General features: G+C 48.6%; 39 protein-coding genes and 5 pseudogenes. 35 read left to right on the top strand and 9 right to left on the bottom strand.

Features of this window, described 5'->3' with window-relative positions:
• Positions 1 to 329: 329 nt before the first annotated feature.
• From sfsA to DWX76_RS11245, 8 genes and pseudogenes are all read left to right on the top strand, one after another.
• Positions 330 to 1,004: a DNA/RNA nuclease SfsA gene (sfsA, locus tag DWX76_RS11280; protein WP_118570697.1), complete on the top strand. Its 675-nt coding sequence runs from the start codon at positions 330 to 332 to the stop codon at positions 1,002 to 1,004.
• A gap of 29 nt (positions 1,005 to 1,033) precedes the next feature.
• Positions 1,034 to 1,624 (top strand): nitroreductase family protein, encoded by a 591-nt coding sequence (locus DWX76_RS11275; protein WP_118570696.1) that lies wholly within the window; start codon positions 1,034 to 1,036, stop codon positions 1,622 to 1,624.
• Between the two features lie 55 nt (positions 1,625 to 1,679).
• Positions 1,680 to 2,110: pseudogene (locus DWX76_RS11270) on the top strand (N-acetyltransferase).
• Positions 2,111 to 2,248: 138 nt separating this feature from the next.
• The gene (locus tag DWX76_RS11265; protein WP_243022557.1) at positions 2,249 to 3,163 is read left to right on the top strand and encodes a hypothetical protein; all 915 of its coding nucleotides are present in this window, start codon (positions 2,249 to 2,251) and stop codon (positions 3,161 to 3,163) included.
• A gap of 67 nt (positions 3,164 to 3,230) precedes the next feature.
• Positions 3,231 to 3,731 (top strand): flavodoxin family protein BilS, encoded by a 501-nt coding sequence (gene bilS, locus DWX76_RS11260; RefSeq protein ID WP_107000621.1) that lies wholly within the window; start codon positions 3,231 to 3,233, stop codon positions 3,729 to 3,731.
• A gap of 24 nt (positions 3,732 to 3,755) precedes the next feature.
• Entirely contained in the window at positions 3,756 to 4,526 is a 771-nt protein-coding gene (locus DWX76_RS11255) for a TraX family protein (RefSeq protein ID WP_233430205.1), read from the top strand.
• 70 nt (positions 4,527 to 4,596) lie between these two features.
• A pseudogene (locus tag DWX76_RS11250) lies at positions 4,597 to 4,986 on the top strand (translation elongation factor G); the annotation flags it as partial.
• Between the two features lie 104 nt (positions 4,987 to 5,090).
• Positions 5,091 to 5,375, top strand: coding sequence for a hypothetical protein (locus DWX76_RS11245; RefSeq protein WP_333491310.1), 285 nt, complete (start codon positions 5,091 to 5,093; stop codon positions 5,373 to 5,375).
• 31 nt (positions 5,376 to 5,406) lie between these two features.
• Here the strand turns inward: DWX76_RS11245 and DWX76_RS11240 are convergent, their stop codons facing one another.
• The 5 genes from DWX76_RS11240 to DWX76_RS11220 form a co-directional block, all read right to left on the bottom strand.
• The gene (locus DWX76_RS11240) at positions 5,407 to 6,747 is read right to left on the bottom strand and encodes an amidohydrolase (RefSeq protein WP_118570695.1); all 1,341 of its coding nucleotides are present in this window, start codon (positions 6,745 to 6,747) and stop codon (positions 5,407 to 5,409) included.
• 47 nt (positions 6,748 to 6,794) lie between these two features.
• Positions 6,795 to 7,700 carry a MetQ/NlpA family ABC transporter substrate-binding protein gene (locus DWX76_RS11235; protein WP_118570694.1) on the bottom strand — a complete coding sequence of 302 codons (906 nt, stop codon included), beginning with the start codon at positions 7,698 to 7,700 and terminating at the stop codon, positions 6,795 to 6,797.
• Between the two features lie 74 nt (positions 7,701 to 7,774).
• Positions 7,775 to 8,443, bottom strand: a complete 669-nt coding sequence (locus DWX76_RS11230) for a methionine ABC transporter permease (RefSeq protein WP_022360002.1) — start codon at positions 8,441 to 8,443, stop codon at positions 7,775 to 7,777.
• Entirely contained in the window at positions 8,440 to 9,465 is a 1,026-nt protein-coding gene (locus DWX76_RS11225; RefSeq protein ID WP_022360003.1) for a methionine ABC transporter ATP-binding protein, read from the bottom strand. The genes DWX76_RS11230 and DWX76_RS11225 overlap by 4 nt, the downstream gene beginning before the upstream one ends.
• A 555-nt stretch (positions 9,466 to 10,020) precedes the next feature.
• Positions 10,021 to 11,343: a sodium-dependent transporter gene (locus DWX76_RS11220; protein ID WP_107000612.1), complete on the bottom strand. Its 1,323-nt coding sequence runs from the start codon at positions 11,341 to 11,343 to the stop codon at positions 10,021 to 10,023.
• Positions 11,344 to 11,657: 314 nt separating this feature from the next.
• On the opposite strand from DWX76_RS11220, the gene DWX76_RS11215 reads away from it, so the two are divergent.
• The gene (locus DWX76_RS11215) at positions 11,658 to 11,942 is read left to right on the top strand and encodes a helix-turn-helix domain-containing protein (protein WP_022360005.1); all 285 of its coding nucleotides are present in this window, start codon (positions 11,658 to 11,660) and stop codon (positions 11,940 to 11,942) included.
• A gap of 394 nt (positions 11,943 to 12,336) precedes the next feature.
• Here the strand turns inward: DWX76_RS11215 and DWX76_RS11205 are convergent, their stop codons facing one another.
• Positions 12,337 to 12,948, bottom strand: a complete 612-nt coding sequence (locus DWX76_RS11205) for a LysR family transcriptional regulator (RefSeq protein WP_118570692.1) — start codon at positions 12,946 to 12,948, stop codon at positions 12,337 to 12,339.
• Positions 12,949 to 13,006: 58 nt separating this feature from the next.
• On the bottom strand, positions 13,007 to 13,891 hold the full coding sequence (locus DWX76_RS11200) for a LysR family transcriptional regulator (RefSeq protein WP_181986224.1): 885 nt from the start codon (positions 13,889 to 13,891) through the stop codon (positions 13,007 to 13,009).
• Positions 13,892 to 14,542: 651 nt separating this feature from the next.
• Between DWX76_RS11200 and DWX76_RS14555 the strand changes: the two genes are divergently transcribed.
• The 3 genes and pseudogenes from DWX76_RS14555 (at position 14,543) to DWX76_RS11190 (ending at position 16,989) form a co-directional block, all read left to right on the top strand.
• Positions 14,543 to 15,067, top strand: coding sequence for an alanine:cation symporter family protein (locus DWX76_RS14555; RefSeq protein ID WP_243022556.1), 525 nt, complete (start codon positions 14,543 to 14,545; stop codon positions 15,065 to 15,067).
• Between the two features lie 8 nt (positions 15,068 to 15,075).
• Positions 15,076 to 15,939: an alanine:cation symporter family protein gene (locus DWX76_RS14550; protein WP_243022555.1), complete on the top strand. Its 864-nt coding sequence runs from the start codon at positions 15,076 to 15,078 to the stop codon at positions 15,937 to 15,939.
• A 310-nt stretch (positions 15,940 to 16,249) separates the two neighbouring features.
• A pseudogene (locus DWX76_RS11190) lies at positions 16,250 to 16,989 on the top strand (YoaK family protein).
• A gap of 127 nt (positions 16,990 to 17,116) precedes the next feature.
• Here the strand turns inward: DWX76_RS11190 and DWX76_RS11185 are convergent.
• On the bottom strand, positions 17,117 to 17,929 hold the full coding sequence (locus DWX76_RS11185) for an ABC transporter permease (protein WP_107000597.1): 813 nt from the start codon (positions 17,927 to 17,929) through the stop codon (positions 17,117 to 17,119).
• The gene (locus tag DWX76_RS11180; protein WP_107000596.1) at positions 17,919 to 18,701 is read right to left on the bottom strand and encodes an ABC transporter ATP-binding protein; all 783 of its coding nucleotides are present in this window, start codon (positions 18,699 to 18,701) and stop codon (positions 17,919 to 17,921) included. The genes DWX76_RS11185 and DWX76_RS11180 overlap by 11 nt, the downstream gene beginning before the upstream one ends.
• A gap of 349 nt (positions 18,702 to 19,050) precedes the next feature.
• On the opposite strand from DWX76_RS11180, the gene DWX76_RS11175 reads away from it, so the two are divergent.
• The 23 genes and pseudogenes from DWX76_RS11175 to DWX76_RS11075 form a co-directional block, all read left to right on the top strand.
• Entirely contained in the window at positions 19,051 to 19,884 is an 834-nt protein-coding gene (locus DWX76_RS11175) for a carbon-nitrogen hydrolase family protein (RefSeq protein WP_118570691.1), read from the top strand.
• 111 nt (positions 19,885 to 19,995) lie between these two features.
• On the top strand, positions 19,996 to 21,111 hold the full coding sequence (locus DWX76_RS11170) for a helix-turn-helix domain-containing protein (protein ID WP_118570690.1): 1,116 nt from the start codon (positions 19,996 to 19,998) through the stop codon (positions 21,109 to 21,111).
• Between the two features lie 194 nt (positions 21,112 to 21,305).
• The gene (locus tag DWX76_RS11165) at positions 21,306 to 22,895 is read left to right on the top strand and encodes a sensor histidine kinase (protein ID WP_118570689.1); all 1,590 of its coding nucleotides are present in this window, start codon (positions 21,306 to 21,308) and stop codon (positions 22,893 to 22,895) included.
• A 179-nt stretch (positions 22,896 to 23,074) separates the two neighbouring features.
• Positions 23,075 to 24,132, top strand: a pseudogene (locus DWX76_RS11160) (ABC transporter substrate-binding protein).
• Between the two features lie 189 nt (positions 24,133 to 24,321).
• Entirely contained in the window at positions 24,322 to 25,836 is a 1,515-nt protein-coding gene (locus DWX76_RS11155; RefSeq protein WP_118570688.1) for a sugar ABC transporter ATP-binding protein, read from the top strand.
• Between the two features lie 2 nt (positions 25,837 to 25,838).
• Positions 25,839 to 26,897: an ABC transporter permease gene (locus DWX76_RS11150; protein ID WP_118472223.1), complete on the top strand. Its 1,059-nt coding sequence runs from the start codon at positions 25,839 to 25,841 to the stop codon at positions 26,895 to 26,897.
• A 3-nt stretch (positions 26,898 to 26,900) separates the two neighbouring features.
• Complete coding sequence (locus DWX76_RS11145; protein ID WP_107000590.1) at positions 26,901 to 27,914, top strand: ABC transporter permease subunit; 1,014 nt, start codon at positions 26,901 to 26,903, stop codon at positions 27,912 to 27,914.
• Between the two features lie 456 nt (positions 27,915 to 28,370).
• Positions 28,371 to 28,682: a hypothetical protein gene (locus DWX76_RS14545; protein ID WP_243022554.1), complete on the top strand. Its 312-nt coding sequence runs from the start codon at positions 28,371 to 28,373 to the stop codon at positions 28,680 to 28,682.
• Complete coding sequence (locus tag DWX76_RS11140) at positions 28,655 to 29,572, top strand: substrate-binding domain-containing protein (RefSeq protein WP_243022553.1); 918 nt, start codon at positions 28,655 to 28,657, stop codon at positions 29,570 to 29,572. Before DWX76_RS14545 ends, DWX76_RS11140 begins: the two co-directional genes overlap by 28 nt.
• Before the next feature lie 137 nt (positions 29,573 to 29,709).
• Positions 29,710 to 30,681: an ABC transporter permease gene (locus tag DWX76_RS11135; protein WP_107000588.1), complete on the top strand. Its 972-nt coding sequence runs from the start codon at positions 29,710 to 29,712 to the stop codon at positions 30,679 to 30,681.
• 50 nt (positions 30,682 to 30,731) lie between these two features.
• Positions 30,732 to 30,965, top strand: coding sequence for an ATP-binding cassette domain-containing protein (locus tag DWX76_RS14540; protein WP_243022552.1), 234 nt, complete (start codon positions 30,732 to 30,734; stop codon positions 30,963 to 30,965).
• Between the two features lie 5 nt (positions 30,966 to 30,970).
• The gene (locus DWX76_RS11130; protein WP_243022551.1) at positions 30,971 to 32,197 is read left to right on the top strand and encodes a sugar ABC transporter ATP-binding protein; all 1,227 of its coding nucleotides are present in this window, start codon (positions 30,971 to 30,973) and stop codon (positions 32,195 to 32,197) included.
• A 10-nt stretch (positions 32,198 to 32,207) separates the two neighbouring features.
• On the top strand, positions 32,208 to 33,179 hold the full coding sequence (locus tag DWX76_RS11125; RefSeq protein WP_107000586.1) for an ABC transporter permease: 972 nt from the start codon (positions 32,208 to 32,210) through the stop codon (positions 33,177 to 33,179).
• Between the two features lie 32 nt (positions 33,180 to 33,211).
• On the top strand, positions 33,212 to 34,324 hold the full coding sequence (locus DWX76_RS11120) for a GntR family transcriptional regulator (protein ID WP_107000585.1): 1,113 nt from the start codon (positions 33,212 to 33,214) through the stop codon (positions 34,322 to 34,324).
• Between the two features lie 23 nt (positions 34,325 to 34,347).
• Complete coding sequence (gene araA, locus DWX76_RS11115; RefSeq protein ID WP_022358939.1) at positions 34,348 to 35,787, top strand: L-arabinose isomerase; 1,440 nt, start codon at positions 34,348 to 34,350, stop codon at positions 35,785 to 35,787.
• 161 nt (positions 35,788 to 35,948) lie between these two features.
• Positions 35,949 to 37,556, top strand: a complete 1,608-nt coding sequence (locus DWX76_RS11110; protein ID WP_118570687.1) for a xylulokinase — start codon at positions 35,949 to 35,951, stop codon at positions 37,554 to 37,556.
• Positions 37,557 to 37,559: 3 nt separating this feature from the next.
• Entirely contained in the window at positions 37,560 to 38,285 is a 726-nt protein-coding gene (locus tag DWX76_RS11105; RefSeq protein WP_118570686.1) for an L-ribulose-5-phosphate 4-epimerase, read from the top strand.
• A gap of 119 nt (positions 38,286 to 38,404) precedes the next feature.
• A complete protein-coding gene (gene fsa / locus DWX76_RS11100; RefSeq protein WP_107000581.1) occupies positions 38,405 to 39,061 on the top strand; it encodes a fructose-6-phosphate aldolase in 657 nt (218 codons plus the stop codon).
• A 135-nt stretch (positions 39,062 to 39,196) separates the two neighbouring features.
• Positions 39,197 to 39,664, top strand: a complete 468-nt coding sequence (gene rimP, locus DWX76_RS11095; protein WP_118468290.1) for a ribosome maturation factor RimP — start codon at positions 39,197 to 39,199, stop codon at positions 39,662 to 39,664.
• A gap of 23 nt (positions 39,665 to 39,687) precedes the next feature.
• Complete coding sequence (nusA, locus tag DWX76_RS11090) at positions 39,688 to 40,878, top strand: transcription termination factor NusA (RefSeq protein WP_118524502.1); 1,191 nt, start codon at positions 39,688 to 39,690, stop codon at positions 40,876 to 40,878.
• Positions 40,879 to 41,031: 153 nt separating this feature from the next.
• A pseudogene (locus DWX76_RS11085) lies at positions 41,032 to 41,258 on the top strand (YlxR family protein).
• Positions 41,245 to 41,553, top strand: coding sequence for a L7Ae/L30e/S12e/Gadd45 family ribosomal protein (locus DWX76_RS11080; RefSeq protein ID WP_107000578.1), 309 nt, complete (start codon positions 41,245 to 41,247; stop codon positions 41,551 to 41,553). The pseudogene DWX76_RS11085 and the gene DWX76_RS11080 overlap by 14 nt, the downstream one beginning before the upstream one ends.
• A gap of 73 nt (positions 41,554 to 41,626) precedes the next feature.
• A partial coding sequence (locus tag DWX76_RS11075; protein WP_182427367.1) for a translation initiation factor IF-2 N-terminal domain-containing protein occupies positions 41,627 to 42,177 on the top strand: 551 nt, incomplete at its 3' end.

The raw sequence follows: 42,177 nt of genomic DNA, 5'->3' as shown, positions 1-42,177 counted from the left end.
ATAATGCGGATGCAGTAGGAGCATTTAATATCCTGCGTAAATATCTTTCCGTATCCGGAAAACAGAAAGAACTGTCCGTAACCGGACTAAAGAATCCAGAAATAATAAAAGTAGCTGTATAGCCGAAAGGTAAGCAGTAGTGGTGTCATGGACGCACCCTGAAAAAAGGCGGTATCACGCCAGATTTCAGATGCTCTGGTAACTTAGTTACCGAGTAGTTCACTGTTATTCGAATTGATTGTGATTATTATACTGCAAAGCACAGGACGCTGTCAGTGAATCCAATCGTGTAAAATGAATGTTTCAGTACATATAATAGGAAACGCCACATGAAATATGATAAGATAGTGAAAGCAATTTTCATAGAACGTCCCAATCGTTTTATTGCGCGGGTAAAGATTGATGGCTCGGAAGAGGTAGAATCGGTTCATGTAAAGAATACGGGACGTTGTCGTGAATTACTGCTGCGGGGGGCGGAAGTGATTTTGGAAGATTGCATAGAAAAGAATCCAAATCGAAAGACTCGCTATGATTTGATTGCAGTTAAGAAGAATAAAAAATGGGTTAACATTGATTCTCAGGCACCGAATAAAGTGGTAAAAGAATGGCTGATGACACAGGGGTATGATTGTATTAAACCAGAGTATACCTTTGGAAATAGCCGGATGGATTTCTATATGGAAAAAGGAAAGCAAAAATATCTAATGGAAGTCAAAGGCTGCACCCTTGAGATAGACGGAGTTGGATATTTTCCAGATGCCCCGACGGAAAGAGGAGTTAAGCATTTAAGGGAACTTGCAGCTGCGTGCGGACAAGGATATAAATGTTTGATAGCATTTGTGATTCAAATGGAAGGCATCAGTGAAGTCAGGCCGAATACGGAAACGCATCCCGAATTTGGCGCTGCACTTCACGAGGCAAAGGCAGCAGGTGTTGAGGTGCTTTTCCTGAAATGTCATGTTGGGATGGATGGGTTGGAAATCATAGGAGAAGATGAGTCTTGAGGGCAAGGTTCTAAAGGAGAGAGAAATCTATGATACGTGAAATTGAGAATAGAAGAAGTATAAGAAAATATAAGTCAGATGAGATCGAAAGGAAGTTAATTGACGAGATCATATACAGTGCTTCCCTTGCACCATCTGCTAAAAACAGGCAGCCTTGGAAATTTATTGTATATCAGGGGAAAGAAAAAGATAAACTGGTTGATGTCATGCGTCATGGTATAAATTCAGAAAAAATGACCCATGAACTTATGCCGGAATGGGCATTTGCCATACCGGATGCTGAGAATACCGTTAGAATCATGCAGGAGGCCCCATGCCTTATAGCAGTGCTTAATACCAACCAGCATACTCCATTTGCAAGCATTGAAAATGAAAAGCGAATTGTTGAAATATGTGATTCACTGTCCATAGGTGCGGCGATTGAAAATATGATTCTGACAGCAACGGGATATGGATTGGGTACCTTATGGATTGCCAATACTTGTTTTGCCTATAATGAGCTGATGGATTTTATCGGAACAGACAGCCAGTTGACAGGAATTGTTGCGATTGGCTTTGCCAATGAAGCTCCGGCTAAAAGACCAAGGAAACCTTTCGAAGAAATTATTGAGTACAGATAGGTAAATCGTAATGAGTTAATTGTGTTATAATCAGGTTGGATGGAGAATAATCGTTATGATTAGAAAGTTGCAGAAGGCAGATATAACAGAGTTGCTGACATATGGTTGAAGACCAATCTGAAGGCACATTTTTTTATTTCCGAACAATACTGGATAAGTAATTATGAATTTGTGAAGGAATTGCTGCCACAGGCGGAGGTCTATGTGTATGAAGATGATAAAATGATTCAAGGCTTTATAGGAATAAATGATGAATACATAGAAGGTATTTTTGTTTCTGACGAAATGCAGTCACGTGGCATAGGTAAAATATTGTTGGATTACATCAAGGATAAAAAAGACAGATTACAGTTAAAGGTATACCAGAAGAATGTCAGGGCAATGTCTTTTTATCAACGAGAAGGATTTACTATTCAGAGTGAAGAGATGGACGAATTCACAAGAGAAAAAGAATATGTGATGAATTGGGAATCGTCTGGAATTTGAATACCCATGGCAGGAGGGGATGAACCGCCTGTTTGTTTACAAGATGGAAGATGATTCCCATCGGATGTAGTATTTTGCAGCAAGAATACCGAAGAGATTCTTCACCAGAATAAAAATATCTGAAGGGAGGCTTTCGATATGAAAAATAGAAAATACAGTCTTGTTTTTATAATGCTTTTGTGTATGATAATGGCAGTTTCAGCATTTCCGATGACAGCCAATGCCGATATGGGACCGAAGGCCTCTGTTCGGATTCAGTTTGAGCATATGGGGGATGAGCTCTGTTATGGAACTTTGCTGTCGAAGGAGAAATCTACTGGTCCGGCAAGTGCCTGGGATGGAAGAACGGAGAGTGCCCAGAAAGAGTACATGGATCCCGGTATCTGGGAGATCTTTGTGAATTACAAGGATCCGGATGGATACTATTTTCTGCAGCGGAGCTGGAAGGTAAGTGAAAGCAAAGAGCTTGCATGGACCTATTATCCGCCGGGTGATTTTAAGATTCTTCTGTATTATCCGGAAACGGAAACCTTTGTATCCAGTGGAATTTATGCTCGTTATGCATTTGATACGTATTATACAGTGGATATGGATGGTGTGGATATCGGTTCGGTGGAATACAATGATGATTTGAGTACCAATGAGCGGATTGAGGCTTACCGTTCGTATAATTACCGGCAGGAGATGCTGGCTCTTGGAGCAAGGATCGTCCTTACTATTTTAATCGAAATGATGGTGGCGCTGCTGTTTGGTTTCAGACAGAAAAAACAGCTGTTGATTCTGGCTGTTGTCAACATTATTACGCAGATTATCTTAAATGTGCTGCTCAATGTGATTAATTATAATTCCGGTCCTCTTGCATTTACATTTTTCTATGTACTTTTTGAGCTGATTGTATTTGCTCTGGAGGCAGTGTTGTATTGCACAATTCTTAAGAGGCTATCAGAAAAGAAAAAGGAGGATGCATATTATATCCTGTATTCCTTTGTGGCCAATCTGATCTCATTTGGTGCTGGATTATTCCTGGCGGCGAAACTGCCGGGCATGTTTTGATATAAAGATAGGGTAAGGTAACTCCTTAACGTGGTGAAATAGAAATACATACGGCAGGAGACAAGATATGGAAAAAAGATATTCAATTATATTCAGCAGTTTAACTGGAAATACAAGAAAGCTGGCCGATCAGATTCACGAGGTGCTGCCAGCGGAAACATGTGATTATTTTGGAGAAGCGAAGGGGGAGGAACCATCTTCGGAGGTTCTTTATGTTGGCTTCTGGACCGATAAGGGAAATGCAGACGGAGATTCCCTTAAACTCCTTGCGTCCTTGAGAAATAAAAAGATTTTCCTGTTTGGAACTGCTGGTTTTGGTGTCGATGAGGCCTATTACCGGAGGATCCTTACAAATGTGAAACAGTCGATAGATTCCAGTAACACGGTAATTGGTGAATATATGTGCCAGGGTAAAATGCCGATGGCAGTGAGAGATCACTATGTAAAGCTGAAGGAACAGCCGGAGTATCCGGCGAATCTGGATGTTCTGATTGAAAATTTTGAACGGGCGCTTTCACATCCGGATAAGGATGACTTAGATAAGCTTAGAAATATCGTTTTATCATAAAAATAGACCCAAAGGAGTAAATTTGTGTTGACAAACAGAATCAATGAATCCACCTTGAAACGTTTTGATATCAGTGCGGCGGCACTGCATATCATCGCCATGACGCTTATGCTGATGGATCACCTTTGGGCGACGCTTCTTCCTGCTAGGGAGTGGCTTACCTGTGCCGGAAGAGTGGCATTTCCTATCTTCGCTTTTATGGCGGTGGAGGGCTACTTCCACACCAGAAGCTTTAAAAAGTACATCCTTCGGATGCTGCTGTTTGCAGTGCTTTCAGAAATTCCCTTTGATTTGATGTACGGCGGTACCTGGTTTTATCCAGTTCACCAGAATGTCCTCTGGACATTCCTGTTGGGCCTTTTAGGTGTCTGGCTTATGGAACAGGTACGGAAAAAAGGAAAAACCTGGATGTATCTGCTGGTGTGCGTTTTGGTTGTGCTGGCAGGTCTGGTACTGGGAACTCTTTGCATGGTGGATTACTACGGGGTCGGTGTTCTGACGGTATTTGTGTTCTATTTCCTCCATGGGCGGAAATGGTGGTGCTTCTTGGGACAGCTGGCTGCCCTATACTGGCTGAATGTGGAACTGCTGGGCGGTCTGATGTATCCGGTTCAGCTCTTTGGCATGGAATTTGAACTGTGCCAGCAGGGGCTTGCGCTTCTGGCATTGATCCCCATCTGGCTGTACCGCGGCAGACAGGGCTACCACAGTAAACCATTCCAGTATCTCTGTTATGCATTTTATCCAGTTCATATGCTGCTGCTTGTGGTGGTACTGAATTTCATCAACCGATGATAAAATTTTACAATTCCCGCCATTCATGGTATCATAACAGGTAGTAAAATTGCCTGTGAATACCTTGAATGGCGGTGATTTCCGTCAGTCGGTTTACCGGGCTATCCGTCATGGCCTGATGCAGGCACATTCGATGCTTTTGGAGCCATTTTATGCATTTCATCTGACGATACCGGACAAGATGGTAGGACGTGCAATGACGGATCTGGAACGCCGGTTTGCGGTTTTTGAAGGACCGGTTCTGGAGGATGGACAGGCGATACTTACCGGTCGTGCACCGGTTTCATCCCTAGATGGATATGGACCCTGCCATAATGAGGAAGAGGTCATCGAAGCAGCCGGTTATGATCCGGATGCGGATTTGGCAAACCCAAGCGGCTCGGTCTTCTGTTCCCACGGAGCCGGATTTGTGGTAAATTGGGACGAAGTAAAGGATTATATGCACCTGGAAAGCTGTCTTGGCTCTTCCAATGGACGCCGCCGGATGACCGGATTACGATTATATCGGCCATCGGCAACCATGATGAGTCCACCGGAAGTCCGGAGGATGTAATATCCGCAGCTTTGATTATCGCTGATAAGACGGATGTGCGAAGAAGCCGTGTTCGTGAAAAAGAGAGAGCCGCTTTTGATATCCACGACCGTGTGAATTATGCGGTAACAGAGTCCAAACTTAAGATTGAAAAGGATCGTTTAGTTATTGCCCTGAATCTTCAGGTAGATGAAAAGATATGTTCCATGTATGATTATTTTGAGATTTTCCTGGGAAGAATGATGCTTTGCCGGAAGTCGGCGGAGATACTGGGAACGACCTTTAAGTTGACTGTAAATGGACGGAAGGTGCTGTAAAAAGTACCTCCCGTCCTTCTTTTCTGTTATCTTACTGATACGTCTCCGTCTTGATAAAGGAATCCATATATTTGATATACTCCTCTTTGGTAAAGATGGGCTGATAATTCGCTACAATCTCTTTTGCTTTCACAGCCCCGTACCGAAGCAGGCGGTAAGCGGAGAGGGCGAAGATTTTTGCAGTGACCACATAGGCAAGCTCATCGTCTACGATATCGAAATCAACGGAGTGGAGACCGCTTACCTTACCGCCGGTGTTGAAGGTAAGGACCGGCTGCAGATGCTGTACATCCCCCACATCGGTGGAACCGCCGCTGTAGGCGTGGGTATCTTCCTGGACGATCTGGTAATCGTTTTCACTGGTTTGTGCGGCAATCTCAGCGGCTGCCAGGACTGATTCATCGGCTTTTTCACTCAGAGCCGGAAGATATCCGGGCATAGTGGTGATTTCGCAGGCAGCACCGACGGCGATGGCACCGGCTTTGAAGGCACGGTCCGTTTTGGCAGCAGCATCTGCGATGGCATCCTTGTTGGCGGCACGTACCAGAGTTTCGATTACCACCTCATCTGGTACTACATTGACGAGATTACCGCCTTTTGTGATAATGGGATGAATCCGGACATGGTCATCATCCCGGAAGGTTTCACGCTGGTAAGCCAGGGCGGAAAGTCCGAGGGAGGCTGCATTTAATGCATTGACTCCCAGATGCGGGGCACCGGCTGCGTGGGCAGCCAGTCCCTTATAACGAATGACCTTGGAGACGAAACCGTTGTTGGAGTGAGAACCAATACTGATATCCTTGTCTCCGGTGTGGTGGACGATATCCAGGTCGATATCATCAAAAGCACCGATGCGGATGAGTTCACATTTTCCGCCGCCGTATTTGATTTTTCCCTGGGCGGTCAGGGAGTTTTTAAATTCAATCTCACCATATTCCTCTGCCGGTACGGCGAAGAATACAACCTGTCCGTCCAGTTCTTTTTTTACATCTGCATGAGTCAGAGCCAGGGCTGCACCGATGACACCGGCCAGCTGGGCATGATGTCCGCAGCAGTGAGCTCCCTGAGTCTCCGGATTGGCATATTTATGTTCCGGGATGCGGAGCGCATCCAGTTCCCCGATGAGAGCCAGACTTACATTCGTTTTTTCTTCTTCATTTAAGTAGGCTTTGACACCGGTGACAGCCAGTCCTTCCTTTGTCTCAAGACCCAGATTTTTCATGAAAGAAGCAAATTTTTCTGCAGTTCTGTATTCTTTATAACCCAGCTCTGCATGGGTGTAGATATCTTTGGCGAATGCGATGATCTCGTTGCGGTGTGCGTCTATGATATCGACAATTTTCTGTTCGGTTTTATCTAAAATGAGAGCCATGTGAAATCCTCCTGTTTCCTGCTGGTGCCTTCCGATGCTGTTTCCTATTAGTTAAACAGTTCCTCCGGAACAAACCATAAACCATTGTTATTCTTGTCTAAATATTCTTTGAATTCATCGGAGTGGTAAGCAGCAACGATATCTTTTGCCCACTGAGCATCTTTATTTTCCTCTTTTACAACGACCTGCAGAATCAGATGCGGCAGAATGTCTTCCTGAAGAAGGGCAGTGGATGGATCGATTCCTGCATTGTATACAATACTTCCGGTGATAACCGCATAATCAAAGTCATCTAAAACAGCTGGAATATTGGTGGAGTTCATTTCGGTAAATTCGATGTTGTAAGGGTTTTCCGTGATGTCTGCCTGGGTGACAGTGGAGAGATCCACATCCGGGTTTAAGGTGATCCATCCGGCTTTCTGTAAGAGTACATAAGCGCGGGCTGTGTTGGCGGCATCGTCTGGAACGGCTACTTTGGCACCGTCTTGAATGGCGTCCAGAGAGGTTTCGGTGGCAGAAAAGATGGCAGCCGGAACGGTAGGAATCGGGGAAATCGGGACCAGGTTACCCTTCTGGGCTTCGTCGAAATTTTCGGCATAAGCGGTATGCTGCTCTACATTGAAATCAATTTCGCCGTCATTTAAAGCAAGGTCATTCTGGAGAAGGTCAGAGAAATCAACCTCGGTGAGTGTATAGCCCTCTTTTTCCAGAATTGGTTTGATGGCATCCTCAAATAAGACAGTGTACGGACCGGCAGCTTTTCCGTATTTGAGCTCCTTCTTATTAGAATTGGAAGCATCGGCGGAAGCAGCAGATTCGGCGCCGGAAGAAGCAGCTGCAGTATCAGCAGCGGAGCTTCCAGCATCACTCTTTGAGCAGCCTCCCAGAACAGCAGCTGCGAGGATCAGACCGGCGGTCAGTGTGGTTCTTACATAGGCTTTTACGTTTTTCATAATGGGGTTCTCCTTTTTTCGTTTTGTTATTTTGTATATAAAATAATTTAATAGCTTTTATGATATAATTTGGTTTACTGATGTGTCCGTCTCTTTTGTGACAGCCGGTTTCCCAGACTCTGGATGATCCAGACAAATGCAATCAGGATGAAAACGGTCGCAAACATCAGCGGGAAGTTAAAGGTCTGATAGCCGTAGGTCAGGGCGATGTTTCCGATGCCGCCGCCTCCGATGTAGCCGGCCATCGCAGTTGCTCCGATGAGGGCGATGGTGCCGGTTGTCAGAGCCAGGATAACCGAAGCAAATGCTTCTGGAAGCACAAAATGAACGATAATCTGGAACGTGGTCGCTCCCATCGACTGGGCTGCCTCGATGATGCCGCCGCCGACTTCCAGAAGCGATGTCTCAAGAAGTCTTGCTAAAAATGGGGCGGTATAGATAACTAATGGCACGATAGCCGCCCTGGTACCGATCCGGGTGCCGACGATGATTTTCGTAAAGGGCATTACACATACCAGAAGGATGATAAACGGTGTGCTTCGGATGATGTTGATGAAACCGTTTAAAATCGTGTAAAGCAATGGATTTTCCTTGAGCCCGCCTTTGCGGGTCAGCCATAAGACAATGGCGATGAAAAATCCGACGATGGAACCGATAATCAGGGAAAAACCGACCATATACAGGGTTTCCCAACCGGCCTTGATGAGTTTGTCCGGCGAAATGCCTAAATACTGCTGAATCATGGTAATACAACCTCCTTATATTCTTCGTTTGATTCGAGAATGTAGCGCTCGGCTTTTTTGATTTCCTCGTCGCTTCCGATGAAGAGAACGAGCATGATGCCGACAACAATGCCCTGAATAACGTTGATGGTGGAGTAGAGAATGTTGGTTTCCACCTCAAACCGCCGGTTGATATCCCAGAGAAGCGGCTCGGTGCTGTCTGTATTTTCCAGCTTGATGCGGAGCAGGCGGCTGTTCCGCGTTTCTCGGCGGATGCTCTCGACGAGCGGTTCCGGAATAACGTCGTGGATGAGATTGCCGACAAACCGTTTGGCGATATCGGACTGCGGGTCTGAGAAAACCTGAATGACAGAGCCCGTTTCTACGACTTTACCGAAATCCATGACGGCGACTTTATTACAGATTTTCTGGATGACATTCATCTCATGTGTGATAATCACAATTGTAATATGAAGAGTTTCATTAATCTTCTTTAGCAAATCGAGAATGGAATCGGTCGTTTTCGGGTCGAGGGCGCTGGTCGCCTCATCGCAGAGAAGAATCGACGGATTATTTGCAAGTGCCCTTGCGATACCGACGCGCTGTTTCTGTCCGCCGGAGAGCTGTCCCGGATAGTAGGACTTCTTATCGGAAAGTTCGACGAACTCCAGCAGCTCATTCACACGCGTTTCGATGTCTTTTTTGGGGGTGCCGTTTAGTTTCAGGGCAATCGCGACGTTGTCGTAAATTGTCTTGGATTCCAGGAGGTTGAACTGCTGGAAAATCATTCCGATTCCTTTTCGGAGGCTGCGAAGCTCTTTTGCACTCAGGCTTCCAATGTCCTTATCTTCAACGAAAATCTTTCCGGAAGTCGGTCTTTCCAGGGCGTTTACCATTCGGATCAGGGTGGATTTTCCGGCACCGCTGTAACCGATGACGCCGTAGATATCGCCCTTTTCGATTTCGAAGGACACATCCTTCAGTGCTTCAAATGCACCGTCTTTCGTCTGGAATGTTTTACTTAAATGTTCAAATCGAATCATTTCTGGTCTCCTTTAACTTTGTTTATCTGGGGAAGCACATTTTTAAGGGATAATTCCTGAAAAATGACTTCTGTATGTGTCGCGTTTTTTTATACGAATGATATATCTGGATGCAATATAAATATTCAATTTTGCATACTGAAATATAAATGGGTACAAAAAAGGAGGTCTGGTTGTCCAGACCTCCTAAATTGGATTGTATCTATCACTTTCCAGTGAAAGCAAGATGAGAAAAACCTCATGAAGATATCATCCAGTTATCTGTCTGCACAACAAAAGTAAGAGTGTCACAGCAACAGCAGCACATACACTCCATACAACAACACATAGCAGACATAACTGAATAAGATGTTCTCATGATGGTTTCCTCCTTTCCTTAAAATTCATAAACGATTATAAAAATATATTTCCTACTTGTTTTGTGGGTTTTAAATGATAGCTCTTATTATAGCGCGGAAATGAGATTTGTCAATCATTTTTTATTTCATAGGAAATTGTGTCCTATGAAATAAAAAACGCTCCGCGAGAATGTGCCAAGGCACATTCTTTTTCATATCATCCAATACCGCCCAATGCGATGCCTAATATTAATACCAGCGCACATACCGGAATATAAATATAGCGGCACACCGGTACAAACCATTTTGTAAAATTCTTTTCGCGACCTTTGTTGACCTGCGTTTCTGCATAGTCTTTTCCGAATACCCAGAAGAACATGATTCCGGCGAGTCCGGCACCGAGAGGGCAGATGTAGATGGAGAGAACGTCCATCCAGTCGGAGACGATGCCCTGGATTAACAGGGAGACGGCAGCTCCGATGATACCGATAACTGCGCAGGCAGGGACGCGGCCGAGGTGGAGTTTTTCCTGGACGGTGGCGATCGGTGCTTCGTAGAGATTGAGCAGGGAGGTCATCCCGGCGAAGAGAACGGCTACGAAGAAAATAATCGCGATCAACGTACCGCCCGGCATTGAGCGGATGAGGTTCGGGAGGTAGATGAAGAGAAGTCCCGGACCACCCTGATCAAGTTTTGCGCCGGTGGTTGCCATTGCCGGGATGATGACGAGGGCGGCGAGAATCGCGGCGATCGTATCAAACAGGGCAACCCGCGCGGCGGATGCCGGGATGTTTTCCTCATCGGAGAGGTAGGAACCGTAGATTAAGGTTCCATTTCCGGCGACGGACAGGGAGAAAAATGCCTGCCCCAGTGCGAAAATCCATGTTTTTGGGTCTGCGAGGATCTCAGGATCGATGCGGAAAATGTAGCGGTAACCCTGCATCGCACCCGGCTGGAATGCTACGTAGATGCCTAAAAAGACAAACAGGATGAAGAATACCGGCATCATCAGCTTGTTGGCGTTCTCGATTCCGCTTCCGACGCCGAACATCAGAATCAGAATGCAGAAGAAGAGGGCGGCAAGCTGCCAGCCATTGTTTCCAAATGCGGACGCCATAGAGCCGAAAGCAGAGGCAAAACCGTCTGTGTCGGCCGGGGCAAGCGTGGCACCGGTAAAGGCTCCGATGGCATATTTTAGGATCCAGCCCATGACGACGGTATAGCCGATCGCCATCGCGAGGGAACCGGCTGCCGGGATGAAACCGAGCGCGTCACCCAGTTTGCGCCTGCCGCGTGTCTCGCAGGCAGCGCCGAACGCGTCGATTGGACCGGAGCGGGTGCCGCGTCCCAGGCACATTTCCCCGATGACACCCGTGGAGCCGATCAGGGCGACGAAGATAAAGTACGGGATCAGGAACGAGCCACCGCCGTACAGGGAGACGCGGGTGGGAAACATCCAGAGATTTCCCATACCGACCGCCGAGCCGATACAGGCGAGGATGAAGCCCCACTTACTGTTGAAAGATTCTCTTTTTTCCATGAAATTGTAACTCCTCAAACATTATATAAGATTTGCCGCAAATATCTAGAAGTCCGCCGATTGGAAGCGGTCAGGCAGATGTTTGCATAAGTCCATCTATTATACCAGAAGAGAGGCATTGCTTTCAAGTGGCAGAGCGCGCGAATCGTATGTTTTAGGGGAAAAGGCGATCTAAAGTAACTGCCGGTGAACCGTTACAGGGAAATACCTTGATTTATAGGGTGGAAAGATGGTATTCTATAGAGGACGGCAGCGGCGGGCTTTGGGAGGGTGGCGCCGCGGCAGAGCAGATTCGAAAAGGAGAAGGTAGCACAATGAAAAACGCAAACAGGATTCCGGAGACGTTTCAGACGGATGCGGAATACAGACAGTGGATGGAGCGCTGGCAGCAGGAGGCGCGGGAGGCGACGATCGAGGGATTTAAGCAGAATCGTAAGTTAAACGGCATGACACAAACGGAGCTTGGCAGAAAGGCGGGGATTTCCCAGCCGAATATCACCCGCTTCGAGAGCGGCAGCTACAATCCGTCGCTGGATTTTATGGTAAAGATCGCAGCGGCGATGGGGAAACGGGTACAGATTACATTGGTAGATGAATAAGAGGCGTGCGCCGAGGCGCACAGGGACCATTTGGGGAATAAACAGGGGAGACAGCGGTGTGTGTGAGGCTGTCTCCCCTGTTTTTAATGAGTGCATTTCAGCGACGATTCAATAAACCGTGAAATCATATTCCACTCATAGCTCTGTTCCAGCCACGCAAATTTGATCGGGTACCGCGCTTCTTTCCCGAGCGTAAAGACATGGAGTGTATCCAGCTGTTCCTTGCTGAGAATAGAAAATGCGAGGTTTTTTGGGCTGATGCAGGCACCTTTTCCCATCGCGCAGAGGGCAAGCAGGGTAGCGATGTTGTCAGAGCAGGCATGAACCGAGGGGACGAAGTTGTCTGTCGCGAGGATATTCCGCCCGATGCGTCCGACTAGATCATGTTCACGGTTTAGGAGAAACGGACATGGAGCCAGAAGGGAGTAGCGGTGATGGCGGCTGACTTCCTGGATAATGGCTTCGGTCTGTTTGCCGTAAATGTTCTGCAGCAGGGCAGTGGAGACGATGAGAACCATCTCTTCCTCATAGAAATCCCGCAGAATGATGCCGGGAATGCGAACTGAAAATTGGCGATCGCCAGATCAATTGTGCCGTCCAGCAGGTATTTTTGCAGCACATCGTTGGAAGATTCGATGAGTTCCACATCCACGCCGGGATATTCCTTTTGAAAGGCGGCGATCAGCTCCGGCATGATGGCGTGTCCGCGCGTGAATGCGATGCCGATCCGCAGTTTTCCTGTCTGGTTATTTAAAATATCGCCAAATTCGTGAAGCATACAGTCATATTTTGTATTAAATTCCGTTGCATAGCGCAGAAATACCTCCCCCGCATAGGTAAGCTCCAGCGGGATGTGACGGATTAGGAGCGGACATCCAAGCTCCCGCTCGATTCCGGCGATATGGGCGCTTAATGTCTGCTGGGTAATATGCAGCGCATCGGCGGCCCTAGTGAAGCTGCGGTTTTTCGCAACCGCGGCAAAATATTCCATTGATTGAAAATTCATATTCGAATGACTCCTCTTTTCCCAAAACTTTCATCTTAAGTTTCTAAAAAGCATCTGACTATAAAAGTGGTCCTTCCAACTCAAACACTGTCCGCTGCAGCTGCGCGATTAGCAGGCTGGCAGCTGGGGACGCTTTTTTTGCTGACGGAATCCGGACGCCGAGCACGCGCTCCATCGGCGGATTGAGTGGCAGCCGGACAACATTTTTAGAAATATCGCGGACGACCAGCTCTGGCAGGATGCAGACCCCCAGGTTGTGGCTGACCATCGCGAGCATGGAGTAGGTGTTCTGCGAGGTAAACGACGGCTTTGGCGGTGTAATGCCGAGCTGCTGGAACTGACGCAGCAGGTCATTTTCACCTTTTTCTTCTATATAAGAAACCTTGGGGAGATCTTTTAAGTCAAAGCGCTCATATTCTGCATAAGGGGAATCGTTCGCGCAGACAGCCAGGTAGGGCTCTTTTTTCAGGGGAAGCCAGTCCATCTTTCCGTCCGGGTGGGGACCGACGATGCCGAAATCGATGGAGCCATTTTCCAGCCATCCTTCAATCTCCTGTGAACACCCCTCCAGCACTTCCACGGTCATATCCGGGTAATCGGTAAGAAACTTTTTGAGGGCGGGCGGCAGCCATTGGACGGAAGCGCTTAAGTAAGCGCCGATCCGGATGTGCCCGGTCTGGACACCCCGGATGGAGGCAGCTGTCTGATCAAAATATTCCGCCGCTGCCAGCGTCCGCCGGATCGGGGAAAGCAGTGCCTCGCCGTTCCGCGTCAGGGCAAGTCCTCTCTGGGAACGCGAAAACAGGGAAAACCCGAGTTCTGTTTCAATATTTCGCAGCATATGGCTTGCCGCCGACTGTGTGTAACCGTTTTTCTGGGCGGCACGCGTCAGGTTATTTTCTTCTGCAATGGCTAAAAAAAGCCGCATATCTTTGAGATCCAAAAAATACTCCCTCCATTTTCGTAATAAGCGTTCGGTCTGATTCATAAAATGTACAGAGCTGACAGATACCAAAGGAGGATGAGAAGATTTGTAAGAATTATGTAGAATACGAATCTGATTCATACGGAATATCCGGGCGGATTACATGGGTGCGTGTGCGGCGGACATTCATTCCGATGGCTCTGCCAAGTGTCCCTAGTATATCATATTCGTGAAAGAAATGGGAGAAAAAGATAGAAATATGCCCACGATCTCAAATACAACATAAAAAATTCATCTAAATGAAACACACAAAAAGTTAAAAAATAAACAAATGGTAAACAAAATTCATGAAACTCCGAAAGAAAATGGACAAAATTCTGAACGGGAGTCTAACGGAAAATGGCGCAGTTGTAGACAAAATATCATGATATCTTGTGCATTTATACTAATTGACGCTCGAAAAAGTGCAATTTATTTCATGAAAAAAACAGAGGGATTCATGATTCTATGCTATATCATGAAAACTCTGCATAATAAATTCAAATAATTTTGTTGAACAAATTTCACTTTAGTGATATAATTTTTTCAAAAGCAAGAAGTTTTTTGAGCGAATTGAAAAACTTGCTTAGCCAGCGCGCGGCACTACATCAAATAAAGGGGGAACTTTATATGGAAGCAATTAACAACATCGTCAGTATGTTGAACGGACCCATTTGGGGCGTTGGAATGTTAGTTCTGATTGTTGGTAGTGGTTTATACTTTACAATCCGTCTCGGCTTTTTCCAGTTTGTTCATTTTAAAGATATGTGGAGCCGAATCATTGACAAGTCGGAGTCTGAATCCGGTATTTCTTCATTCGCATCCTTCTGTACAACCATGGCGATGCGTGTTGGTACCGGTAACGTAGCCGGTGTAGCCGTAGCTCTTTACATGGGCGGACCTGGCGCACTCTTCTGGATGATCATCGCTGGTATGACAAACTCTGCTGTTTGCTTTACTGAGTGTACATTATCCGTACTTTATAAGAACCGTATCGATGGTCAGTATCGAAGCGGCGGCGCTTACTGTGCTGAGAGAGGTCTTGGCTGGAAAGCTTATGGTACCTTCTATGCAGCATTCTTCGGACTGGGCGTTGTATTATTCATGCCGGCAGCAGCTACCTTTACATCTGCGATGGATTTAAGAACGCTTTAGGTATTCCGATGTGGATTTCGGCTCTGGTTATCGCACTGGCTATGGCAGTTGTAGTTATGGGTGGTGTTAAACGAATCAGTTCTGTAGCATCTATGCTGGTTCCGCCGATGGTAGGCATTTACCTGATTGCAACCGTTGTTATCTTAATCGCAAACGCAGGTCAGATTCCGAGCGTTATCGCTCAGGTTGTATCCTGTGCATTTGGTTCCAAAGAAGCTCTTCTGGGCGGCGGCGTTGGTATCGCTATCCAGCAGGGTGTTAAACGAGGCACATTCTCATCTGCATCTGGTATGGGTGAGTCCATGCCGACCGCAGCAGCAGCAGAGACCAGCCACCCGATTAAACAGGGTATGGCAAATGCAGCTGGTGTTTGGCTGGATACCGTTATCGTATGTACCGCTTCTGGTCTGATGATGCTCTTAAGCGGATGCTACAATACACAGTTTGGTTACATCGGTGGTACCGGTGCAATGCACGATCAGATGGCTCAGTTAGCAGCAGATGGAACATATGGCGTTATTTTCGTTCAGAATGCTTGCAGCACCGTTATGGGAAGTATTGCTCCTCTGTTCATTGCTATCATGCTGGCTCTGTTCTCCTTTACATGCTTAATCAGCTACTATTATGAGGGCGAGACTTCGGTTCTTTACCTGTTCCAGGGCGATGATAAAGCAGCTACCCGTAAAGTAGTTATCAGAATTATGCAGATTGTTATGCCTATCCTTATCTTCATCTGGGGCAATATCGATTCCGGTCTGGCTTGGAATCTTTCCGACCTTGCACTTGGTGGATCTACATGGATCAACATGTTAGTTGTACTGCTTCTGTCTCCGAGGTATTTGCACTGTACAAAGACTACGAAGAGCAGATGAAAGCAAAGAAAGACCCGTACTACAACCCGGATAAGCTTTGCTGGAAGGGCGTAGACGTTGAGATGTGGAAAGACATCAACAAAAAACGTATCGCAGAAGATAAATAATCGAATGTGAATCGTTACATATTATTAGATATAGAGCTTAACTCCTAGAGTCTAATATAAAAGGCAGTCCCTGTCGTGTGGCAGGGGCTGTTTTTTTGCTATTATATAGATAATGTCTATGATAGAAATGGTAATTTTTTGTAAATTGTCATTGACGATCCAGCCGCCGCGCGATACAATCAACCGCGAAAGGCGGTAATGGTATGGTACAGAAAGTGATTCGGGATCGCCTGGATGCGATCCTTCATTGGAATATATCCCTGGTCGGGGGATTTCTCGGAGCCTATGCGATTTTGCTTCATGCCGGAAACTTTGGCTCTGCTCAGACAGGCAACCTGATGGAGATGGGAGCGGAACTGGTATCGATGGAATGGTTTAACGTCCTTCTGCGTCTGGCTGCGCTGGTGCTGTTTGGACTGGGCGTGGCATCCGCATATCTGCTCACGAACTTTACGAAAATAAACATGCGGAAACTTGCCCTCTGGGTGGATGCGGCTGCACTGGCACTGGCATCGAGCTGCCGCTTGAACCAGCGCTGGTCGGAATTTATCCGATTTTCTTTGCATCCGCATTTCAGTGGGGCGTCTATTCCGGTGCCGACGGATTTAACAGTGCGACGATCTTTATGACGAACAACTTCAAACAGTCGGTGCTTGGCTGGCTGCAGTACGGTCTGACAAAGGATAAGGAATTTAAGAGAAAAGCAATTCTTTATACCTATACGGTCATCAGCTTTTTCCTGGGCGTGGTACTCGGAGCGTGGGCGGTCGGTCAGTTCGGCATCTACAGCGCCTATGTAGGCTTTCTGCCATTGGCGGCTGCGAGAACCTTTATCGCGGTCGGTACGGCTCCGCTTGAAAGCGAGACTCCAGAGGAGACGGCAGTCGAGGCGGCAGAGGAGATGGAAGAAGCAGAGAAGCTGGAGAAGGAGCAGAAGCTGTAAAGTCTGTTCCCTGCAAGTTTTCTACAGGATGAGGGAAAGAAAAGCGGCAGGAAACAGGCTTCGGCGGGAACAGGATGCGGAAAAATGCAGGCGTTTAAGAACAGCAAACGTGAAGCAGTGGACAGATTTAATGCTGGTGATATTGCTGCTGTAGAAATTTTCCCAGTATTCCTACTCCCTGATATAGCGCCGCAGACATAATACATAAAAGAATAATACTCATCACAACCATATCCATCTGGAATACCTGTGAGCCGTAGATGATCAGATATCCGAGTCCCTGTTTGGCAGCGAGAAATTCACCGATGATGACGCCAACCAGGCAGAGACCGATGTTGACCTTCATGTTGGCGAGAATCAGCGGGATTGAGCCTGGCAGCAGGACTTTGGTTAAAATATGAATCCGGTTTCCTCCGAGGGACCGGATTAATTTGATCTGGTCGGGATCCATCGAGGAAAATCCGTTGTGGAGTGTCAGGATCGAGCCGAAGACAGCGACCGAGATGGAGGCAACGATGATCGTGCGGATGTTGCTCCCAAGCCAGACGATGAGAATCGGGGCGAGGGCGGATTTCGGCAGACTGTTGAGCATGACGAGATACGGCTCCAGAATCTCTGAAAGATTCCGGCTCGACCAGAGGAGAACCGCGCCGATCAGCCCGCAGAGGATGACCAGTGTAAAGCTGATCAGCGTTTCATAGAGCGTCACGCCGGTGTGGATGAGGATGCTTTTGTCCTGCATCATCCGCAGGAAACAGCGCACGGTGCGTGACGGGGAACTAAAAATAAACGCGTCGATGAGCCCCAGCCGGGCGCTCATTTCCCAGCATATTAAAAAGAAAACGAATAAGAAAATCCGGCAGAAGAGAACCAGACGGCGCCGATGGAGCTGGCGGCGGAGGTAGGCTTTCTGAGCGGTGGATTCTTTCTTACATTTCATACTTTTTGCCCTCCCCTTGCAGTGTCTTCCATAGTTCATTGAAATAAAGAGAAAAAGCCGGATCATTCCGGCGTTCCAGCGGTCGGTTAGCGGACAGCGGGAAAGTAACCGGCAGGATGCGGCAGATGGTTCCGGGGCGTTTAGTCAGAACCAGGATGCGGTCGGCGGCACTCACGGCTTCGGAGAGGTCGTGGGTGATCAGAATCGCTGTTTTGCGGCTCTCCCGGATGATGGTGCTGATATCGTCGCAGACGGTTAAGCGTGTCTGATAATCGAGCGCCGAAAATGGTTCGTCGAGAAGCAGAAGCTCCGGTTCCAGCGCCAGTGTCCGGATCAGGGCGGCGCGCTGGCGCATTCCACCGGATAGTTCGGAGGGGCGGGAATGCTCAAATTGTTCCAGTCCGTAGATTTTTAAGAGCCGGTGGAGGCGGTCTTCCGCGGCATGATCCATTTTTTTCTGGATTTCCAGCCCGAGGGCAGCATTCTGGATGATCGTCCTCCACTCGAAAAGCTGGTCGCTTTGCAGCATATAACCGATGCGGCACTGGCTTTTCGAGAGCGGAACCCCATTTATAAGAATGGAACCTTCTTCCGGCGGCAGGAGCCCGCTGATTAAGGAGAGCAGCGTGGATTTTCCACAGCCGGACGGTCCGACAATGGCGATAAATTCGCCGGTTTCTACCTGAAATGATATATCAGAAAGGGCTTTCGTCTCCCCGGATATCGTGTGGTAGGAGTAGGAAAGCCCGGAAACTTCCAGAATGGGCGGCATAAGCAAATACCTGGGTAACTGTGTATCAGTGGGACAGTTACGCTCCTTGAAACATCCTTACTTTAATAATATGCGGAAGTGAAAAGCCGGGTTACTGTATACGGGTAGGCACTTTTGGAACCGAAAGTGCCGTAAGAAAACGTGATGGCAGCAGGAATTTGCCGTATTGAAATGCGAAGCCACGGCAAATTCCGTTACTGGACACGCATACGTGCCCAGTAACAGCCGGATTACAGGTTGTGTGAGAAGCGCCTTGCCTTGGTTGACCCGTGTGGAAAATAGATGGTATAATAAAAATACAGGTAACTGTGGAGAGGAAGCGCTTATAGGCAGGATACAGGGGGTATTTATGATACGCAGATATACAGTGGCATTGATGCAGATGGATACGCAGAATGATAAAGGGAAAAATCTGGAGACGGCATGCGCCTGGATTGACGAGGCGGCGGCAAGGGGAGCGAAGCTTATTTGTTTCCCGGAGGTGATGAATCTGATCGGGAAAAATATCGGTGAAGGTGGCGGACGCGAGGAGATTCCAGGGTACACGACCGAGCGCCTCTGCGCGAAAGCGAAGGAACACGGCATCTATATTCACGGGGGCAGTATCACGCAGGCACTTCCGGGGGAAAAGCGATCGGCAAATACGAGTGTGCTGATTTCGCCGGAGGGGAAGATTCTGGCGACGTACAGCAAACTGCATATGTTTGACATCACGCTGGCGGACGGCACGCCGTACCGGGAGTCGGACCGGGTTAAACCGGGCGATTCGATTGTGACGGTGGAGACGGATCTGGGTGTTTTGGGAATGTCGATCTGCTATGATGTGCGTTTTCCGGAGATTTACCGGCTCATGGCGCTTCGCGGGGCGCAGGTTATCTTTGTTCCAGCCAGCTTTACGATGCCGACGGGAAAGGATCACTGGGAGGTCCTTCTGCGGGCACGGGCGATCGAGAACGGCTGTTACATTGTGGCAGCGGGACAGATTGGACAGAAACCGGCGTATGCAGCATACGGCAACAGCCTGGTGGCAGATCCGTGGGGAACGGTAATTGCACGGTCAAAGGATGCACCGGGGATCACCTATGCGGAGATTGATTTAGATTATCTGGATAAGATACGGAAACAGATTCCGTCGTTGGAAAACCGGCGGAGTGATTTGTATGAGGTGAGTGAGAAGAAGTAAGGCGTGAATATTTTCAGCCGGCAAAATGGCGGTGGACGGAAATGAAAAACGGGTGTATTCGGGCAAATGGATAAAAAGGATAGAGAAAAATGGAGTCCAGGGGGGAAAACCATGGTAAAGGTGTTTCTGGTAGAGGATGAGGCGATTATTCGGCGCGGTATCCGGGATAATATTGACTGGGCAAGCCACGGATTTGAATTTGCGGGGGAGGCGGGCGACGGCGAGTACGCGTATCCGCTGATATTGAAGGCACAGCCGGATATTCTGGTGACGGATATCAAGATGCCGTTTATGGACGGGCTGGAGCTGAGTCGCCTGGTGAAAAAGGCGCTTCCGCGCACGCGGATCATCGTGCTCAGCGGCTATAATGAATTTGAATATGCAAAAGAGGCGATCAAGATAGGAATCAGCGATTATCTGCTGAAACCGGTATCCTCGGCGGGACTCATCGATGCGTTGAAAAAGGCGGCGGACGAGATCCGGGAAGAGCGGGAAAAATCAAAGCTTCTGGAGAGGTATTTTGTCAGCTACGAAAAATATACGGAATTTCTGGACAAAACGGATTATAGCGGCGTTGACCGGAAGCTTATCAACGATTTTTTAAAGCTCGGCTCAGTCGAAGAGTGCAGTCCGTTTGTCGAGGAGTATTTTGCAGCGATCGGTGAACATAATTACAAATCGCTCTTGCTGCGTCAGTATATGACGATGGATATTTTTTACTGTGTGCAGGAGTTTTTGAAGAAATTGAAAGCGGAGTCGCCGGAGGTTCCGGAAAGTGCGGTTGACATAAAACGGGTTCCGAAGGTGATCGAGAGCGTGGAGATGACGAAAGCCTATCTGATCGATGAGTTTACGGTTGCCCTGCAGGCGCGTGACCGGGCATCGAACGACCGTTATGGCAGCGTGATTCGGGATGCAAAGGAATATATCCGGGCAAATTTCAGCCAGAGCGACCTGTCGCTGAACCGGATTGCCGCGCACATTGGCGTCAGTCCGAGCTATTTCAGTTCGATTTTCAAGCAGGAGACGGGGCAGTCCTTTGTGGAGTATCTGACGCAGGTGCGGATGGAACGGGCATGTGAACTTTTGAAATGCACCTCCTACCGGACGTCTGAGATCGGGGAGCAGGTGGGATACAACGATTCACACTATTTCAGCGCGGCGTTCAAAAAAGCGATGGGGCAGTCGCCAAAAGAGTATAAGGCGAGCCAGACGCGGCAGGAGTAAGGAAGGTATGTACTCTCGGAGTCTTTCTGCACTTGCTTTTGTGGCTGATTTTCCGCCAGCCGCACCCGAATTTCATCAACGTACGCACCGCGTACGCCTCAGAAATTTGGGCACAACTGACAAAAAATCATCTCACAAAATCATGCACAGAAAGATTCCGAAAGTACATAGGTGTTCAAAAAGGGAGGAAAGATATGGGAGTGGAGCAGGGGCAGATTGGAAAAACAGAAGGGATGGCAGAGGTAAACAAAAATCAGGATCCGGGCGCTGATTCATTATCTGTTGCCCGTCCATATCGCCCTCTTTCTCTCCGCGCCCGTCTGATCCTTCTCCTTTTCGTGATTGCCATTCCATTGACAGGCATGGCGCTCGGATTCCAGAAGATGATCGCTTCCTATTCTGCTTCCTATGACGCGATTCTGGCGAATCTAAAGACGGCGAATGAGTACAACATAAAGTTCAAATCGGATATGGAGTATTCGATGTACCGTGTTATGATCGGGCTGATTGACGCGGAACAGTTCGAAAATGGAGATATTGTTGAGGGCGAGACGAAGTATGCGACGGTGGTCAAGAATCCCCACAGCCTGATTGCGTCGGCGAGACAGGCGTTCGGAACGGCGATCGAGCGGGAACCGGGGTCGGACTGTGATATCAAGATAAGGGGTATCCTCTCCTGTCTGGATTCCCTGGAGCGGGCAGTGGATAAAATGATTGGAAATGCCGCCGCCGGTGGATATTACGATGAAAATGTCAATATCTGGGAGAATGACATCCAGGGTCTGTGCTCGATGATTCAGGATTACATCACGCAGTATACCTATTATGAGATGATCAACATGGAGCAGCTTCAGAAAGAGCTGAAGGTGCAGATGGCGGATCAGATGCAGAGCTATCTGGCGCTTCTTCTGGTGGTGCTGGTGGTCGGTATGTTTCTGGCAGTCACGATCACGAAATCCATCACGGAACCGCTGCAGCAGTTACAGAGGACGGCAGAACAGCTCGGTCGCGGGAACCTGAATGCGAGGGCGAGAACGGGCGGACTGGAAGAGATCAACGTGCTGGCACGGGCGTTTAACCAGATGAGCGACCGCATCCGGCGGCTGCTTGATAAGACGAGGCAGGAGCAGAAGAACCTGCGGGAGCTGGAGCTGCGCCTCCACCAGGAGCAGATCAGTCCCCATTTCCTCTATAATACACTTGATTCGATCGTATGGATGGCAGAGGGCGGCAACAACCGCCAGGTCGTGGAGATGACGACGGATTTAAGCGACTTTTTTCGCACGGTTTTATCGGGCGGGCGCGATTTCATCACGATCGAGGAGGAAGAATCACACATCCGGAGCTATTTAAAGATTCAGAAGATCCGGTACGAGGACATTCTCGACTATTCGATCGAGATCGAGCCGTCCATCCGGCACCGGATTGTGCTGAAAATGCTGCTGCAGCCGCTGGTGGAAAATGCCCTCTACCACGGTATCAAAAATAAGCGCGGCGGCGGATGCATTGTGCTCCGCGGCTATGAGGATCGGAATGGGCTTGTCTTTGAGGTGGAGGACGATGGGATTGGCATGGATGAGGCGGAGCTTGCCGCCGTGCGCGCCAAGCTGACACTGGAGCCGGAAGAGGAACTTGCCCCGATCGGCAGCGGCGGATTTGGGTTACATAATGTGGCACAGCGGATTCAGATGTATTATGGCGATCAGGCTGAGATCCTGGTTGAATCTGAAAAGAATATCGGCACCTGCTTTAAGGTTTATTTGGGAAATCAAAAAAAATCATAACTTTTTCGAAAAAAATTGTAATTTTTTAAAGACATACCCGGAAAAACACAGAAAACGACAAACATCGCAAAAAAATAATATACCTTTTTCCAAAGATGCCCCGTATCCATGATGCGGGGTACTTTGTTATAATAAATACGCAAAAACAAATATATTGGGTCTTATAAGGAGGAAACAGTATGAGAAAAAGATTAGTGTCCGCAGCTTTAGCAGCAGCAATGGCGTTATCCATGACCGCTTGTACAAGCAATCCGGCTGAGAAAGAGACGGAGGCAGCAGCTCCGGCTGATACAGAGGCAGCAGAAGAGGGCGAAGAGAAAGAAGCGGCAGCAGACGGCGATCTGATTACCGTAGGTTATGCACAGGTTGGTGCTGAGTCTGACTGGAGAACAGCCAACACCGAATCTTTCAAATCTACATTTACTGAGGAAAATGGTTACAAACTGATTTTCGACGATGCACAGCAGAAACAGGAAAATCAGATTAAGGCAATCCGTTCTTTCATCCAGCAGGGTGTTGACTACATCGTAGTTGCTCCGGTTGTTGAGACTGGCTGGGAGACCGTTCTGGAAGAAGCAAAAGAGGCTGGTATCCCGGTTATCCTTTCTGACCGTCAGATGCAGCTTTCCGATGACAGCCTGTATGAGGCATGGGTAGGCGGAAACTTCGTAAAAGAAGGCGAGACCTGCGGCGAATGGCTGGCTGATTACTTAGACAAACAGGGACGCGGAGACGAAGAGATCAACATGGTTACCATTCAGGGTACCATCGGTGCATCCGCACAGGTTGGCCGTACAGAAGGTATGGACAACAAGCTGAAAGAGCACTCCAACTGGAAGATGCTTGACAGACAGTCTGGTGAGTTCACACAGGCAAAAGGACAGGAAGTTATGGAGTCCTTCTTAAAGAGCTATGATGACATCGACGTTGTTATCTGTGAGAATGATAACGAGGCATTTGGCGCCATCGATGCTATCAAGGCAGCTGGCAAGACCTGTGGTCCGGACGGCGACATCATCGTTGTAAGTTTTGACTCTGTAAAGGCAGCTTTCGAGTCCATGATCGCTGGTGACTTAAACGCAACCTCGAGTGCAACCCGCTTCATGGTCCGCGTGTAGCTGAAATCATCCAGAAGCTGGAAAAAGGCGAAGAGGTTGAGAAGATTCAGTACGTAGACGAAGCATACTTCGATACAAGCATGGATCTGGAAGAAATCTTAAAGACAAGAGCTTACTAATTCGATTTTGAATGGTATTTTTAAATGTAAATAATCGGACAGGCAATCGCTTTTGACCGTAAGTGAATGAGTGTCAGACCGGAGGTTTCGGCGGACGGCAGGCACTTGACAATCAGGAGGCGCGGGGCTGGAGGCTTAGGTTTCCGTCCCTGCGCTTTCTTTTTCAAAAAATAAGGAGGCAAAGCTTTTATGGAAAAGGATTCCGTTCTTGAGATGAGGCATATTTATAAGACATTCCCGGGTGTAAAAGCTCTGCAGAATGTGGATTTTACCTTAAAAAAAGGCGAAATTCATGCCCTGATGGGGGAAAATGGCGCAGGAAAATCCACGCTGATCAAAGTCCTGACGGGTGTAGAGGAGTTTGAAACAGGGGAAATCATGATAGACGGCTGCGATCATGCGATCATCAACCGCAGCCCGCAGGAGGCACAGAACCGGGGCATCAGCACCGTGTATCAGGAAGTCAATCTCTGTCCGAACCTGACGGTTGCAGAGAATCTGTTTATCGGACGCGAACCGCGAAAAGGCGGATTGATTGACTGGAAAACAATGAATAAAAAGGCCAGCAAACTGCTGCAGGACCTTGACATACATGCAGATGTAACACAGACGATCGACAATTATTCGATTGCAATTCAGCAGATGGTAGCGATCGCCCGTGCAGTCGATATGTCGGCAAAGGTATTGATTCTTGATGAGCCGACTTCATCTCTCGATGATGGGGAGGTAGAAAAGCTCTTTAATCTGATGCGCCGCCTGAAATCTGAAGGCGTCGGCATCATATTCGTTACCCATTTCCTGGAGCAGGTGTATGCAGTCTGCGATAAGATCACTGTTCTTCGGAATGGGCAGCTGGTAGGACAATTTACGACGGCGGAGCTTCCGAGAGTCCAGCTGGTTGCCAAGATGATGGGAAAGGATTTCGATGATCTGGCAGCGATCAAGGATTCCAAGAGTGAGGAGAAACACGGCGAAGCGGACATCGTCATCAAGGCGGTGGGACTCGGAAAGAAAGGATACATAAAACCGTTTGATCTGGTGATTCACAAGGGTGAAGTCGTCGGATTTACCGGGCTTCTGGGTTCGGGACGTTCTGAGACGGTCCGTGTTCTCTATGGAGCGGAAAAGCCGGATGAGGGCGAGCTGAGCGTCAAGGGAAGACCGATCGCGGCGCGCCACCCGCTGATTTCGATGAATGCCGGCATGGCATATCTGCCGGAGGATCGGAAAAACGAGGGTATCATCGCGGATCTATCCGTGCGTGAGAACCTGATCATGGCACTTCAGGCAAAACGCGGTATGTTCCACCTGCTCAGCCGCAAGCAGCAGGAAGAATTTACCGATAAATACATTGATATGCTGCAGATTAAGACCGCCAGCCGTGAGACACCGATCAAATCACTCTCCGGCGGCAACCAGCAGAAGGTAATCATCGGGCGCTGGCTTCTGACAAACCCGGATTTCCTGATTCTGGACGAGCCGACCCGTGGTATCGACGTCGGAACCAAGACAGAGATTCAGAAACTGGTCGTAAAACTGGCAGAACAGGGCATGGCAGTCGTGTTTATTTCTTCCGAGATCGAGGAGATGCTCCGTACCTGCGACCGCATGGTCGTTATGCGCGATGGTGCAAAGGTAGGAGAACTTTCCGAGGATGAGATGAACCAGTCCAACATTATGTCAACCATTGCAGGAGGACAGTAGCTATGAAAAATATGACGTTCAAAAAAATTACCTCGCAGAGGCTGTTTCTCCCGATTTTCTGCCTTGCGCTGGTATTGCTGGTAAATATCGTCACGACGCCGAACTTCTTCGCGATCGAGGTGCGGAACGGCGTTCTCTACGGATACTTAATCGATATCATCAACCGTGCGTCAGAGCTGGTGATTCTGGCAGTCGGCATGACGCTTGTCGTATCGTCCTCCGCTGGAACAGATATTTCCGTCGGCGCGATCATGGCGGTCAGTGCGGCAGTCTGCTGCAACCTCTTAACCGGCGGCGAGCGCGCAGCAACTGCATATGCCAATCCGCTGATTCTTGGCTTCCTGGCAGCGCTCATCGTCGGCGCGGCGATTGGCTGCTTCAACGGTTTTCTGGTTGCAAAGTTAAACATCCAGCCGATGGTAGCGACTCTTATCATGTTTACCGCCGGGCGCGGTATCGCCCAGCTGATCACGGATGGACAGATCACATACGTGCGCGTGGACAGCTACCGTACCCTGGGCGCTTCCCTTCCGGGATTCCCGGTTCCGACCCCGTTTATCGTGGCGGTCGTCGTTGTGGCGCTGACTTCATTACTCTTGAAGAAAACGGCACTGGGTATGTACATCCAGTCGGTCGGTATCAATAAACGGGCGTCCCAGCTTGTCGGCATCAAGTCGGTTATGATTATTTTCCTCACCTACGCGTACTGTGGACTCTGTTCCGGTCTTTCCGGTCTGATTGCTTCCAGCCGTATCTACTCGGCGGATGCGAATAACATCGGTCTTAATATGGAACTGGATGCGATCCTGGCAGTTGCCATCGGCGGAAACTCCCTCGGCGGCGGTAAATTCTCGCTGGCAGGTTCCGTCATCGGCGCGTATACAATTCAGGCGCTGACGACCACCCTGTATGCGATGCACGTATCCTCGGATCAGGTTCCGGTTTACAAGGCGATCGTGGTTGTCATCATCGTAGCACTCCAGTCACCGGGATTTGCTAGATGGAGAAAATCCCTGGCACAGAAAAAAGAACTGGGCGCGGCAGGAAAGGAGGCGGCATAAATCATGAAAGAAAAGAAGAGATTAAATCAGAACACGTTCCTGCTTCTTGTCACGATCCTGCTGTTCTTCGTGATGTACGCGATCGGCTGCGTGCTCTTTAATGCACAGGGCTTTGCCAAGACACAGAACTTCTTAAACCTCTTTATTTCCAATGCGGGTCTGATTGTCATCGGTATCGGCATGACGATCGTCATGATCACCGGCGGTATCGATATCAGCGTCGGTTCCTTCGTGGCGATGGGCTGTATGATGTTGGCATGGATGATGGAAAAAGGCGGTATCGGTGCGGTTCCGGCGGTTCTCATCGTGCTGGTGACCGGGATTGTCTTTGGTCTGGTACAGGGATTCCTGGTTGCCTACATGGATATCCAGCCATTCATTGTTACCCTGGCGGGTATGTTCTTTGCCCGCGGCATGACTGCGATCATTTCCAAGGACATGATCAGTATTACGAATGAAACTTTCATGGCATGGGCGAAGATGAAACTTTATATTCCGTTCGGCGGCTATCTCAACAAAAAAGGCATGATGATTTATCCATATATCTATCCGACGGTTGTGATTGCGCTGGTTCTTCTGGTTCTGGCATTTATCATGCTGAAATATACGAAATTTGGACGCAGCATTTATGCGATCGGCGGCAACGAGCAGTCAGCGCTGATGATGGGCTTGAATGTGCGCCGGGTAAAACTGAAAGCCTATATCCTGGACGGTTTCCTTTGCGGCGTCGGCAGTGTCCTTTTCTGTCTGAATACGCTGGGCGGCTTCGTTGAGCAGGCAAAGGGCTTCGAGATGGATGCGATAGCTTCCTCTGTTATCGGCGGCACGCTCTTGACCGGCGGCGTCGGTAATGTATTCGGAACTCTGTTTGGCGTCCTTATCAAGGCGACGATCGAGGCATTTATCACTTTCCAGGGAACACTTTCTTCCTGGTGGACCCGTATCACGATCGCGGCGCTTTTATGCTTCTTCATCGTGCTTCAGTCGATCCTTGCGATGGTAAAGAAGAAAAAGTAGAAATTCTCTTCCGGAGACAGACAAACCGGCATGAATGTCTGGTATGACAGCATCAAGATAGAACAGTCAAAATGACGGGAAATATCCATGCAAAGAGAGAGAAGACATCTGAAAAAAGTACAGTACATATTAGAAACAATATAAAGCTGTATTCTCTTGATTCGACATAATTCGAGAGGAAATCAGCAAACCTATACATGATGCATAAATATTTAGCGAAAACAGCCGCTTTAATTTATGCATCATTTGTATTTCTGCTAAAATGATGTCAAAATCAGGCGTTAAATTTATAACAATATACAAAATAAAATACAACTTTATGAAAAAATGCTCTTGTATTTACTTGCACAATTTGTCCTGGATTGTTATAATAAAGTTACTAAAAGTTGTGAAAAGCAACAAAGCAGTGCGGCTGGGGTGCCGCTTGCAAAGAAAATTTTATGGGAGGTAGTTAGAATGAAAAAAATGTTCAAACGTGCCGCTGCATCCATGACAGCAGCAGCGATGGCAGTGAGCATGACCGCATGCGGCGGCTCTGGAGCAGCAAATGCGACACAGGCAGCAGATGCTTCTGCAGCAGAAGGAAGCGAGGCAGCAGCTTCGACGATCGACAACAAAGACATTAAGATCGGTGTTTCCATCTGGTCCTCCACCGATGTACTTGGTTCCCAGTGTAAGCTGATCATCGACGAGGCAGCAAAGGCTCTGGCGTTCAGGTTCAGTATGTTGACCAGGGTCATGTGTCGGAGAAAGTTACCGCATCCGTAGAGCAGTTAGCAGCAGCAGGATGCCAGGGTATCATCATCTGCAACTCTTCTGATACAGAGATGACATCCGCTATTAAGACATGTAATGACAATAAAGTATATCTGGCACAGTTCTTCCGTGTTATCAGCCAGGAGAACAGCAAGGATATCTATGATTTAGCAACCGCATCACCGTACTACATCGGCGCTGTTCATGAGAACGAGCCGGAGAACGGTGAAAAATTAGTTCAGATTCTTCTGGACAAGGGCGACAGAAACATCGGTCTGATCGGCTGGGAGCAGGGCGACGCTACCTGGCTTGGCAGATGGGAAGGCTACAAAGCTGGTGTTGAGAAGTGGAACGCAGAGCATCCGGATGATCAGGCAAAACTGTCTGAGCCGCAGTACGCAGGTACTTCTTCTGAGGGTGGTTCCAAGGCAGCAGAGGCTCTGATGTCCGCAGATCCGACTCTGGATGCACTGATTCCGGCAGGCGGCGGCGGTGACCCGCTTCAGGGCGCTATCGCAGCAGTTGAGCGTGCAGGCAAGACTCAGGATATCGACATCGTTTCCACAGACTTCCTTCCGGATCTGGGCGAGAGACTTGAAAATGGTTCTATGGCCGGTGAGTCCGGTGGACATTACTGCGATCCGCTTATCGCTTTCATGATGGTTTACAACGCAATCAAGGGCAACTACACAGGTATCGAGGGCAACTTCGAGGATGTTCCGTTCCCGTATCTGTATGTATCTTCTCCGGACGACTACAAAGCATATGAGCAGTACTTCGTAGATCAGCTTCCATACACCGATGAGGAACTGGTAGCTATGTCCGAGCTTAGCCTGGATGACCTGAAAGCAACTGCAGCTGGTATCTCCATCGAGGATGCTGCACAGAGAGCAGGCAACTAATTAGTTCAGAAACTGATTCAAATTATAGAATTTTAAGAGGCTGAATGTAATAGAAAAGGCCGGTATCGCACGGCGCGATGCCGGTCTTTTCTTTAAAAGAAAAAAGAAACTGAGCAGTTATGAATGAGGTATAAAATATGGGTTCTTCTGTTGTTGAAACAACCGGAAAGAAAAAACTTTCGGGAACTGCCAAGGGTTATATCATCCTGGTGGGTTTGGTAGTGCTTTCCTGGGCGATTTTTAAAGCTTTGACGCCGGGCAATTTTGGTTCTCCGGCCAATATGCTGAGTTATTTTCAGGCCAGCCTGATCGCGACGGTTGGCGCTGTTGGTTTTTACTTTGTTATGGTTATGGGTATGTTCGATTTCTCCATCGGCGCGAACATCATGCTTTCAGCGATTGTAGGCTGTGTATTTGCCTCTCGTTTCGGCATGGGATATGCCGGTCTTATCATCGGCAGCGTGCTGACTGGTACGATTGTCGGACTTTTAAACGGTGTTTTTTATGTAAAACTCCGTATCCCGTCCATGATTGTAACGACGGGTCTGGCTCTTATCTATGAGTCGGTTGCCAACTACATCGCAGGCGGCGTGGAGCAGACGCTTCCGTCCAACCTCCGTGCATTCGGACAGATGCCCTGGAACATTATTCTGGCACTTCTGGCATGTGTGGCAGCTTACATTTTCTTAAATTATACAAAGATTGGGACTTATACATATGCGATCGGCAGCAACGAGTTCGTAGCGAAAAACATGGGTATCAATGTCAATAAGTACAAAGTGCTTGCATTTATTTTGAGCGGCGCATTTTTAGGTGTTATGGCTATTTTGACGATCAGCTATGGTTCCTCTATGGTAGCGGTAACCGGTATGGCGTCGATGAGCCGTAACTTCGTTCCGACGATGGGATGCTTCTTCGGTCTGGCATTTAAGAAATATGGTATGCCGCTGCAGGCGATTGTCATCGGAGAGTTCGTTATCAACATTATTTTCTTTGGTTTCATCGCGATGGGCGCACCGACAGCAATTCAGGACGTTATCACAGGTCTGGCACTGTTAATCATAATCACGCTGACCACAAAAGCGGAAAAAGGCGAGATTGTCAAGTAAATCGAGGGAGGAAATGCAATGAGCGAGGTAAGATTACAGGTAAAAAATCTTTGCAAGTCCTCGGTATCACGAAGGCAGTTCAGAATGTGTCTTTTAATGTCAATAAAGGCGAGGTTCACGCGCTGATCGGAGAGAATGGTTCCGGTAAATCGACGCTGACCAACATGCTGACCGGCATCTACAGTATCGGAAGCGGTACCTTCATTCTGGATGGGAAAGAGATTCATCCGAAGAATCAGGTAGAAGCCAACAACGAGGGTGTTCTATCATCGTACAGGAGTTAGGAACCTTGTCAGGACTTACAGTAGCGGAAAATATATTCCTGGGACACGAAGATCAGTTCGTACATATGGGAATTAAAAATACAAATGCCATGAATAAAAAGGCGACGGAGCTTCTGAAACAGTACGGCTTCGAGCGTATCAAGGCGGCAGACATTATCGACAACTACAATTTCGAGGACCGGAAGCTGGTCGAGATCGTAAAGGCGACCTACTTCAATCCGAAGATTGTTGTCATTGATGAGACGACCACGGCACTTTCCCAGGAAGGCCGTGAAGAACTTTACAAACACATGAACCGCATCCGTGAGAGCGGCAACACAGTCATCTTTATCTCCCATGACCTTCCGGAGATTCTGGAGAAGTCAGATACCATCACGATCCTGCGCGACGGCGTTTACATTGATACCGTCAAGAGCAAGGATGTGACCGAGGACGATCTGAAACGTCTGATGGTAGGCCGTGAGGTAACAGGTGATTATTACCGTGCAGATTACGGTGAGAAAGTATCAGATGAAGTCGTTCTTTCTGTTAAGAACGTGACGGTTCCGGGACTCATCGAGGATGTCAGTTTTGAACTTCACAAGGGCGAGATCCTTGGCTTTGGCGGTCTGTCTGAGTCCGGTATGCATGAGATCGGCAAAGCAATCTTTGGCGCATCCTATGACAGAACCGGTACGGTAGAGCTGGCAGACGGAACGCAGATTAACGATATCCCGAGCGCGATCAAGCACAGCATCGCGTATACATCGAAGGATCGTGATAATGAGTCGGTCGTTTTAAACCAGAGCATTGGCGACAACATCTGCCTGCCGTCCCTGGATTCGCTGGCAAACAAGATTCACCTGTTGAGCGATAAGAAATTAAGAGAATTTTCCAACCAGTTTGCAAAACAGATGTCCGTTAAGATGGTAAACGTAAACCAGTTTGTTTCGGAGCTTTCTGGTGGTAATAAGCAGAAGGTCGTTCTGGCAAGATGGATTGGAAAAGATTCCGATATTGTCGTTCTCGACAGTCCGACCCGTGGTATTGATATTAAGGTTAAACAGGACATTTACCAGTTAATGAACCAGATGAGAAAGAATGGAAAATCGATTATCATGATTTCCGAGGAGCTGATGGAGCTGATTGGTATGTGCGACCGCATCATTATCATGAAGGACGGCAAGATCAGCGGTGAGCTGGAACGTGATGAGGCGATGGATGAGAACAGCCTGATCACGATGATGGTATAAGGAGGATGCAATGGAGAATCAAGTTAAGACAAGTACGGAAAATAAAGAGCAGCAGCTCAAAAAGTTATCAAAAATGACGATGATCCGTTCGCTTCTGCCGATTGCGGGACTGATTATTATCTTTCTTATGTTCAATGCCCTGACGAATTTCCGGATGATGAATAACCTTCCTCTGGTACTTTCCCAGGTGTATGTCACTATGATTTCGGCAACCGGCGTATTCTTTATCATGACGATGGGCGGTCTGGATTTCTCCCAGGGTTCCATCCTTGGTATTGCATCGATTGTTGTCTGCATGGTTTCCAAGACCAGCATTCCACTAGCGATTGTGGCAGGTATCGCGGTTGGTGCAGCGATCGGTGCCATCAACGGTTACTTCTATGTATACCGCAAGATTAAATCCTTCATCGTTACGATTTGTACGATGTTCTTATTCCGTGGATTTATCAAATATCTGACGACCAACGCGCCGGTAGCCGGCTCTGCGATGTTAATCAACTTCGACAGCACTGAATTAAAGCTGGCTTGTACGTTGGTGGTCCTGATTATCGGATTTATTTTATTCCGCTTTACCAAGTTTGGTACTTATTTAAAGGCGATCGGAGCAGGTGAGAAAGCAGCGATGTTCTCCGGCATCCGTACCGACCGCATGAAGTTCCTTATCTACACACTGGCAGGTGCGATCACAGGATTTGCCGCATTTATCAATGTTATCAAGGTTGGTTCGGTTACTTCTTCCGGTGGTAACCAGCTTGAGACCCAGATCCTGATTGCACTGGTACTGGGCGGTATGCCGATTTCCGGTGGTGCGAAGGTACGTTTTGAGAATATCATCGTTGGTTCTCTTCTGTACATCGTCCTGAACAGTGGTCTGACGATGATGGGCTTTACCACACAGATGATGCAGCTCATCCAGGGTGTTGTATTCCTGATATTCGTAGCTGTATTCGCAGACCGTCAGTCTCTGCAGGTTATCAAATAGGACAGACAAAAGCGACATCTGGAGGTTACAGTATGAGGGAGAACAGCAGCCGGAATCAGGGTGGACTTAAATATCAGAAGCTCTACAACTGGGGTCGGACGCTGATTATGAGCGGGGTGCTCCGGAATATGGACAAGTTTCCATCCGAGCATATGCTCCAGAATAAATTTGGATACTCCCGCCAGACGGTCCGCAACGCGCTCGACCGCCTGGAGCAGGACGGGCTGATTGCCCGGGTCAAGGGAAGCGGCACATACGTTTCCTATGCGCCGGAGAAGGATAAGGAAGAACGTCCCCGCATCGGACTGATTCTCAGTTATTTTTCAGATTACCTGTTTCCGCAGGTGTACGAGGGAATCGAGTCCGTCCTGCGGGAGGAAGGTTATGAGATCAGCGTTTCGGTCACGCGTAACCGCTTAAATGATGAGGCCCTGTATCTCAAGGGGATGCTGGGGCGCAATGTGTCCGGACTCATCATCGAGGGGACGCGTTCCAGTTTCCCGAATCCGAATCTGCGGCTTTACAAGGAGATACGGCGGAGAAATATTCCGACGCTGTTTATTCACAATCATTACCAGAATGAGACGTTTGACAGCGTGGAGATGTCGGATGCGCGCGCGGGCTATGAGTTGACGCGGATTTTGATACAGAACGGACATACCCGGATCGGCGGTATTTTCAAATACGATGACTGGCAGGGGATCGAGCGTTACCGCGGCTTTATCGAGTGCCTGTCGGATTTCGGGATCGATTTCCAGGAGGACTGGATCCGCTGGTATTCGACCCGGGATATGGAAGAAAAATTAAGCAAAAAAGGACTCCAGCGGATGTACCGCCGGACGAAGGACTGTACCGCGATGATCCTCTACAACGACGAGGTAGCGGGCAGCTATATGGATTTTTTAAAGGACCGCGGACTGCGCGTGCCGGAAGATATTTCCCTGGTATCGTTTGATGATGCCGGACCGGTGCAGGAGGGGGATCTCACGATCTTGTCCGTGATTCATCCCAAGTACAATCTTGGGCGGCTGACAGCGCGCAATCTTCTGCGGATGATAGAGGATTCGGATTGGCAGGAAAAGAAGTATTCGTACCGGTTTCCGGTGATGTTTAACAACGGAAATTCGGTTCGGGATATACATTGAAAATGACAAGGAGGCAGATTAAAATGAAAAAGTTATACTTTATTGTGGGTTCCCAGGACTTATACGGAGAGGAATGCCTGAAACAGGTTGCAGAAGACAGCCGTCAGATGGTTGCATTCTTAAACGAAAAAGTGGGCGATCTGGCAGAGATCGAACTTCTTCCAACCGTAGAGACTTCTGAAATCTGTATTCAGGATATGCGGAAAGCTTCCAATGATGATGACTGTGTCGGCGTTATCACATGGATGCACACCTTCTCCCCTGCAAAAATGTGGATCAAGGGTCTGCAGGAATTAAGAAAACCGCTGCTTCATTTACATACACAGGCAAATGAGAAGCTTCCGTATGATGAGATCGACATGGATTTCATGAACCTGAACCAGTCCGCACATGGCGACCGTGAGTACGGCTTCATCGTTGCCAGAATGGGTATTCCGCATGAGGTTGTAGCTGGATATTACAAACATGATGATGTGGTAGCAAAGATCCGCCAGTTTGCATCCGTTGCAAAGGCTATCTCCTACTCCAAGTCCTTAAAGGTGGCTTCCTTCGGCAACAATATGCGCGAGGTGGCGGTTACCGACGGCGACCGCGTAGAGAGCCAGATCAAATACGGCTGGGAGTGTAACTATTACGCACTGGGCGATCTGGTTGACATCATCAACCAGGTAACCGAGGAAGAGATCGACGCGAAGATGAAAGAGTATACCGATAAGTATACAATGAAGACCGACCGCATTGATTCTGTCCGCGAGCAGGCTAAATATGAAGTGGGTCTGGAAAAATTTCTCTCCGCGAACGGAATCGGCGCATTCGCTGATACATTCCAGGATCTGCACGGCTTAAAGCAGCTTCCGGGTATCGCAGCACAGAACCTGATGGGCAAAGGCATCGGCTTTGGTCCGGAGGGTGATTACAAGATTTCCGCTCTGTCTGCAGTCCTGATGAAGATGTCCGAGGGCAAAGAGGGAGCAACCGGATTTATCGAGGATTATACCTACGATCTGACTCCGGGACAGGAGTTAGAGTTAGCTTCCCATATGCTGGAGGTTCCGCCGGCATTTGCAGCAACCAAACCGGAGATTGATGTAATTCCGCTGGGTATCGGCGGCAAGGAGGATCCGGCAAGACTGATCTTTGACGGCGTGACCGGCGATGGTATCCAGGTAACGATGGTAGATATGGGCGACCATTTCCGCATCATCTGTGCAGATATTGAGCTTGTAAAACAGCCGAAACCGATGCCAAAACTTCCGGTAGCGAGAATTATGTACCGTCATAAACCGAACTTCCAGATCGGTACGGCTGCATGGTGCTACGCAGGCGGCGCTCATCACTCCGTTGTATCTACCGCTCTGACAAGAGATGACATCGCTATGTTCGCGCGTCTGACCGGTACCGAGTTAATTACAATCGGCGAAGATACGACAGAGGCTGATTTACAGAAATTCTTTATGAAATAATAGGGCGTTTGAAAGATAAAAATTTTTGAAAAAGACGTAACTGCATAAGTTTTTGCCACAACTGTGAAAATAGAATAGTTATGAATGACGGGGCGTGCCGCAGCCAAGGGGATGAAAATTCCGGCGGCGGTGCGCTTTTTGCTACAATGAGGAGGATGGATATGGGCCGCAGTGCGGAAGAGATCAAGAAAGACATAGAGAGCGGAAATACAGCGCTCGGAATTGAATTTGGTTCGACCCGAATCAAGGCAGTCTTGACGGACGGCACGACCGCGCCGATCGCGCAGGGGAGCTATGAGTGGGAAAACCGTCTGGAAAATGGTATCTGGACCTATTCCCTGGAAGATATCTGGAAAGGCTTAAAGGACTGCTACGCGGATCTGGCTGCCGATGTGAAGAAACAATACGGTTTAACGCTTAAAAAGGTTGGTGCGATGGGCGTCAGCGCCATGATGCACGGCTATATGGCATTTGATGCGGACGGAAAACTGCTCGTTCCGTTCCGTACCTGGAGAAATACGATGACCGCCGAGGCAGCAAGACGCCTGACGGATCTGTTTAACTACAATATCCCGCAGAGATGGAGTATTGCACACCTGTATCAGGCGGTAATCAACGGCGAGGAGCATGTATCCCGCGTGCATTTTCTGACCACCTTAGCCGGATATGTACATTGGAAACTGACCGGTAAGCAGGTACTTGGCGTCGGCGATGCTTCGGGTATGTTCCCGATCGACCCGGCAACCGGACAGTATGATGCTGAAATGCTGGATAAATTCGAAGAAATGATGGTTCCGAAGGGATATCCGTGGAAGCTGCGCGACCTTCTGCCGGAGGTTCTGAGCGCTGGCGATGAGGCGGGAACGCTGACTGAGGAAGGCGCGAAGCTGCTGGATGAGAGCGGCAATCTGGAAGCTGGCATTCCGCTGTGCCCGCCGGAGGGCGATGCAGGAACCGGTATGACTGCAACCAATAGTGTGGCAGTCCGCACCGGTAACGTATCTGCCGGAACTTCCGTATTTGCAATGGTTGTTCTGGAAAAGACTCTGGAGACGGTTCACCAGGAGATTGACATGGTAACTACGCCGGACGGTCATCTGGTCGGCATGGTTCACTGCAACAACTGTACCTCCGATCTGAATGCCTGGGTAGGTCTGTTTGAAGAGTTCTATGAGCTGATGGGTCAGAAAACAGACCGCAACACCCTGTTTGGAACCCTGTACCGCAAGGCGCTTGAGGGCGATGAAGATTGCGGAGGACTGATGTCCTACTGCTACCTCTCCGGCGAGCCGATCACCGACTTCGAGGAGGGACGCCCGCTGTTTATGCGCCATCCCGACAGCAAGCTGGGACTGGCAAACTTCATGCGTACCCACTTATACAGTTCCCTGGCAACCCTGAAATATGGTCTGGACATTCTGTTCAAGGAAGAGCACGTGACACTGGATAAACTGATGGGTCATGGCGGATTCTTCAAGACCAAGGGTGTTGGACAGCGTATCATGGCGGCAGCGGCTGACGTGCCGGTATCCGTTATGGAGACAGCCGGTGAGGGCGGTGCCTGGGGTATCGCGGTTCTGGCGGCGTACCGCAAGGATAAGAAGCCGGGACAGAGCTTGTCCGATTACTTAAATGAGCAGGTATTTGCAGATGCAAAGGCGGAGACGATGGAGCCGGATGCAAAGGATGTCGAGGGCTTCAATGCGTTTATGACAAGCTATATCAATGGTCTGGCTGCCGAGAGAGGCGCCGTAGAAGGAAGGTTTTAATCGATGCTGGAAGAATTAAAAAAAGAAGTATACGAAGCCAATATGCTGCTTCCGAAATACGGTCTGGTTACCTTTACCTGGGGCAATGTTTCCGGGATTGACCGCGAGAAGGGGCTGTTTGTCATCAAACCGTCTGGCGTGGACTATGACAAACTGACGCCAGATGATATGGTTGTCATGGATCTGGAAGGAAACCGCGTTGAGGGAACGCTGAATCCGTCCTCTGATACAAAAACCCACCTGATTCTTTATAACCGTTTTCCGAAGATCGGCGGCGTGGTTCACACGCACAGCCCGTGGGCGACTTCCTGGGCGCAGGCGGGACGCGACATTCCGTGCTACGGAACGACCCATGCAGATTATATTTATGGTTCCGTTCCATGCGCGAGAAACTTAAATGAGGAAGAATTAAAGAATTATGAGTGGAACACAGGCGTGCTGATTGCAGATTTGTTTGAGGAGAGGAAGCTCGACCCGATGGCGGTGCCATGTGTGCTCTGCAAGAACCATGGACCGTTTACCTGGGGCAAGGATGCGCATGAGGCGGTTCACAACGCGGTTGTACTCGAGGAGGTTGCCAAGATGGCGGCGCGCTGCGAGATGATCAATCCGGATGTGAAGGAAGCGCCGCAGTGCCTGCAGGATAAACATTATCTGCGCAAGCATGGCCCGGGGGCGTATTACGGACAAGGGAATTGTAGTTACTGGGCACGTATGCGTGAACAGTAACAATTTGTAAAATATAGATTCAAGTATGGAAATAGATGGGACAAGTATGGTATACTTATGTATAGCAGATATAGGAGATACTGGCTATCTATCTTATAAAAATTAGGAGGATATGGGAAATGAAATTTTTTATTGATACCGCGAATGTTGATGAGATCCGTGAAGCGAATGATATGGGTATTATCTGTGGCGTTACCACAAACCCGTCTCTGATTGCAAAAGAAGGCCGTGATTTTAATGAGGTTATCAAAGAGATCACCAGCATTGTAGACGGACCGATTTCCGGTGAGGTTAAGGCTACGACTGTGAAGGCAGAGGATATGATCGCTGAGGGCCGTGAGATCGCTAAGATTCATCCGAACATGGTTGTTAAAATCCCGATGACTACCGAGGGCTTAAAGGCTGTGAAAGCTCTGTCCGCTGAGGGCATCAAGACCAACGTAACCCTGATCTTTTCTGCCAACCAGGCACTTCTGGCTGCAAGAGCAGGCGCTACATACGTTTCTCCGTTCTTAGGCCGTCTGGATGACATCTCCACCAACGGTACAGACCTGATTTACGATATCGTAGAGATCTTTGACAATTATCCGGAGATTTCCACCGAGATTATCTGTGCTTCCACCAGACATCCGATGCACATCATCGAGTGCGCGAAGGCTGGTGCTGACATCGCAACTGTTCCGTTCAAGGTTCTGATGCAGATGGTAAAACACCCGCTGACCGATGCTGGTATCGAGAAATTCAAAGCAGATTATGAGGCTGTATTCGGTAAATAAAGAGAAACAATAGGAAATACCTCTTGAACTTCCGAAAAAAGCATGTTATACTAGGTACGATAACATAATAGACTGACTGGAAAGAGTGGACAAAAAAGTCCACTCTTTCTAATTTCATAGAAAGGTGGTGGGGGTGTGGCAAAGGGAGAGCAGTACGAAGCACGGGTAGAGGCGTGGATCACGCCGGTTCTGGAGCAGCATCAGTTTGAGCTGGTTGATGTGGAGTATGTCCGCGAGGTCGGCGTCTGGTATCTGCGGTGCTACATTGACAAAGAGGGCGGTATTACCGTTGATGACTGCGAGGTAATCAGCCGTCTGCTTGGTGAATGGCTGGATAAGGAAGATTTCATCGAGGACAGCTATATACTGGAGGTGAGTTCTCCGGGACTGGGACGTCCTCTGAAGAAAGAGAAAGATTTTGCAAGAAGCATCGGCAAAGATGTGGAGATCCGCCTGTATAAAGCGATCGACAAACAGAAGGAATTTACAGGAACGCTTACGTCCTATGACGCAGATTCTGTGACAATCACGATGGAGGACGGCAGCGAGCGTACATTTGAAAAATCAGAGATTGCTTTGATTCGTTTAGCCTTTGATTTTTAGACGGTAGGAGGAGATAAAATAAAATGAATAAAGAGTTGATTGAGGCAATAAATCTGCTGGAAAAAGAAAACAATATCAGCAAAGATGTTCTTTTAGAAGCAATTGAAAATTCTCTGCTGACAGCATACAAAAACAATTATGGCCGGGCAGATAATGTCAAGGTAAACATCAACCGTGAAACAGGAGATTTTTCCATCGTGGCAGAGCGTGAGGTTGTGGAGACCGTAGAGGATCCGATGACCCAGGTAAGCCTGGCAGAGGCAAAGCTCTTAAACAGCAAGTATGAGCTGGGCGACATCGTTCAGTTCTCTGTCAATTCCAAGGAGTTTGGACGTATCGCCGTTCAGAACGCGAAGAATGTTATCTTACAGAAGCTTCGTGAGGCAGAGCGCAACGCCCTGTATGAGGAGTGGCACTGCAGAGAAAAAGATATCGTAACGGGTATCGTACAGCGCTATGTAGGACGCAACATCAGCATCAACTTAGGCAAGATCGACACGATCCTGAACGAGAGTGAGCAGGTAAAGGGCGAGGTATTCAAACCGACCGAGCGTATCAAACTGTATGTCATCGAAGTAAAAGAGACACAGCGCGACCCGCGTATTACCGTATCCAGAAGCCATCCAGATCTGGTAAAACGCCTTTTTGAGTCTGAGGTTGCCGAGGTCCGAGACGGTACCGTAGAGATCAAGGCGATCGCACGTGAGGCAGGTTCCCGTACGAAGATGGCAGTCAGCTCCAACGACCCGAACGTCGATCCGGTCGGTGCATGTGTCGGCTTAAACGGCGCGCGTGTCAGCGCGGTTGTCAATGAGCTGCGCGGTGAGAAGATCGATATCATCAACTGGGATGACAACCCTGCATTCCTGATTGAGAACGCGTTAAGCCCGGCAAAGGTTATCCTGGTTGCAGCAGATGAGGAAGCACGCGAGGCACAGGTGATCGTTCCGGATTACCAGCTTTCTCTGGCAATCGGTAAAGAGGGGCAGAATGCACGCCTGGCAGCCCGCCTGACCGGCTTCAAGATTGATATCAAGAGCGAGACACAGGCAAGAGAGTCCGGTCTTTTAGATGAGCTTGAGAGCGGTTATGAGGAAGGCTTCGAGGGCTACACCGATGACCCGCTGATCAGCGTGGCAGAGGAAGACGCAGCCGAGGCAGCAGAAAATGAGACGGCTGAGGGCACAGAAGAGCCGGCAGCGGAGCAGGAATAATCCTGACAGATAATGTGCGGGGATGCTGATTTCGGGCGGAACGAGCAGATTTGGCAGAAAGAAAGCAGCAGAACCGGGATTTGACAGAAATGGAAGTGATAGACAGTGGGAGCAAAGAAAGTGCCGCTCAGACAGTGCATCGGATGCGGAGAAATGAAGAGCAAAAAAGAAATGATCCGCGTTTTAAAGACAGCCGACGATACGATCGAGATTGACGCGACAGGCCGTAGGAATGGACGCGGCGCCTACCTCTGTCCTCGATGGACTGCTGGAAAAAGGCGGTAAAGAGCAAAGGACTGGAGCGGTCGCTCAAGATGGCGATTCCGAAGGAAGTCTATGAGGCGCTGGAAAAGGAGATGGAGCAGTTTGGAGAATCGTAAAAAGGTGCTGAATCTTCTGGGACTGGCGACGCGCGCTGGTAAGACGGCAAGCGGCGAGTTCATGACCGAGAAAGCGATCAAGAGTGGAAAAGCGTATCTGGTGATCGTTTCAGAAGAAGCGTCAGACAATACAAAAAAGATGTTTGAAAATTCATGTGCATACTACAAGGTTCCCGTGTACCAGTTCGGCATGAAAGAAGAGCTGGGACACGCGATGGGAAAAGAGATGAGAGCGTCTCTGGCCGTTTTGGATTCCGGTTTTGCAAAGGCGTTAAGAGAGAAGTTAGATGATTAACGCTTTTCTGGGCGGGCTCTTTTAGGAGCTTATGCAGAACGGGAAGGCAGTGCCGGAACGGAGGTAGCAAAACATGAGAGTTAATGAGTTGTCAAAACAGATTGGCAAATCAAATAAAGAAGTTTTAGAGATACTGCAGAAAAATCATTTTGACGTAAAAAGCCATTCTTCCAAGGTGACGGAGGAACAGGCAGAAGCAGTCAGATGTTTCCTTGCAGGAGCAAAGAGACAGACGACAGCGTCAAAGACAGATACAGGAAAGGCGGAAACAAATCGAGTGGAAGATATAAAGAAAGAGCCGTTAGAGGCAGAGAAGAAAGAGGCGGAGAAGACAACTGAGCCGCCGAAAAAGCGGATTGCAGCGGTTTATCGTCCGCAGAACAGCGTACAGAGAGGAAGCCGTCCGGCAGGCAAGGCCAATACAGGAAACGCAGCCAAGACCGGCGCACCGGCAAGCCGTCCGGCAGCAGCAAGTGCAGAGCAGACCGCAGAGCCGGCTAAGAGCGCAGCTCCAGCGGAGAACCGTGATGGACAGAGAAGCGGCTATCAGGGAAACCGCGACGGCCAGAGAAGCGGCGGCTATCAGGGAAACCGCGACGGCCAGAGAAGCGGCGGCTATCAGGG

Origin of the sequence: Clostridium sp. AF21-20LB, assembly GCF_003478795.1 — a bacterium.
GTDB lineage: Bacteria > Bacillota > Clostridia > Lachnospirales > Lachnospiraceae > Otoolea > Otoolea fessa.
Note: the sequence above shows the minus strand (reverse complement) of the source record. Positions and strands in the feature narration are given on the sequence as shown.

Excerpts from the sequence above, each read along its gene's own strand:
- DWX76_RS11240 (WP_118570695.1), bottom strand. The coding sequence starts at position 6,747 with ATGGCTCTCATTTTAGATAAAACCGAACAGAAAATTGTCGATATCATA.
- nusA (WP_118524502.1), top strand. The coding sequence starts at position 39,688 with ATGAATAAAGAGTTGATTGAGGCAATAAATCTGCTGGAAAAAGAAAAC.
- fsa (WP_107000581.1), top strand. The coding sequence starts at position 38,405 with ATGAAATTTTTTATTGATACCGCGAATGTTGATGAGATCCGTGAAGCG.
- DWX76_RS11175 (WP_118570691.1), top strand. The coding sequence starts at position 19,051 with ATGATACGCAGATATACAGTGGCATTGATGCAGATGGATACGCAGAAT.
- DWX76_RS11145 (WP_107000590.1), top strand. The coding sequence starts at position 26,901 with ATGAAAGAAAAGAAGAGATTAAATCAGAACACGTTCCTGCTTCTTGTC.
- DWX76_RS11205 (WP_118570692.1), bottom strand. The coding sequence starts at position 12,948 with ATGAATTTTCAATCAATGGAATATTTTGCCGCGGTTGCGAAAAACCGC.
- DWX76_RS11125 (WP_107000586.1), top strand. The coding sequence starts at position 32,208 with ATGGAGAATCAAGTTAAGACAAGTACGGAAAATAAAGAGCAGCAGCTC.
- DWX76_RS14555 (WP_243022556.1), top strand. The coding sequence starts at position 14,543 with ATGGAAGCAATTAACAACATCGTCAGTATGTTGAACGGACCCATTTGG.
- DWX76_RS11170 (WP_118570690.1), top strand. The coding sequence starts at position 19,996 with ATGGTAAAGGTGTTTCTGGTAGAGGATGAGGCGATTATTCGGCGCGGT.
- DWX76_RS11235 (WP_118570694.1), bottom strand. The coding sequence starts at position 7,700 with ATGAAAAACGTAAAAGCCTATGTAAGAACCACACTGACCGCCGGTCTG.
- DWX76_RS11220 (WP_107000612.1), bottom strand. The coding sequence starts at position 11,343 with ATGGAAAAAAGAGAATCTTTCAACAGTAAGTGGGGCTTCATCCTCGCC.
- DWX76_RS11120 (WP_107000585.1), top strand. The coding sequence starts at position 33,212 with ATGAGGGAGAACAGCAGCCGGAATCAGGGTGGACTTAAATATCAGAAG.
- sfsA (WP_118570697.1), top strand. The coding sequence starts at position 330 with ATGAAATATGATAAGATAGTGAAAGCAATTTTCATAGAACGTCCCAAT.
- DWX76_RS14550 (WP_243022555.1), top strand. The coding sequence starts at position 15,076 with ATGTGGATTTCGGCTCTGGTTATCGCACTGGCTATGGCAGTTGTAGTT.
- DWX76_RS11165 (WP_118570689.1), top strand. The coding sequence starts at position 21,306 with ATGGGAGTGGAGCAGGGGCAGATTGGAAAAACAGAAGGGATGGCAGAG.
- DWX76_RS11150 (WP_118472223.1), top strand. The coding sequence starts at position 25,839 with ATGAAAAATATGACGTTCAAAAAAATTACCTCGCAGAGGCTGTTTCTC.
- DWX76_RS11275 (WP_118570696.1), top strand. The coding sequence starts at position 1,034 with ATGATACGTGAAATTGAGAATAGAAGAAGTATAAGAAAATATAAGTCA.
- DWX76_RS11105 (WP_118570686.1), top strand. The coding sequence starts at position 37,560 with ATGCTGGAAGAATTAAAAAAAGAAGTATACGAAGCCAATATGCTGCTT.
- DWX76_RS11225 (WP_022360003.1), bottom strand. The coding sequence starts at position 9,465 with ATGATTCGATTTGAACATTTAAGTAAAACATTCCAGACGAAAGACGGT.
- DWX76_RS14545 (WP_243022554.1), top strand. The coding sequence starts at position 28,371 with ATGAAAAAAATGTTCAAACGTGCCGCTGCATCCATGACAGCAGCAGCG.
- bilS (WP_107000621.1), top strand. The coding sequence starts at position 3,231 with ATGGAAAAAAGATATTCAATTATATTCAGCAGTTTAACTGGAAATACA.
- DWX76_RS11155 (WP_118570688.1), top strand. The coding sequence starts at position 24,322 with ATGGAAAAGGATTCCGTTCTTGAGATGAGGCATATTTATAAGACATTC.
- DWX76_RS11110 (WP_118570687.1), top strand. The coding sequence starts at position 35,949 with ATGGGCCGCAGTGCGGAAGAGATCAAGAAAGACATAGAGAGCGGAAAT.
- DWX76_RS11265 (WP_243022557.1), top strand. The coding sequence starts at position 2,249 with ATGAAAAATAGAAAATACAGTCTTGTTTTTATAATGCTTTTGTGTATG.
- araA (WP_022358939.1), top strand. The coding sequence starts at position 34,348 with ATGAAAAAGTTATACTTTATTGTGGGTTCCCAGGACTTATACGGAGAG.
- DWX76_RS11135 (WP_107000588.1), top strand. The coding sequence starts at position 29,710 with ATGGGTTCTTCTGTTGTTGAAACAACCGGAAAGAAAAAACTTTCGGGA.
- DWX76_RS11180 (WP_107000596.1), bottom strand. The coding sequence starts at position 18,701 with ATGCCGCCCATTCTGGAAGTTTCCGGGCTTTCCTACTCCTACCACACG.
- DWX76_RS11185 (WP_107000597.1), bottom strand. The coding sequence starts at position 17,929 with ATGAAATGTAAGAAAGAATCCACCGCTCAGAAAGCCTACCTCCGCCGC.
- DWX76_RS11215 (WP_022360005.1), top strand. The coding sequence starts at position 11,658 with ATGAAAAACGCAAACAGGATTCCGGAGACGTTTCAGACGGATGCGGAA.
- DWX76_RS11230 (WP_022360002.1), bottom strand. The coding sequence starts at position 8,443 with ATGATTCAGCAGTATTTAGGCATTTCGCCGGACAAACTCATCAAGGCC.